This is a genomic window from Aeromonas enteropelogenes (assembly GCF_020097295.1).
Classification (GTDB): Bacteria; Pseudomonadota; Gammaproteobacteria; order Enterobacterales; family Aeromonadaceae; genus Aeromonas; species Aeromonas enteropelogenes.
On record NZ_CP083625.1, the window covers coordinates 2,877,457 to 2,935,127 of the forward strand.

A 57,671-nucleotide genomic window follows, 5' to 3' on the forward strand; every position below is an offset into this window, starting at 1 on the left:
TCTCGACCCAGCCCCTGCCGGATCAGCCCGGCCAGCTGGTGTTCATCAATGATCTCACCGAGACCCGCAAACTGCAGGATCGCGTCAACCACATGAAGCGGTTGTCGGCCCTTGGCAACATGGCGGCCTCACTGGCCCACCAGATCCGTACGCCACTCTCTGCCGCCATGCTCTATGGCGCCAACCTGGCCAACCGTACCCTCAAGCCCGAATCCCGCAGCCAGTTTCAGCAAAAGCTGATGGACAGGCTCAAGGATCTGGAAAAGCAGATCAACGACATCCTGCTGTTTGCCCGCAACGGCGACAATCAGGTGGTCACCCCCATCTCGGTGCAGGGGTTGATGGCCGAGGTGCAGGCGGGGGCCGAGGCCTTCTGCCTGCAGCAAGGATGCGAGCTGCACATACAGGCACCGGAGCCCGATCTCTGCCTGCTGGCCAACAGCAACGCGCTGTCGGGAGCCATCAACAACCTGATCGCCAACGCCCAGCAGGCGGGTGCCGATTCGCTCCTGGTGAGCGCGGTGCGCAGTGGCACCCGGGTGGAGATGCGCGTCATCGACAATGGCAAGGGGATCCCGAGCCATCAGCTCGGCCAGGTGTTCGAACCTTTCTTTACCACCCGCTCCCAGGGCACAGGCCTTGGGCTGGCGGTGGTGCAATCCGTCGTACGTGCCCACCAGGGGGAGGTCAGCGTGGCCTCCGTGCCTGGTGAAGGCACCTGTTTTACTCTGTCGTTCCCCCTGCATCAGCAGTCGGTGCCGCTTGGAGGTGTAGCATGACACAGGCCAGGATCCTGGTAGTTGAAGATGACAATGGCCTGCGCGAGGCGTTGGTGGATACCCTGCTGCTCGGCGGCTACGAGTGCCGCGAGGTGGACAGCGGTGAGCGGGCCCTGCTTGCCCTCTCGCGCCAGAACTTTGACATGGTGATCTCCGATATCCAGATGGGGGGCATGGATGGCCTGACCCTGCTGGCCACCATTCGCCAGCAATATCCCCAGTTGCCGGTCCTCCTGATGACCGCCTACGCCAACATCGACGGCGCGGTGCGCGCCATGCGCGAGGGGGCCATCGACTATCTGGCCAAGCCCTTCTCCCCCGAGGTGCTGCTCAATCAGGTCAGCCGTTACGTGCCGGCCCAGAAGGTGGAAAAACGCGCCGTGGTCTACGGGGATCCCAAGACCGCCGAGTTATTCCAGCTGGCGACCCGGGTTGCCAGAAGCGAGGCGACCGTGATGGTGACCGGTCCGAGCGGCACCGGCAAGGAGGTGCTGGCCCGCTACATTCACGACAACTCCAGCCGTGTCGAGCAGCCTTTCATCGCCATCAACTGCGCCGCCATTCCGGAAAACATGCTGGAGGCGACCCTGTTCGGTTACGAGAAGGGGGCCTTCACTGGCGCGGTGCAGGGGTGCCCGGGCAAGTTCGAGCAGGCCCAGGGAGGGACTCTGCTCCTTGACGAGATCACCGAGATGGATCTCGGGCTGCAGGCCAAACTGCTGCGGGTGCTGCAGGAGAAAGAGGTGGAGCGGCTCGGCAGTCGCAAGATGATCCCCCTCGATGTGCGGGTCATCGCCACCAGCAACCGGGATCTGAAAAAAGCGGTGCAGGATGGTCTGTTCCGTGAAGACCTTTACTACCGGCTCAACGTCTTTCCGCTGCGCTGGACGGCGCTGTGGGAGCGTCCCGGCGACATACTGCCGCTGGCGGAACACCTGCTGGCGCTGCATGCCAGCCAGCAGGGCTTGCCAACGCCACAGCTGGAGGCCGACGCACGCGAATGTCTGCTGGCTCACCCCTGGCCCGGCAATGTGCGCGAGCTCGACAACGTGGTGCAGCGTGCCCTCATCCTGAGTCCGGACGGCGTCATCGGTGAAGCGCATCTCATCCTGGAAGAGGTGGACGAGCAGGAGATGGGCGTCATGCCCGATCGCAGTTATGGCGGGGATCGCCTCGGCAGCGAGCTCAAACAGCAGGAGCACCAGATCATTCTCGACACCCTGCAGGACTGCAATGGCAGTCGCAAGGAGGTGGCCGATCGGCTCGGCATCAGCCCGCGTACCCTGCGCTACAAGCTGGCGCAGATGCGGGAGGCGGGGATCGACCTGCCTGCCTGAATGTAGGGGCTGTCATGGTCTTGCCGGCCCGGCTCGATTATCATGGGGCCCTTGGCGCTTTGAGCCTGGGCCCTGTTTTTATTGGTAAAACAGGGGCTCGAGCCTTAATAAGGGACCCTTATGATCTCTCATCGAAAACTCGAAACCGTACTCAATCATCTGCTCGAACCGCACGCCATCAAGGATTACTGTCCCAATGGCCTGCAGGTGGAGGGGCGTGAGCGCATTCGCAAGGTGGTAACCGGCGTCACCGCCAGCCAGGCCCTGATCGATGCGGCGGTGGCCGCCAACGCCGATGCCATCCTGGTCCATCACGGCTACTTCTGGAGCGGCGAGCCGGCCCAGATCACCGGCATGAAGCAGCGCCGCATCAAGACCCTGCTGACCCACGACATCAACCTGTTCGCCTATCACCTGCCGCTGGACGTGCATCCCGAGGTGGGCAACAACGCCCAGTTGGCCCAGTTGCTGGGCATCAAGGTGCGCCGTGGCCTCGAGCCCTGGAACAGCAAGAGCGTCGCCATGGTGGGCAAGCTGGAAGAGCCCATGAGCGGAGCCGATTTTGCCAGGCTTATCGCCGAGCGCCTTGGCCGCGAGCCACTCCATTGCGGTGACAGCGGCCCCGAGCTTATTCGCTCCGTGGCCTGGTGCACCGGCGGCGGCCAGAGCTACATCAATCTGGCGGCGGAGCAGGGCATTGATGCCTTCATCTCCGGCGAGGCGTCCGAGCAGACCATCCATACCGCCCGCGAGATGGGGATGCACTTCTACGCCGCCGGTCATCACGCCACCGAGCGTTACGGCGTCAAGGCGCTGGGGGAGTGGCTGGCCACCGTGCACGGGCTGGATGTCACCTTTATCGATATTGACAATCCGGTCTAGGTTCGATTAGCCGCGTCGCGGCGTAATCGGACCTGACAGCAGCAATTGTGGTGGTCGATAGAAATGACAAGGGAGGCCAAAGCCTCCCTTGTTGCGTTTTACTGCTGCTAGCGATTACTCGCTGGCATAGCCTGCCAGGCCAAGCTGCTTGCCATCGAGAAAGGCAGATCCTTCTCGCATCTGCAAACGCCCTTCGCAGAACCACTGTACCACCAGCGGGTAGATGCTGTGCTCCTGGGCCTGTACCCTTGCAGCCACTTCATCGGCCTCATCCCCCTCAAAGATGGGGACGCGGGCCTGCAGGATCACCGGGCCGCCGTCGAGTTCTTCGGTGACGAAGTGGACGCTGGCGCCGTGCTCGTCGTCACCGGCGTCGATGGCGCGCTGGTGAGTATGCAGCCCCTGATACTTGGGCAGCAGGGAAGGATGGATATTGATCATCTTCCCCGCGAAGTGACGCACCAGCTCGGCACTCAGGATCCGCATAAACCCGGCCAGCACCACCAGATCGGGCTGATAGTCCGCCATCAGTGCCAGCAGGGCAGCGTCATACTCCGCCCGGTCGGCAAACTGCTGCTGGGCGAGGATGCTGGTGGCCACACCAGCTTCCCTGGCGCGCACCAGACCATAGGCATCGGCCTTGTTGCTGATGACGCCAACCACTTCCCCGGCAATCTTGTCAGCGGCGCAACTGTCGAGGATCGCCTGCAGGTTGCTGCCGCTGCCGGAGATAAGGACCAGGATCCGCATCATTGGATGATGACCTGCTCCTCGCCATCGGCCGCCTTGGCGATATGGCCGATGTGCCAGGCGTTCTCGCCTTCGGCCTTGAGCAGGGTCAGCGCTTTTTCAAGCTGATCTGCCGGCAGGGCGATGATCATGCCGACGCCGCAGTTGAAGGTGCGATACATCTCGTGACGGGTAACGTTGCCGGCCTCTTGCAGCCAGCTGAACACCGCCGGCCACTGCCAGCTCTGCTCGTCGATCACCGCCTTGGTGTTGGCCGGCAGGACGCGCGGGATGTTTTCCCAGAAGCCGCCACCGGTGATGTGGGACAGAGCGTGGATCTCGCACTCCTCGATGAGCTTGAGCACCGGTTTCACATAGATACGGGTCGGCTCCAGCAGGGCATTGGCCAGGGTGGTGTCACCCAGCGGCTGATGCACGTCCGCCTGGGAGACTTCCAGGATCTTGCGGATCAGGGAGAAACCGTTGGAGTGGGGGCCGCTGGCGGCCAGGGCGATCAGGGCATCCCCTTTGCCGACCTTGCTACCGTCGATGATCTCGCTCTTCTCGACCACGCCGACGCAGAAACCGGCGATGTCGTAGTCATCCCCCTCATACATGCCCGGCATCTCGGCAGTTTCGCCGCCCACCAGGGCGCAGCCGGACTGCTCGCAACCTTCACCGATGCCGGTGACCACGGCGGCGGCGGTGTCCACATCCAGCTTGCCGGTGGCATAGTAGTCGAGGAAGAAGAGGGGCTCGGCACCCTGGACGATGAGATCGTTGACGCACATGGCCACCAGATCGATGCCCACGGTGTCGTGTTTTTTCAGATCGATGGCCAGGCGCAGCTTGGTGCCCACCCCATCAGTGCCGGAGACCAGCACCGGCTCCTTGTAGCCCGCAGGGATTTGACACAAGGCCCCAAAGCCGCCAAGACCACCAAGGACTTCAGGACGACGAGTGCGTTTGGACACGCCCTTGATACGTTCAACCAGTGCATTGCCGGCATCGATATCCACGCCAGCATCCTTGTAGCTCAGTGAGGTTTTGTCTGTCACGAGTATTCCCCGTCATGTGAAGAAGTGGAGGGTAAAATTCGGGGCGTATTCTAGCAGTGCGGGGGAAAAACCAGAAAGGAAATCGTTTGCGCATTTTTGCGCGGAAAAACTCTACAAGCGGCGGCTTTTGTTGTATGATTCCGCGATTTTTTTGCGGCAGTTAGAGGAGATAATAATGAAAGTCGTTGAAGTCAAACATCCCCTGGTCAAACACAAGATCGGTCTGATGCGTGAAGGCGATATCAGCACCAAGCGTTTCCGTGAACTGGCCAAAGAAGTGGGCAGTTTGCTGACCTACGAAGCGACCTCTGACTTCGAAACGGAGAAGGTTACCATCGATGGCTGGAATGGGCCAGTAGAAGTTGACCAGATCAAGGGCAAGAAGGTCACCGTCGTGCCCATCCTGCGTGCCGGTCTGGGCATGATGGACGGCGTGCTGGAGCACATGCCGAGCGCTCGCGTCAGCGTGGTCGGCATCTACCGCGATGAAGAGACCCTGCAGCCGGTGCCTTACTTCGAGAAGATCGTCAGCAACATCGACGAGCGTCTGGCCCTGGTTATCGACCCCATGCTGGCCACCGGCGGCTCCATGATCGCCACCATCGACCTGCTGAAAAAGAAAGGCTGCCACTCCATCAAGGTGCTGGTGCTGGTTGCCGCCCCGGAAGGGATCAAGGCGCTGGAAGCCGCTCACCCGGACGTGGAACTGTTCTGTGCCTCCATCGACAAGGGGCTGAACGAGAAGGGCTATATCGTCCCGGGTCTGGGCGATGCCGGTGACAAGATCTTCGGCACCAAGTAAGCCGATGCAATCAGCCGCCCCTGTTCGGGTGAGCGGTATTCCGAGCCGGCGTTCTGCCGGCTCTGTTGTTTCTGGCAGCCTTGCTGCATGGCGCGCCTTGCCGCTACCATAGCCACAGGCTCCCAGTTCGAGATGATATTCATGTTCAAACGCGCAATCACCGCTCTTTGTTGCGGTCTCTCCTTCATGGCCTCTGCCGCCCAGGTGACCGATCTCTATCAGGGCAAGGCGCCCACCAGCGGCGATATGACGGCGGCCCAGTCCCAGGCGTTGGGAGAAGTTCTGGTCAAGGTAACCGGCAAGCGGGACATCCTCAACCAGCCTGCGGTAGCCAAGGCGTTGGCGGCTCCCGGCGACTATGTAAAGAGCTACGGCTATCAGGATCTGGATTCGGTCAAGTATCTGAAGGCCGAATTCAAGAGCGACAAGGTCAACCGGCTGGTGGCCGACAGCCAGTATGCACTGCTGGGTCCGGTTCGCCCCCAGGTGGCGATCTGGCTGGTAGTGGATCAGGGGGAGCGCCGCCTGCTTGCGGATCAATCCGCCGATGGCTGGGCCAGGGCCCTGCGTGAACAGGCCCAGACACTGGGGCTGCCAGTCAGTATTCCGCTGATGGATCTGGACGACAACATGGCAGTCAGTGCGACCGATGTGTGGGGCCGTTTCGCCGATCCCATCCTCAAGGCGAGTCAGCGTTATGGCGCCGAGATGGTGGTGCTGGGCAAGCTGACGCCGGAAGGGGAGAAGTGGAACATCGACTGGGGTCTCTACGGACCCAAGGCCGGTGGTGAAGTGGCCGAGCTGACCCGGGGCAATGGTGCTGGCTCCCAGGCCGAGGTGGCACAGGGCTTTGCCGACACCCTGGCCGGCTGGTTGGTGAAAAACTATGGTGCCCGCGTCTCGGGGCCGGCCTCCAGCCAGAGTCTGGTGGTGAGTGGGCTCTCCGACGTGGACAGCATGATCGCCGTGCAGAAGATGCTGCAGGGGATGGCCAACGTGAGCAAGGTCGAGATTGGCAAACTGGAAGGGGACCAGGTCACCTTCAATTTCACCCTGCAGGGTGATCAGGCCGAGTTGGCCCGCATGCTTCAGCTCGAGAGCCGCCTGCATCGGGTTGACGATAATGGCAGCGCATTGCGTTACCAATGGTCGCAGCCCTGATTTTATAAGGCTTTTGTATACCGCCCGGCTTGTCCGGGCGGTTCTCTATCCGGCCCGGCGATGATACACTTGGTAGCAAATGTCACAGTCAAAGCCTAACGAGTGAAGCAACCGGCCCAACTGTCTTTAGCCGTACAACTACCGGACGATGAAACCTTCGTCAGTTTTTATCCCGGCAACAATGCTCATCTGATCACCGCCCTCAAAAATGCGGCCATTGGTCAGGGGGCACCTTTCCTCTATTTCTGGGGAGCCAAGGGGTCGGGGCGTTCCCACCTGCTCCATGCGACCTGTGCCGAGGTCAACGCCCGCGACGCAGCCGCTGCCTATCTCTCCCTCGATCAGTTCGAACAGCTGGATCCCAGCATGCTGGATGCCCTCGAGAGCCTGCCGCTGGTCTGTCTCGACAGCCTGGAAGCCATCGCCGGCAATGACTTGTGGGAGCGCGCCCTGTTCGATTTTTACAATCGTTGGAAGGAGAAGGGCGAGGGAACCCTCATCGTGACCGGCTGCAGTGCGCCGCGCAAACTGGGGCTGCAACTGCCGGATCTCGCCTCCCGCCTCGACTGGGGGGTAAGTTTCCATCTCGATGAGCTGGATGATGAAGGCAAGCTCAGTGCCCTGCAGTTGCGTGCCGAGCTGCGGGGCTTCAAACTGCCCATCGACGTGGGTCGTTTCCTGCTAAACCGCCTCTCCCGCGACATGCGCACCCTGCTTACTACCCTCAATCAGCTCGACAATGCCTCATTTCGCGCCAAGCGAAAGCTCACCATCCCCTTCGTCAAAGAGATCCTCGAGCTCTGATCCCCCTGTCACGTCTGGTAACCCTCGTTGGTGTGCGCTTGCCAGCGGACAAAAAGAAACCCCGGCATCAGGCCGGGGTTTTTGATTGCTGCCGTCAGATGATCAGTGGAACTGGTCTTCTTCGGTGGAACCCGTTAAAGCGGTCACCGAGGATTGGCCACCCTGGATGACGGTGGTCACCTTGTCAAAGTAACCGGTACCCACTTCCTGCTGGTGCGCCACGAAGGTGTAGCCACGCTCGGCGGCGGCAAACTCGGGCTGCTGCACCATCTCGACATAGTGCTTCATCCCTTCGCCACGGGCGTACTGGTAGGCCAGCTCATACATGTGGAACCACATGTTGTGGATGCCTGCCAGGGTGATGAACTGGTACTTGTAACCCATGTCGGACAGCTCCTGCTGGAAGCGGGCGATGGTGGCATCGTCCAGGTTCTTCTTCCAGTTGAAGCTCGGGGAGCAGTTGTAGGCCAGGATGCGATCCGGGAACTTGGCCTTGATCGCTTCGGCAAACTTGCGTGCTTCGTCCAGATCCGGCTTGGCGGTTTCACACCACACCATATCGGCGTAGGGGGCGTAGGCCAGACCACGGGCAATCGCCTGATCGATGCCGGCACGTACCTTGTAGAAGCCTTCGGCGGTGCGCTCACCGGTCAGGAAGTCGGCATCGTAAGGATCCGCATCCGTGGTCAGGAGATCCGCCGCGTTGGCGTCGGTACGAGCGATCACCAGGGTGGTGGTGCCGCAGACGTCGGCTGCCAGACGGGCTGCCACCAGTTTCTGCACTGCTTCCTGGGTCGGGACCAGCACCTTGCCACCCATGTGGCCGCATTTTTTCACGGAAGCGAGCTGATCTTCGAAGTGAACGCCGGCGGCGCCTGCCTCGATCATTCCCTTCATCAGTTCGAAGGCGTTCAGCACGCCACCAAAACCGGCTTCGGCATCTGCCACTATGGGCAGGAAGTAGTCGATGAAGCCCTCATCCTGCGGCCCTACCTTGTTGGCCCACTGGATCTGGTCGGCACGGGCGAAGGAGTTGTTGATGCGCTCCACCACCGACGGCACCGAGTTGGCCGGATAGAGGGACTGATCCGGATACATGGTGGAGGAGAGGTTGTTGTCCGCTGCGACCTGCCAGCCGGAGAGGTAGATGGCCTCGATGCCGGCCTTGGCCTGCTGCACCGCCTGGCCGCCGGTCAGGGCGCCGAGGCAGTTCACGTAACCTTTCTTGGCCTCGCCGTGGATCAGTTCCCACAGTTTGTCGGCGCCGCGTTGGGCCAGGGTGTGCTGCGGCTGCAAGCTGCCGCGCAGGTTCACCACGTCCTCGGCGCTGTAGCCGCGCTTGATCCCTTTCCAGCGGGGGTTTTGGGCCCAGTCTTTCTCGATAGCCTGGATCTGTTGCTCACGGGTCAGTGCCATATCAGTTCCCTCTTTCATTGATTTCACGTTTCCATTGACTTGTTATTGGCGAGCCCCTCCGGGGCCCGTGATTCAGAGCCGCTCGTAACCGGGCAGCGTCAGAAAATCGATCAAGGTATCGGCGCAGGTGATCTGCTCCATCAGCTCGCTTGCCTCGGCAAAGCGACCAGCCTGCCAGCGGGCCTCGCCCACTTCGCGTTTGACCACCTCCTGCTCTTCGGCCAGCATCTGGCGGAACAGAGCCTTGGTCACCACCTGGCCGTTGGAGAGGCTCTTGCCGTGGCGGATCCATTGCCAGATGGAGGTGCGGGAGATCTCGGCGGTGGCGGCATCTTCCATCAGGCCGTAGATGGGTACGCAGCCGTTACCGTTGATCCAGGCCTCCAGATACTGCAGGGCAACCCGGATGTTGGTGCGCATGCCAGCTTCGGTGCGCTCGCCCTCGCAGGGGGCCAGCAGGTCGGCGGCAGTAATGGGGGCATCCTCTTCACGCAGCACGCCGATCTGGTTCTGTGCACCGGCCGGGATGGCGGCGTTGAACACCGCCATAGCGGTGTCGGCCAGCCCCGGGTGGGCGACCCAGGTGCCGTCGTGGCCGTTATCGGCTTCACGCTGCTTGTCGGCATGCACCTTGGCAAAGACTTGTTCGTTGACCGCCGGATCCTTGGCCGGAATAAAGGCCGCCATGCCGCCCATGGCGAGAGCGCCGCGCTTGTGACAGGTCTTGATCAGCAGACGCGAGTAGGCGGAGAGGAACGGCTTGTCCATGGTCACTACCTGGCGATCCGGCAGGACGCGATCCGGGTGATTCTTCAGGGTCTTGATGTAGCTGAAGATGTAGTCCCAGCGGCCGCAGTTGAGGGCGACGATGTGATCCTTCATCTGATAGAGCAGTTCGTCCATCTCGAACACCGCCGGCAGGGTCTCGATCAGCACGGTGGCCTTGATGGTGCCGCGGGGCAGGCCGAACTTGTCTTCGGTCCAGGCGAACACCTCGCTCCACCAGCGCCCTTCGAGGTGGCTCTGCAGCTTGGGCACGTAGAAGTAGGGACCGGACCCTTTAGCCAGCAGCGCCTGATAGTTGTGCAGGAAATAGAGGGCGAAGTCGAACAGGCCGCCGGGGATGGGGGCTCCATCGAAGGTGACATGTTTCTCCGGCAGGTGCAGACCGCGCACCCGGCAGATGAGCACGGCCGGATCGGCATTGAGGGTATAAGCCTTGCCCTCGGGGCTGGTATAGGCAATGGTGCCATTCACCGCATCGCGCAGGTTGATTTGACCCTCGATCACCTTGTTCCAGGCCGGCGCCAGGGAGTCTTCGAAGTCAGCCATGAAGACCTTGACGTTGGCGTTGAGGGCGTTGATCACCATCTTGCGCTCGACCGGGCCGGTGATCTCCACGCGGCGATCCTGCAGGTCGGCGGGGATGCCACGAATGGTCCAGTTTCCCTCGCGGATGTGGGCAGTCTCCGGCAGGAAGTCCGGCAGCTCACCGCCATCGATGCGAGCCTGACGGGCCACACGTTGTTTCAGCAATTCGTCCCGCTGGGGGGCAAAACGTTCCACCAGTTCGGATACCAGGGCCACTGCGTCCGGCGTCAGGATTTGCGCGTAATCGGGAAGCATGGCGCCCTGGATGCGAAGGCGTGCGCTGCAGTGGGTCTGGGCTGGTGCCGACATAAGATTCACTCCTTTGAGAATTACATTTTGAACTTATTAACTACGACTAAAGTCGATCCCTGTTCCTGTAATCTTCCCGTAACAACGGGATAACACGTTTCATACGGTGCGAAATATTGCCGATTGCGTCAACAACTTTTTTTAAACGCCTGTTTTTGGGTGATGATTAACTTTATGTTTTTTAATGATTTATGTGGTTGGTATAAAAGCTCTACGCAGATGGTTATGCTTCTGCTTTTCATCGCGGGGTGATGGGTAATTCGGTCTGGTGAAAACAGGCATGCCATGTAATTTATTACGTAATAAAATTACAAATGCAAAAACAAATCCCGACCTTACTCCAAGCTTTTGAAAAACAGTTGTATTAATTTAGTTTGAAAGTCTTTATGCAGCCTCAGGCCTTTCTGGCTATTGCTAATGAACGTCTGTTTTAAACTAAATGACCATTAATGGGTATGAATGGCGCAGGTTGCCATTCTGGTGGAAAGTGAAGGGCAATAACGTAGGTTTGTATCAGGTGATGAGAAAACTGTCAGGAGAGCAGGGGGGCGACATGTTGGTGGATAATCCTGCGATTGTCTGTCGATGCAGTGATTTGTCGTTTTTTGTGTGCACGCTCTCAAATCGGGGAAAAAAAGGCCATAAAGGCCTGTCGTGAAGTGCATGGCGATGTCCCCGGAAGGGATTAGTACTCCTCTTCCGGCTCTGCCAGATCGATCACATCCAGTTGAATGACCTGCACATCTTCATATGCAGCGGGGCAGGTGGTGTCTTGGGGGACGGTAAAAAGCGCGATGGTGGGGCTGGTCTCTGTGGTCTGTTTCATGCTTGGTCCTTGGTTGAACGCAAGCCGGTGTGTGATCCCTTCACCGATTTTCCACCTCCTTGTCTCGCTACCGGCGGAAAGTCGCGCATATTAATGAGTTCACATGAAAGATTCAAGCGGTTCTGTATATTTTTTGTTCCTGTGAAGTGGGGATGGCAGTCGATAGAAAATGCGGACAAAAAAATAGCCCAGTCGTTTGACTGGGCTATTTCGGGGAATGATGGTCGGCGTGAGAGGATTTGAACCTCCGACCCCTGACACCCCATGACAGTGCGCTACCTGGCTGCGCTACACGCCGACAAGGTCAGTCTGAGCTGACGGGGAGGAAGTCTAATGTTCTGGCGCTATGGGCGCAACTCCTTTTTTATCATAGAGATGCCGACTGCTTCTTTCTTGTGCAACCAAGATGCAACTTGGGCCTTGCGGCCGGATTTGGCATAATCGCCGCCCCGTCATGGGCGTCTATTGTAAAAGGTGCCGCGAGCCGGGGCAGAGACATAGCTATCAATCAAGAGAGGCATGGGTGGAACCATCAGCAGTCGCCGCAGTGCAAACACCGACAGAACTGGCACAGGCAGAGCAGGACGAACACTGGATGCGTCACGCCATGGCATTGGCGGCCAGAGCCGAAGGGATCGGCGAGATCCCGGTCGGGGCTGTGCTGGTGCTGGGTAATGAGGTGATCGGGGAGGGCTGGAACCGCTCCATCAGCGAGCACGATGCCTGCGCTCATGCCGAAGTGATGGCCATCCGCGCCGCCGGACAGCGTCTTGAGAACTACCGCCTGCTGGATACCACCCTCTATGTGACTCTGGAGCCTTGCTGCATGTGCGCCGGCGCCCTCATTCATAGCCGGGTCAAGCGGGTGGTGTACGGAGCGCGGGATCTGAAGACGGGGGCGGCTGGCTCTGTGTTCGAGATCCTGCAGGACCCGCGTCATAACCACAGGGTGGAATTGACGGGGGGGGTGCTGGCAGAGGCCTGCTCGGCCCAACTGTCAGCCTTTTTCAAGCGCCGCCGTGCCGAGAAGAAAGCCGCCAAGCAGGCATTGCAACAATCCGCCGGCTCATCCAGCTGACCCGCAGGGGGAGGTTGCCTCCAGCCTCCCACGCGACGCTTGTCAATTACGCCTTTTTAAACAACCTGTTAGCCTCGCCTATGTGTGCAAAACCTGACCCATCTTCGATGCTGTAAAATCCCTTCATACTGCCGCTGTAAAAGCGGTTTCCATGTAACAAAACTGTCATGCAACCGCCATATAATGCCGCCAAGCCTAGCTCACATTGAGGTCTTGCATGTCATCGGAATCGATAAACTTAGGTATGGCGGGCAGCAGAAAGCGCCGTATCAAGGATAAGTTGGCCAAATACGGGGTCACCACGGGGGGAGCCCTGGTACTGGTGGCCCTGCTGCTTATTTTCTTCTATCTGCTCTACGTGGTGAAGCCCATCTTCAATGGCGCTTCCATGGAGCCGACCGCCTCATTTTCGCTGCCCGTAGAGGGCAAGACCGCCTGGCTCGGCGTCGAAGAGCAGAACGAGATCGGCTACCGCTTCAGCGACAAGGGGCAGGTCGACTTCTTCGCCCTCCAGGCTGAGGGAGAGGTCAAGGTTGGCCAGATACTGGGCCAGGATCGGGTCGCTGGAGAGGTCACGACCGTGGCCGCACCGGCGCCGGGCCAGAAGTTCATCGCCTATGGCTTTGCCGATGGTAAGGCCCAGGTGGTGCAGCCCTACTTCAAGGTCTCCTATCCCAAGGACGTGCGCGTCATCGAGCCCAGCCTGCAATATCCGTTTGGCAAGGAACCCATGGTGATCGATCCTGAGGGCAAGGCGCTCTCGCGCATGGTGTTCGAGGCCACCAAGGACAAGATGGCAGCTGCCGCCGTGACCGAAGATGGCCGCGGCGTGCTGATGGTGATGAGCGGGGAGGAGAACTTCCTCTCCGGCGAGGTGGAGTGGACCACCCAGAACTACAGCATTCCCTCCCTGCCGCGCCATGTGGATCAGATGTTGCTGACTCCCAATCTGCGCATTCTGTTCGTGCGCGAGGGCAACCGTCTCTCCGTCTATGACATCCACAACCTGAGCGAGATCTCCCTGCGCGATGTCATGGAGGTCAATGCCCCCAATGCCAACGTGACCCGAATTGATCTGCTCTCCGGCGCATCTTCCCTGCTGGTGGGCAACGACAACGGCGTCATCTCCCAGTGGTTCGAAGTGGCCAAAGATGGCAAACGTGAATTCACCCAGATCCGTGATTTCAAGAGTGACGGTGCCGTCGACCTGCTGACGCCGGAACATTTTCGCAAGGGCTTCATCAGTGCCGACAAGAAGGGCGACATCAATTTCTTCCACGCTACCGGTGAGAGCAAGCTGTTGAGCGAGAAGGTGGAAGGGGGCGAGCTCTCTGCCCTGGCCATTTCGCCGCGTCACAATCTGTTGCTGATGCAGCAGGGCGAGACGCTCAAGCTGTTTGCCGTCGAGAACGATCACCCCGAGGTAACCTGGTCCGCCCTGTGGCAACAGGTGTGGTATGAAGGCTACCCCGAGCCCCAGTATGTGTGGCAGTCCACCTCCGCCAGCAACGACTTCGAAGCCAAGCTGAGCCTGGTACCGCTGGTGTTCGGTACCCTCAAGGCCTCCTTCTACGCCATGGTGTTTGCGGTGCCGCTCGGCGTTGCCGGCGCCATCTACACCGCCTACTTCATGTCGGCGGGGCTGCGCAAATACGTCAAGCCGACGGTCGAGATCATGGCGGCGCTGCCGACCGTTATCCTGGGCTTTCTGGCGGGTCTGTGGCTCGCGCCCATCATAGAAGGAGCCCTGCCCGGCGTGGTACTGCTGCTCATCCTGCTACCCATGGGGATGCTGCTCACTGCGTTGGTATGGAACTATCTGCCGGAGCGCGGCAAGTCCTGGTTGCCGGAGGGGTGGCACGCCATCCTGCTGATCCCTGTGCTGCTTTTCATCGGCTGGGGGGCCTTCGCGGTGAGCCCGCTCATCGAGAACGCCTTCATGCACGGCGATTCCCGGATCTGGCTGACCCATGACATGGGTATCAAGTTTGATCAGCGCAACTCCCTGGTAGTCGGGATCGCCATGGGTTTTGCGGTTATCCCCACCATCTTCTCCATCGCCGAAGACGCCGTCTTCTCGGTGCCCAAGCACCTGACCCAGGGCTCCCTGGCCCTCGGTGCCACGCCGTGGCAGACCCTGAGTCGAGTGGTGATCCTGACCGCGAGCCCGGGCATCTTCTCGGCGGTGATGATGGGCCTTGGCCGCGCCGTGGGCGAGACCATGATAGTGCTGATGGCCACCGGCAATACTCCCATCATGGACTTCTCCATGTTCCAGGGGCTGCGCACCCTAGCCGCCAACATCGCGGTGGAGATGCCGGAGTCGGAAGTGGGCAGCTCCCACTATCGGGTGCTGTTCCTCGCGGCCTTCGTCCTGTTCGTGTTCACCTTCTTGTTCAACACCCTGGCCGAGTTCATCCGTCAGCGGTTGCGTGAAAAATACAGCTCTCTGTAAGGACCAAGGAATGACAATGGGTAAGTGGTTTAAATCAGGGGCCCCCTGGATCTGGATGACCGGCGGCGCCGTCAGCCTGAGTCTGGTCGCGGTACTGGGTCTGTTGCTGCTCATCGGCTGGCGCGGTCTGGTCTACTTCTGGCCTCACCCCATCTATGAGTGGCAGTTGGAAGACGCCAATGGCAACAAGAGCGTGTTGATCGGCGAGATCAACGATCGCGAGCTGGTGCCGGTGGAGCGGCTGCGGGCCGCCGGCCTGCCGCTGGAAGGCGAAGAGCGCGAGCTGCTGACCCGCTATCTGGTCAAGACCGGCAACCGCGAGTTCGTCGACCTCGATTTTCGCTGGGTGCTGGAGACCGACATCAAGTCCCAGACCCAACCTGCCGAGCTCGCCATGGTGGAGCGCGCCACCAACGGCAACTTCTACGGCTACATCGTCGGGGTGAAGGAGGATGGCCGCGAGCTGACTGCAGATCTGCACCCGGCCCTGCAGCGTGTGCTGGCCCGCGCCAACGGGCTTTCTGAACAGGCCAATGACCTGCAAAAAGGGGACATCGGCAGCATCAACTATCAGCTGGAGCGGCTGCGTCTCAAAGAGCGCAAGGCCGAGCTGGATGATCAGCTGACCGACGAGCTCAAGGCCCAGCTGGCGAGCGAGCGCCAGGCGCTGAACGATCGCTATCAGGTGCTGGAGAAGGAGCTCTTCTCCCTGCGTGCCCAGGCGGACAGGGACAGCATCACGGTCAAGGACATGCGTGGCGAACTGGTGACCATGCCCATGTCCAAGGTGCTGGACGTGGTGTGGCCCAACGACATGAGTCTGCTCGCCAAGACCGGTTACTGGTTCCATCAAATCGGCAAGTTCATCTCCGACGATCCCCGTGAGGCGAACACCGAGGGCGGCGTCTTCCCGGCCATCTTCGGCACCGTCTTCATGGTGTTCCTGATGGCGATCATCGTGACCCCGCTCGGCGTGGTGGCGGCGGTCTACCTGCACGAGTACGCGGGCAAGAACAGCCTGACCAAGATCATCCGCATCGCGGTGATCAACCTGGCGGGCGTGCCCTCCATCGTTTACGGCGTGTTTGGTCTGGGCTTCTTCGTCTACACCCTGGGCGGCTCCATCGATGCGCTCTTCTATCCGGAAGCGCTGCCGAGCCCGACCTTCGGCTCTCCCGGCGTCATCTGGTCGGCGCTGACCCTGGCCATCCTGACCCTGCCGGTGGTGATCGTCTCCACTGAAGAGGGGCTGGCCCGGATCCCCAGCACCATTCGCCAGGGTTCCCTGGCGCTGGGTGCCACCCAGGCCGAGACCCTGTGGCGCATCGTGCTGCCGATGGCGAGCCCGGCCATCATGACCGGCCTCATCCTGGCGATTGCCCGTGCGGCCGGTGAAGTGGCCCCCCTGATGCTGGTGGGGGTGGTGAAACTGGCGCCGACCCTGCCGATGGATGGCAACTTCCCGTACCTGCACGTGGAGCGCAAGTTCATGCACCTGGGCTTCCACATCTACGATGTCGGCTTCCAGAGCCCCAACGTCGAGGCAGCGCGACCGCTGGTGTATGCCACCTCGTTCCTGCTGGTGACGGTGATCGTCGGCCTCAACCTGACGGCCATCGGTATTCGCAACCACTTGCGGGAGAAGTTCCGTTCTTTGGAGCATTGATGATGAACCTGAAGGGCATCACAGGCATTCGCAACCACCTGCGTGAGAAATTCCGGTCGCTGGAACATTAATCCGGCCACCCAGAACAGACCAGGCGGCCGATGGCACTCTGACAAAAGAGGCCATGGCCGCCACCCGAGGATCCCGGTCGCTGGCACAACGGATGCCAGCCACCCCAGAGCGTTTTTGAGGTAACAGATGATCAACGTAACGACACCGTCGAGCCAGCACACCACGCTGGATCTGCTCAACCTGAGCCCGGCCCAGACAGCGCTGGAAGTGAAGGATCTCAACCTGTACTACGGCAGCAAGCAGGCGCTGTTCAACGTCAACATGAAGATCCCGAAAGGGCAGGTGACCGCCTTCATCGGCCCGTCCGGCTGTGGCAAGTCCACCCTGCTGCGCTGCATCAACCGGATGAACGATCTGGTCGAAAGCTGCCGCATCGATGGCGAGATCCAGCTGCACGGCCACAACATCTACGACAAGAATGTCGATGTCTCCGCCCTGCGCCGTCAGGTAGGCATGGTGTTCCAGCGTCCGAACCCCTTCCCCAAGTCCATCTACGAGAACGTGGTCTACGGCCTGCGCCTGCAGGGCATCAACGATCGGCGTACCCTGGATGACGCGGCCGAGCGCTCCCTGCGCGGCGCGGCCCTGTGGGAGGAGGTGAAGGATCGTCTGCATGACAACGCGTTTGGCCTCTCCGGTGGTCAGCAGCAGCGTCTGGTGATTGCCCGGGCCATCGCCATCGAGCCGGAAGTACTGCTGCTCGACGAACCCACCTCGGCACTCGACCCCATCTCCACCCTCACCATCGAGGAGCTGATCAACGAGCTCAAGAGCCAGTTCACCGTGGTGATCGTTACCCACAACATGCAACAGGCGGCGCGGGTGTCGGATCAGACCGCCTTCATGTACATGGGCGAGCTCATCGAGTACTCGGACACCAACACCATCTTCACCACCCCGGCCAAGAAGAAGACCGAAGACTACATCACCGGCCGTTACGGCTAAGGCCTGACCGGAGCCATGAGGATGAGCAAGATGAGCATCAACAAACAGATTACCGGTCAGTGCAACGGCTAGGGCATAATCGGAGCAACAAGGATTATTTGTATGGACAATATGAACCTCAACAAACATATCTCCGGTCAGTTCAATGCCGAGCTGGAGGGAGTGCGCAACCAGGTGCTGGTGATGGGCGGCATGGTGGAGCAGCAGCTCACCGACGCCATCGCGGCCATCCACGATCAGGATCTGGAAGCGGCGCGCAAGATCGTCGCCAACGACCACAAGGTGAACGCGATGGAAGTGGCCATCGACGAGGAGTGCACCCGCATCATCGCCAAGCGTCAGCCCACCGCCTCCGACCTGCGGTTGGTGATGGCCATCATCAAGACCATCACGGATCTGGAGCGTATTGGCGATGTGGCGGACAAGATCGCCCGCATGCTGACCGATAACGCCAACAAGCCCCAGCCGCCGCTGGTGTCGCTCGAAAATATGGGCCGTCGTACCATCAAGATGCTGCACGATGTGCTCGACGCCTTCGCCCGCATGGATCTGGATGCGGCGCTGGCGGTTTACAAGGAAGACGACAAGGTGGATCGGGAGTACGAGTCCATCATTCGTGAACTGATGACCTACATGATGGAAGATCCCCGCACCATTCCCCAGGTGCTGAACGTGCTGTGGGCGGCGCGGGCTATCGAGCGGGTGGGCGATCGCTGCCAGCACATCTGCGAATACATCGTCTATTACGTCAAGGGCAAGGACGTGCGTCACACCAAGACGGACGATCTGGGCACTCTTTTGGGGAAAAGCTGACCCGATATGAATAAAAAGGCGCGAAAGCGCCTTTTTTTATTGCATCGAAGGACAGAGTAAGATAAAGCGCATCGCTGGTCGTTTTCTGATAGAATAGCCCCCTTGTGAGTCCCGGATGGACTCACGGTCCGGTCTCCCGGGCCCAGTTTGCCGTCTTGTGCTAAGGCGGCTGTTGCAATAGGTTAATCATGAGTTTTGCCGATAGTTTGTTCTTTCTGATGCTGCTGGTCGCCGGCAGTGTGTTCTTTTCCCTTTCCGAGATCTCTCTCGCCGCGTCCCGCAAGATCAAGTTGCAGGTGATGGCAGACGAAGGCAATCGCCAGGCCGAAAAGGTGCTGGCACTGCAAGCCCAGCCGGGCAACTTTTTCACCGTGGTGCAGATTGGTCTCAATACCGTCGCCATCCTGGGCGGTATTTTGGGGGAATCCTCACTCAACCCCGCCATCAAGGAGATCGTCTCCGGCTTCTATCAGGGCCCCTGGCTTGGCGAGATCAGCTCGGGCATCTCCTTCGTGTTCGTCACCGGCATGTTCATCCTGCTGGCTGACCTGATGCCCAAGCGTTTGGCCATGACCATGCCCGAGCGGATCGCCGTGGTGGTGGTGCGCCCCATGATGTTCTTCGTCGCCGTGCTGTTGCCACTGGTGTGGGTGTTCAACGGGCTGGCCAATACCCTGTTCCGCATGCTGCGCATCTCGACGGTGCGCCGTGACGAGATCACCTCTGACGACATCTATGCGGTGATGGATGCGGGCGCCGAGGCCGGCGTCATCCAGCGCGAGGAGCATCAGCTCATCGAGAACGTGTTCGAGCTGCAATCCCTGTGCGTGACCTCTGCCATGACCGCGCGCGAGAGCCTTATCTACTTCACCCTGCAAGAGGGGGAGGAGAGCATCAAGGCCAAGATCGCCGAGCATCCCCACAACAAGTTCCTGGTGTGTGACCACAACCTCGACAGCGTCAAGGGCTTCGTCGATTCCAAGGAGCTGCTGATCCGCGTCATCGGTGGCCAGAACATCGATCTCAACAGCGGCTCCCTGGTGCAGAGTGTCATCATTCTGCCCGACACCCTGAACCTCTACGAGGCGATGGAGTACTTCAAGAACCATCGTGGTGACTTCGCCGTGGTGATGAACGAGTACGCCCTGGTGGTGGGGATCGTCACCATGAACGATCTGATGAGCACCGTCATGGGTGAGTGGGCGACCCACGTGGTGGAGGAGCAGATCGTCCAGCGCGACGAGAACTCCTGGCTGGTGGACGGGGTCACCCCCATCTCCGACGTGATGCGCGCCTTCGATATCGAAGAGTTTCCGGAAAACCAGAACTACGAGACCATCGCCGGTTTCATCATGTACATGCTGCGCAAGATCCCCAAGCGGACCGACTCGGTCAAATATGCCGGTTACAAGTTCGAAGTGGTGGACATCGACAGCTACAAGATTGACCAGCTGCTGGTCACCCGGCTGGATCCAGTGGCGGCAGCCGAGAAGCCCGCACAGGAATCGTAAAAGGATCGACACAAGGAGTCATGAAGATGCAGTCTCATTCCCGTGCGCTGGCCTGTGTGGCGCTCGCCCTGACACTGGGTGCCTGTAGCCAGAGCGCGCCGCAAAAGGCAGCTGTAGCCACCAGGCCCGCCGCCTCCAAGGCTGCCGTGGTGGTGCCGCAGCCGGATCCCGATGCCGTGGTGCAAAGCGCCATGGCCGAGCCGAGCCCCATCTTTGATGAGGAGTATCACGGCCCGGATCAGGGCTCTCTGGAGTCGGTGACCGCCCTGTTTGCCCGCGGCTATATCGAGTCGGCCATGCGCGAGACCATGCTGGCGGCGGTGCACAACGACTACCCGCTGCTTGGCATGCGGGACGTGCGTCTGACCGATCCGGTTTCCAAGTTCCTCACCTCGGCCCAGGCCCGCACCACGGCCCACGACTACCTCTACGCCGGGGTGCAGCGTCGCCTGGGTCGCCCTCTCAGTCCTGCCCAGTGGGAGCAGATCTGGCAAGGGTTGCCCCAGCAGGGACGGGTCTCCGACTGGGTCAAGCAGACCAAGCGGATACTGGCAGGGCGTTGAGTCGTCCGAACGTCATGTTGCAACAAGGCCACCTTAGGGTGGCCTTGTTTTTTGTCGTCAACGGTCGGAAGAGGCCGGCCCCGCCGGCTTGCCAAACAGCACCTTGAGTCTGACGCGCCAGGGCAGGCCACGGGCGTCCCGCAGCATGTCGCGCCACTCGTGAAAGGTGAGGGTGAGCGGGTTGAAACTGTGGACGGGCTTGGTGATGCCAAAGCGGCACGGCTCGGCGGGGTCTTCCTCGACGAAGGTGCCAAACAGCCTGTCCCAGATGATGAGCACACCGGCGAAGTTGCGGTCTATGTATTTGGCGTTGCTGGCGTGGTGCACCCTGTGGTGGGAGGGCGTATTGAAGACCCACTCAAGGCGGCCGAGTTTGCCCACCACCTGGGTGTGGACGAAGAACTGAAAACCCAGGCTCAAGAGTACGGTGGCGACCACGGCTTCGGGCGGAAAGCCGATGAGGATCATGGGGATCCAGAACAGCCACATGCCGGAGACCGGATACATCAGGCTCTGGCGAAAGGCGGTGGAGAGGTTGAGCCGCTCCGAGCTGTGGTGCACCACATGGGAGGCCCACAACCAGCGCACATGATGGCTGGCGAAGTGGAACAGCCAATAGCAGAGATCCTGCAGCAAAAACAGCAGCAAGAGGCTCCAGGCGTTGAGTTCGATGTCCAGCAGCCGCCATCCCCACAGGGCGTCATACAGGTAAGCGATGGCGATGGCTGCCAGGGCGTCGCACCCCTGGTGCATCAGGGCCAGGGTGGCGTTGGCGAGGAGATCCCGCCACTGGTAAGTCGCGGTGGGAAAAGCGGCACCATGGCGTCGCAGATAGAGCATCTCCCAGCCGATAAAGGCCACAAAGACAGGGGAGAGGTAGAGCAAGAGCAGTTGCACATCCATGTCGGGCATCCATCCAGAGCAATTGCTCTCCAGCATAAAGGATGGATGTCATCTTTCATTAACAATTTGTCCCGTTATCCGCACGGCCAGGTCGGCAAGTGGTGCCAACTCGCCAGCAATGAGGGATGGCGTCCCTGACGGCCCGGCGCAGTGACTATGCTTGGTGGAGCTTTCTACCTCTGGAGTAGCAGACGATGCGGCTGTGGTGCTGTTTGTTGATGGGGGTCTGCCTGCTGGCTCAGGCCAAGACCCGGGTCGAGATCCTGGCCGATGCCAGTTATCCGCCCTACTCCTGGCAGGAGGGAGAGGAGGTAAGGGGCATCTATGCCGACATAGTGCGCCAGGTGACCGCCTCCATGGAGGAGTACGAGGTGGTGATCAAGCCAGTCCCCTGGCGGCGTGGCCTCAGCATGATAGAGCAGGGGACGGCCTTCGCCATTTTCCCGCCCTACTACATGCCGGACAGCCGTCCCTGGATCTGGCCCTATTCGCAACCCATGCTCGATGAGGAGCTGGTGGTGATGTGTGGTGAGGGCGTGGCGGTCAATACCCCGCAGGCCCGTTTCCCCGGTGATTACCAGGGCCTTCGTTTTGGCATCAACGCAGGGTTTGCCATCGGCAGTCCCCCCTTCTGGCAATTGGTGAAAGAGCGCAAGATCGAGGTGGAAGAGGTGAAGGGTAATCGGGAAAACCTGCTCAAGATAGTCCGGGGGCGGGTGGATTGTACTGTCAATGATCGCCTCTCTTTGCTCTTTGAGCTGCTCAGCATGATCCAGAACAACCAGCTGGCGGTGGCCGATATGTCGCGGCTCAAGCAGGGGCCCGTGATCAGTCGGGAGCAAGGGTTTCTCGGCTACAGTCGCAAGGGGGCGTTTCCCTTCAGGGAGGACTTCGCCGGGCAATTTGACAAGGGACTCTATCAGCTGAAGAAACAGGACGGGATCAGGGCCATCGTCGAGAAATATCTGGGAAAGTCTCCACGCTGAACTGGTAATCGGGGCGAGCGGGTTCAGCGGGAAATGGCCGGGATCCGGACGGCAAAGAGGGGCAGCCTGGCCCCTCTTTCTGTTTTTTCTTCTCCGGTTGTCCGGTTTGTTAGAGCACCTGGCTCAGGAACTGGCGCAGCCGCGGAGAGGAAGGGTTGTCGAAGAAATCCCCCGGTTTTTCGTCCACCAACAGTTCGCCGCTCTCCATAAAGAGCACACGGTCGGCCACCTCGCGGGCAAAACCCATCTCGTGGGTCACCACCACCATGGTCATCCCTTCCCGGGCCAGCCCCTTCATCACGTCCAGCACCTCGCCGACCATTTCGGGGTCCAGCGCACTGGTGGGCTCGTCAAACAGCATGATGCGCGGCTGCATGGCGAGCGCCCGGGCGATGGCCACCCGCTGCTGCTGGCCGCCCGAGAGCTGGGAGGGGTAACTCCGGGCCTTGTTCGAGAGCCCTACTTTCAGCAGCAGGTTTTTGGCTCTGTCCTCGGCATCCTTGCGGGACAGCCCGCGTACCTTTTGCGGCGCGAGGCAGATGTTGTCCAGCACGCTCAGATGGGGAAAGAGGTTGAAGGACTGAAACACCATGCCCACCTCTTCCCGCAGCTTGTTGACGTCGCCAGGCTCGGTCAGGCTGATTCCGTCGACCACGATCTGGCCATCGTTGATGGTCTCCAGCTGGTTGAGGGTGCGCAGGAAGGTGGATTTGCCAGAGCCGCTGGGGCCCACGATCACCACCACTTCCCCTTCGGCCACCTGGGTGCTGACGTTCTTCAGAGCATGCACCTCGCTGCCATAGAACTTCTCCACGCCGCTCGCCTGGATGATGGGATCAGTTGCTGCGCGCATGTTGTACCTCCAGACGACACACTGTGAAGGGGGTGCCAGTGACGGCAGAACTTCTCGACACCGGTTGCGCTTGGATAATGGGATCAGTTGCTGCGCGCATATTTCACCTCCAGACGACGCATTGTGAAGGGGGTGCCAGTGATGGCAGAACTTCTCGACACCGGTTGCGTCTTGATAATGGGATCAGTTGCTGCGCGCATATTTCACCTCCAGACGACGCACCAGGAAAGAGAGGGTGCCGGTGAGCACCAGATAGAGCAGGGCCACGGTGAACCACACCTCGAACGGGCTGAAGGTGGAGCTCACCACTTCGCGCCCCGCCTTGGTGAGATCCGTGATGGAGATGACCGAGACCAGCGACGAATCCTTGATGAGGTTGATGAACTGGCCGGCCAGGGGCGGCAGTACACGCTTGAAGGCCTGGGGCAGGATCACGTAACGCATGGTCTGGGCCGAAGTCATCCCGAGGCTGCGGCCAGCCTCCATCTGCCCTTTATGGATGGAGCTGATGCCGGCGCGCACGATTTCCGCCACATAGGCACCGGTAAAGACGGCAAGCGCCGCCACCCCGGCGGTGAAGCGATCGAGGTTCAGCACGGTGCCGATGAAAAAATAGACGATGAAGATCTGCACCAGTAGCGGGGTGCCGCGGATGAGTTCCACATAGGTAACCGCCAGGTTGCGCAGGGCCGGATTGGGGGAGAGCCGCGCCAAGCCGGCCAGGGTGCCGAGCAGGATGGCGAACACCCCGGCCACCAGGGAGAGCTTGACCGTGACCCAGACGCCCCAGGCGATGGGGCCGGCGGTCCAGCTCAGTTGAATGTCGAGGGCGTCGCCGCGAAAGACGGTATCCCCTTCGGCGACCTGGGCGCCACGGGTGGCGATGGGTTGGCGCTGGTTGGGGTCGAGATCGTCTTGCAGGAACAGTTTGCCCTTGTCGGCCTCGGTGGTACCGGCAATCACGGTGCCGTCGAACTCGGCATAGTTTTTCTGCTCCGCCTGATAGGCGATGTATTGGGGAATACGCTCCCAGCGCCAGGTGTAGTCAATGGACTGGACCGCTTTATAGATGCCGAATATGGCTGCCAGCACGATCAGCAGAAACACGCCGTGCCAGAGCAGCTGGTTGGGCTGCTTTTCCATCTGTCTTGTCGGTTTGGGGATGTGCACAGTCACAACCTCTTCTCGTTATTGTTGGGGGAGGAGCGGGGTGCGGGGGCGGCATGCCGCCCCCCGGGAGGTTATTTCAGCTGGTTCAGCCAGGTAGTGGATTCGAACCACTTCTTGTAGAGGCGGTCGTAGCTGCCGTCGCCCTTGATCTGGCGCAGGTAGTTGTTGAACCAGTTGAGGGTGTCCTGATCCCCCTTGCGGATGGCCCAGGCCAGCGGTTCGAAGGTGAACGGCTTGTCCAGGTGCACCACGGCTCCCTGATTCTGGGAGGCGAAGATGGCGTTGTAGGGCAGGTCGTAGACAAACGCGTCGACCTTGCCGTTGATCACTTCCAGCTTGGCGTCATCCTGGGTTTCAAACTGCAGCAGGGTGGCTTTGGGGATCAGGCGCTTGACCGCCTGCTCGCCAGTGGTGCCCAGCTTGACCGCGATCTTGTACTTGGGATCGTTCAGATCCTGGAACGACTTGATCTCGCCCGCTTTATCCTTGCGCAGGACGATGGTCTGGCCAACGACTATGTAGGGATCGGCGAAGTTGACCCGCAGGTTGCGCTGGGGGGTGACGGTCATGCCGCCCATGATGACGTCGAACTTGTTGGTCAGCAGGGCCGGGATGATGCCATCCCAGGCGGTGTTGACGAACTCGACCTTGACGCCCATCTCCTTGGCGACCATCTTGGCCAGATCCACGTCAAAGCCGATGTACTGGCCCTGCTTGTTGGTCATCTCGAACGGCTGGTAGCCGGCATCGAAGCCGACTCGCAGCACACCGCGCTCCAGCACGGCATCCAGGGTAGAAGTGGGGGCAGGGGTCGGGGCCGCACTGGCCAGCCCGCAAAACAGCAGGGTAGAAAGAAGCAGTTTTTTGATCATAGTGACGTCTCTGTCGATGTTGTGTTCGGCCTTGAACCTGATCCCGTGCGACTCCGTGGCACAAGAGACTGCTGCATCCGGCAACAGGCAAGACAGGATGAATGTCTTGAGCGGAGCAAAAGCCCCATATGAGATGCTATGAATAACGAAGTGAGTGAAAAATGTACCAAAACCGAATTGTGTCAGAAGACTCAAGAGGTTAGAGGCATTTTTTGCTCATGGCTTCACTCATAAAATCACACAAAAACAACATATCTATCTAAGAGAGTGGGTTCAAGCGCAAAATGTGTTCGAGGGCCATTGAGGCCAAAAGAGGAGACAATTGAACCGCCCTGTCATCATGAAAAGCCTCGATTGAATTCATGCATGGGAGGGCGGGCACAGTGTGAGATTCAGGGGAGGTCGACTTGTGCCACTCTGGGGGCTTGGGCCTTGAGGAAGGGAAGGAGCAGCAAGGCCGAGACCCCGGCGGCCACCGAGATCACCACGAAGAAGCCGTTCCAGTGCCAGATCTCCATCACCTTGGCCAGCGGATAGCCGGAGAGCGCCGCCCCCATGTAGGCGAACAGGCCGACGAAACCGGTGGCCGCTCCCGCCGAATTCTTGTGGGAACACTCCGCTGCCGCCATGCCGATCAGCATCTGGGGGCCGAACACGAAAAAGCCGATGGTGAAGAAGCAGGCCGCCTGCATCACATAGCTGAAGAAGGGCATCAGCCACAGGGATCCCACCGAGAGCAGTATCCCCACCGCGAAGATGAGGTTCATGGGGCCGCGATTGCCGTTGAACAGCTTGTCCGAGCCCCAACCCGCCACCAGGGCGCCGATAAAGCCCCCCACCTCGAACATGGAGATGGCCGAGTTGGCGCTCATCAGATCGAAGCCGCGCTGCTCCGTCATATAGAGGTTGCCCCAGTCGTTGATGGCGGTGCGCACCACATAGACCAGCACGTAGCAGCAGGCGAGCAGCCAGATGTAAGGGTTGCCCAGCACATACTTGCGCAGGATCTGGCGATGGGAGAGACCCGCATCCTGGGTCTGCTGGGCCAGCTCCATGGCATCGCTGCGCCACACGCCCACCGTGGGCAGTCCCATGGCGCTCGGGGTATCCCGCAACCGCCAGCACAAAAACAGCCCGGCCACGATGGCGATGAGGCCGGGCACTATCATGCCGTAGCGCCAGCCATGCTGCAGGGCCAGGGTGCTGACGATGAGCGGGATCAGGGCCCCGCCCACGTTGTGGGCCGTGTTCCACGCAGACCACCAGACCCCGCGTTCGCTGCGCGAATACCAGCTGGTGAGCAGCTTGGAGCAGGGGGGCCAGCCCCAGCCCTGGAAGAAGGCGTTGGCGACCCAGAGGGCGGCGAACAGCCAAAGAGACGACGAGAGGCCGAACAGGATATTGATGACCCCGGTCGCCATCAGCCCCAGTCCCATGAAGTAGCGCGGGTTGGCCCGGTCGCTGATGATGCCGGAAAAGAACTTGGAGCAGCCGTAGGTGATGTAGAACAGGGTCCACATCATGCCGATGTCGGCCTTGTCCAGCATGCCGTTTGCCAGCATGTCCGGCATGGCGAAGTTGAAGCTCTTGCGGGTGAAGTAGAAGACCGCATAGCCCAGATACATGGTCAGCAGCAGGTGCAGCCGCCAGTGGCGATAGGTGGCGTCAATCTCGGCCTGATCGCGCAGAGGTGGCCGGGGCGGCGCACTCTTCATAAAGCTCAGCATGGGACGGCGCTCCGGTGACGGCGGGGGTTAATCATGGGCCTCCTCCCGCCTGCGGCTGGGCAGATTGACGGTGAGCTGGGTGCCGTGGGTGCAGGAGAGTTGCAGGCTGCCCCCCAGTGCCTGGACCCGCTCGCGAATGCCGAGCAGGCCGTAACCCTGCGCGGGGCTAGGCTGGGGCAGGCCGCGGCCGTCGTCCTCCAGCACCAGTTTCAGCAGCTCACCATTTTGGCTGGCGCGAATAGTGACCGAGTGGGCGTTGGCGTGTTTCACCACGTTGTTGAGCCCCTCCTGACAGACCCGAAACAGGGTGACCCGCTGGGCGTCGGAAAGATCGGCGTCGGGCAGCTGCCACTCCAGCCGGGTGACGATGCCGTGGCGATCCAGCTCCAGTTCCCGTAGCAGGGCGCGCACTGCCTGCTCCAGACTCATGTCGTCGAGCTGGCGGGGGCGCAGCCGGCCGAGCAGGGCGCGCACCGCATCATAGATGCCAAGGGACAAGGTCTCGATGAGGGCGCTGCTCTGGCCCACGCCGGCGTTGTCCGGTGCCAGTCGGCGCACTATGCCCGCCTGGGTGCGGATGGCGGTGATGGTCTGGCCGATGTCGTCGTGCAGCTCGCGGGCCACTTCTTTACGGATGCTCTCCTCGGTCTCCAGCAGCCGCTCGGTGAGCTGGCGATTGTGGGCAAGCTGGCGGGTCAGCGCCTGGTTGAGCTCCCGCTGGCGCTGGATGCCGGCGCCGAGCAGCAGGCCGGTGAGGCTCTGGGCCAGCAGGGAGAGCAGCAAGTCCAGCGGATGATCGTGCCAGGCCTGGCTCGCCAGCAGGGCGATGGTGTTCATCAGGGTGGCGAGCAGTGCCCCCTGCCAGCCGTAGCGCCAGGCCATGGCGATGATGGGAATGGCCAGACAAAACGGGGTGAAGCGCACCAGGGAGTTGGGTAGCCCCAGCTGCAACCAGAGGCTCAGCACGAACAGCAGCAGATACCAGATCAGGTGGCGAAAGCGCCAGTCCACCGGCTGATCCACCAGGGCAGGGCCCAGCGGCACCCAGGTGGCACGGGTCAGGTAGTGCCAGATCAGCATGCAGGTGGAGGTGAGGGTCAGGCCGCCAGTCAGGGTGAGCAGCAGGGCGGAGAGGCCATCCTCCCCGGCCAGATGCCAGAGCAGGGATTGCAGCAGGGCTGCGGCGGTGACCGTCGCCAGCAGTAGTAGCAGTTGCTGCCAGTCGTTGCGCACCTGCTGACGGCGGGCGATGAGCAGCGGCAGCAAGGTGATCAGACTGCCTGCCACCAGCCAGGGCCAGTGGGGCAGCCCCACCTCGAGGTTGAGCCAGTAGAGCAGCCCCCCTTCGCACAGCAGGAGCGGCGGCCAGTAAGCAGTGGGGCTTTGCAGCAACAAACCGAGGCGCAGGCCAAAGGGGAACAGCAGCACTGCCAGGGCCGGACCACCCGCCAGGTGCAGGCTGATGCTCCACAGGCAAAACCAGCCGGCAGCAAAGATGAAGCAGGCTGCCAGGGTGATGGCGACGTAGCTGGCCAGCCGCGGGATCACCAGCTGTCCAGCATGCGGTGGGCCAGCTCCACGTTGTTGCTGACCTTGAGTTTGTCCATCAGGTTGGCGCGATGCACGTGCACCGTCTTGGGGGAGAGGCCGAGGCGCTCGGCGATGCTCTTTACCTCCAGCCCCTGGGCCAGCAGCTGGGCTATCTCCCGCTCCCGGTTGGTGAGAGGATCCCGACTGCTGCTGGCGAGCTTCTGGGCGATGTCCGGGGTGAGGTAGCAGCCACCCAGGGCGGCGGTGCGCACCGCGGCGATCAGCTCGTCCGGGCTGCAGCGTTTGGAGAGAAACCCTTTGGCCCCGCTCTGCAGCGCCTGCTCGATGAGGGCCGGACTGTCGTGCACCGACAGCATCACCACGGCGAGGCCGGAGGGCAGTTGCTTGAGCAGCTCCAGCCCGGATTGATCCGGCATGGAGATGTCGCAGACGCAGACCCGGGCGCCGCTGCCGGGCAGACCGGCCAGGGCATCGCTGGCGGAGCCGAATTCGGCGACCACCTGCAGATCGGGCTCCAGATTGAGCAGTTGGGCAAAACCGGATCGGACGATCTGGTGATCGTCGATGAGGGCAATCTTAATCATGATGTCAGCCTGAAATTCGGGGCGTCATGACCATGACGCGGCCAACAAGATACCTGCCCGGCGGGTCAGGCTCAAGCCGCAGTGGGGATGAAGGGAGGAAAACGCCTCTCTGTCGGCGTAAAGCTTGATCGGGATCAGTTGGTGCGGGTGGGTCGCGTTGCCCGGACCCGCACCCGGGGATCAGCGGTGCAGCTCGCCTGCGCGCTCCGGCTGATAGACCACTTCGAGGATCTCCACCTGAATGGTGCGACCGGCAGGGCCGGGCCAGGCGATGCTGTCACCGACTTTCAGCCCGAGCAGGGCGCTGCCGACCGGCGCCAGCACCGAGATGTTGCTCTCGTCCCCTTTGGCATCGCGGGGATAGACCAGATTGAGGCAAAACTCGTTGCCGCTGCTCTGCATCTTGAAGCGCACCGTGCTGTTCATGGTGACCACGTCCGGCGGCATGTCGGCCGGCTCGCGGATCTCGGCGCGATCCAGCTCCTCTTGCAGGGCCAGGTGCTGGGGGTGGTTGCCGAGCAGCTGTTCGATACGATCCAGGTCCAGGCTGGAGATGACGAGATGAGGTTGTTTCATAGGATATTCCTTATCAATGGGTTAAATGACCAGGATGGCAGGCAAGCTGGTCGAAATTCGGATGTCAATGCTGAAAAAAAACAGACGGGAAACACCATGCCCCCTGGCGACTCGCGGCCGAAGGAGCGAGGCGGGGGCTTAACAGGGTGTGAGCAAACAGGGAGAAATAACGAATATTTTCATGTGGATACCATAACCATTCTGATCACCCTTGGCAACCGGATTGGATTATCTGACGGGGGCCTGATAGTGGTACTGCTTGATGATCCGCGCCAGGCTGCCGTCTGCGCGCATCCGGGCCAGGGTAGCCTGCCAGCGCCGCTTCTGTTCGGCAGGAAACGCCTTGTTGGCGGCGACGAACAGGGAAGTGCTCATCAGGGTCTCCCCTCGTACCAGCCGGGCCTCGTCATATCCGCCAAGCTGCTGGTTGTAGAGGATGGTGTTCCAGGCTGCGACCCAGGCATTGATGCGGCCACGATGGAGCTTGTGGGCGTTGAGCACCTCGGTGGCGACCGTCTGGCTCGCGAGATTGAGTCGCTGCCTGAGCAGCGTCTCGCCAAAGGAGTAGCGCAGGGTGCCCACCCGAAGGGCCGGCAGTTCCCGAACCTTGAGGGGGACGGGGTGATGACGGCGATCCGTAACGATGACGAAATCTTCCTCCAGCAGGGGGGCTATCCAGTCATAGAGGTGTTCGCGCCGGGCGCTGCGCACCGGGGGGACGAACAAGACATCCTGGCGATGGCGGGTCTCGGTCAGGGCGCGAGCCAGTGGCATCAGCTCCACGGTCAGCGGCTCCCCCAGGCGACGGGCCGCCTCTTCCATGATTTCGATGACCATGCCGCTGGGGTTGCCCTGTTTGGCACGGATCACATAAGGAGGAAGTTCTGCCGCCACCAGCACGATGGCCTGGGCAGCTGGCGGGATCAGCATCAGCAGCAGGGCGGTAAAGAACAGGCGGGATATACGCATTCATCGAGTGAACCAGGGGGGAATTAATCGAGTGTAACACTCCTGCCTTTGAAAACGTTCCCCCGGCAAGGAGGGATGGGATCTCAGTCGAAGAAATCCCGCAGATCGCGCACCTCGTGATCCGCCAGTTGCCGCCAGGGATACTGGCTCGGCAGTTTGCGCAGGGTCACCTCCATCCGGTAGCTGCGGTAGCCGTCGAGGCTGGCCGACTCCACCACCAGCGGCAGCTGCCAGCGGCTCGACCAGAGGATGCGGGTACGCTGCCTGCCTTCCCGCTTTTCATACCAGCGGGCCTGCCCGGGGGCGGCGTCGTCCAGCGGCGTCATTGTCTGCAGCAGGGCCGGGTCCACCAGATGGCGAATGCGCGCCCAGTCGGGCTTGAAGGCCACCTGGCCATACTCTTCCACCGGCACCTCCACCAGCTGGTTGTGCCAGCCATCGGCGTAGCGCAGCTCAAGCTCACCCGCTTCGGTTCGCGTCACCCAGCGGGCCGCTATCTGGTGGGTAAAGTGCTTGTGACCCGGGTTGGCATCGTGGGCGGCATGATAGGCGCGGGCCAGGGGGAGGGGAATGAGCCGCTGGCTCCACACCTGGTTGCCGACTCGCAGCCAGTTTTCCCGCCATTCGCTCTGTCTGGCGATGCCGTCGTTGCTGGTGACCCTCTCCTGATAGTGGATCCGGGCAGCCAGGTCGGGGATGTCGGCGGCGTGCAGCGAAAATGAGAGGGTGCTGCCAAACAGCCATAAAGGAAGTAACAATCGCATCATGGTCTTTCGCTCGAGAGGAAGGGGCCCGGATGTTGCGTCCGGGCCCCTGCCGCTTACAGGCCGAGCGCCTCCTTGAGCTTGCCGAACACACCAGTGTTGTCGAGCGTCCCCTTGAAGCGGCTGCTGCCGGCGCCATCGGCAAACAGCATCACATCGCCGCCGCCGTGAGTCTCGGAGCCGAGCTTGACCCCGGTCTCCTGCAGGTAGCCGTCCGCCATCACCTGATCGCTGGTGAGGGCCGGGCGCACGTTGGGGCGATTGGGGCCGTTGCCGAACACCAGGGTGGTGAAGGGCTTGCCGTCCGCATCGTTCTGGGTCGAGCCATCGCCGTTCTTGACCAGATCCAGCACAGGGTTGCCCTTGGCGGCGTAGCCGTTGATGGTCATGGTGTGGTCATGGTCGGCGGTGACCACGATCAGGGTATCGTTCAAATCGACCTTGCCCAGCGCCGTCTTGACCGCCTCGTCCAGCGCCACCGCATCGGTAAGGGCGCGCTTGGCGTTGGTACCGTGCAGGGCGTGGTCGATACGTCCCCCTTCCACCATCAGGAAGTAGCCCTGGCTGTTCTGGCTGAGCAGATCGATCGCCTTGGCGGTCATCTCGGACAGGGACGGTTGGGTCGAGGCGCTCCCCTTGGCGACTCTGTCCAGCTCGTAGTCGAGGTGGGAGCTGGCGCTGAACAGCCCCAGTACCTTGCCCGAGTCGACGCCAGCCAGCTCGTTTTTGGTGGTGACATAGCGATAGCCCTGGGCGGTCAGCTCGGCGGTGAGGTCCCGCCCGTCAGCCCGTCCCTTCTTGTTGCTGGTGCTGTCGTAAGGGGTCCAGTGGTTGGCGCCGCCCCCCATCAGCACATCCATCCCGTCCTTGAGGGCGGTATTGAAGCCGCTGCCCCCCGGCACCGCCTGCTCGGCAATGGCGTAGGCCGCATCCCGGTGGCAGATATGGGAGTAAGTGGCCGCCGGCGTGGCATGGGTCAGCTCCGTGGTGGTGACGGCACCGATTGATTTGCCCGCCGCCTTGGCCAGCTCGAGGATGCTCGGCACCGGCTTGCCGTTGTCGCTGGTGCAGTTGTTGATGCCCTTGTTGCCGTTGACGTCCTTGGACGGCGCGACGGCCTTGGTGTCGCTGCTCATGGCGATCACCTCGTTGTTCATCTTGACCCCGGTGGTGTAGGCCGCCATGGAGGGGGCCGAGTCGGTGGTCTGGGCGTCGTTGGAGAAGGTCTTGATGCGGGCGCTGCGGGCCAGCTTCATTATCTCCAGATTGCCCTCTTCCCCCACCTTGTAGAGGCGGGTGGCGGTGAGCACGGTGGGGCCCATGCCGTCACCGATAAACAGGATGACGTTCTTGGCGTCGCTGGCCTGTGCCTGGGCCGCGCCGCCGAGGGCGGCCAGCAGGGCCGTGCTGACGAGGGTTTTTTGCAGTTTTTGTTTCATGGCGCTTTTCATGGGAATGCTCCTTACAGCCCGGCCGCAGCCTTGACCTTGCCGAACACGGCGGTGTTGTCGAGTGAGCCGTGGAAGCTTTCCGCTCCCTGGCCGATGGCGCCGAGGAAGACGTCGGTGCCGCCGTGGGTTTCGTTGCCTATCTCGCCTACCTTGACCACCACCTCCTGGTGATAGTCATTGGCGGAGACGGTGGCGTCGTCCAGCGGCGCCACACTGCTGCGCGGACCATCCACCCGGTTGTAGCCGTTGCCAAAGCCGATGATGGTGTAGGGCATGCTGTCGCTGTCCTTGCTGGGATTGCCAGTCTCGTAGTTCTTCACCAGTCCGAGCACGCCGGGGTTGTCGGCGGTGGTCTTGCCGGTCCGCTTGGCATAACCATTCAGCACCAGCGTGTGGTCATGATCGGCGGTGACCAGGATCAGGGTGTTCTTGAGCTCGGGATCGGTTTTCTTCACCTCGTCAATGGCGGCCTTGATGGCGTTGTCGAAGGCGAGGGTGTCCTGCAGGGCACGCTTGGCGTTGGTGTCGTGCAGGGCATGGTCGATGCGCCCCCCTTCCACCATCAGGAAGTAGCCCTGTTTCTTGTCCTTGAGCTGCTTGATGGCGGCCAGGGTCATCTGGGTCAGGGACGGCTCGCTGGCGGGTCGGTCCAGGTCATATTTCATGTGGCTTGAGCCAAACAGCCCCAGCAGCGGCTTGCTCGCATCGGCCTGGTTCAGCTCGTCCAGATTGCCGGCAAACTGGTAGCCCTTGGCCTTCATCTCGTCGATGAGGTTGCGGCCATCCTCGCGCTTGCCCTTGTCGGCCTTGGGCAAGAAGAAGCTGCTGCCGCCGCCGAGTACCACGTCCACCCCCTCTTTGAGAGCGCTGTTGTAACCGGCGCCGCCAGGTACCAGCTGGGCGGCGATGTCCGCTTCCAGATCCCGGTTGCAGAGGTGGGCGTAGGTGGCGGCCGGGGTGGCGTGGGTCACCCGGGTGGTGGTGACCACGCCGGTGCCGCGACCGGCGGCCTTGGCCAGCTCCAGCAAGGTGGTGACCGGCTTGCCGGCGCTCTTGCTGCAGTCGTTCTCCTGGGTGGCATCGCCGTCCATGCTGATGACACCGTTGTTGCTCTTGACCCCGGTCATGTAGGCGGACATGGAGGGGGCCGAGTCGGTCACCTGGGCGTCGTGGGAGAAGGTCTTGATGAAGGCCGTCTCCGGCAGGGTATCGATGGTGAGGCTGCCCTCTTCACCGACGCCGTAGATGCGGGCAGCGGTCAGGGTGTTGAGACCCATGCCGTCGCCGAGGAAGAAGATCACGTTCTTGGCACCGGGCTCGGGCGCACTGCTGTCGTTGTTGGAGTTGCAGCCGGCGGCCAGGGCGGCGCCGATCATCAATGCAAGTCCTGCCATCTTTCTCATTGGGGTTCGCTCCTTGTAAAACCTGAGCGCAGCCTAGAGGTCGCAGATGACACTTTTAGTGAAACTGGATGACAATCCGATGAAAGTGTTGCGTGAATGTTATGTTGTATCAATCACTTATCTATCAATAACCGAGACTGGCCACATCGGCTGACGAGGGGAGGGGGCGGGCGAAAATCTGGCCGGTTTGCCGGCTGGCGGCTAGAATGGCCTGTCAAATCGGGGCGGGTACAGGTAAAATGCGCCCCCTTGCGACGCCCTGCGTCCGCCATCGCCCGCCGCTCGCGCCACCGCAAGCCCGCGCCCGCAGTCCCTAGATGAGAGTAACGGATATGTCCATCAACTGGTTTCCCGGCCACATGCACAAGGCCCGCAAAGAGATTGCCGAGGTCATGCCCCAGGTCGATGTCATCATAGAGATGCTCGACGCCCGCATCCCCTTCTCCAGCGAAAACCCGCTGGTGCCCGAGCTGCGCGGCGATACTCCGGTGATCAAGGTGCTCAACAAGGCGGACCTCGCCGACCCCGAGATCACCGCGCTGTGGGTGGCCCACATGGAACAGGAGAAGGGGATAAAGGCGCTGCCCCTGACCCAGCAGGAGCCGGAGAAGATCAAGCAGCTGCTGACCCTCTGCCACGAGATGCTGCCGGAGCGCAATCTGGAGCTGCGCGGCGTGCGCGCCATGATCATGGGTATTCCCAACGTGGGTAAATCCACCCTGATCAACACCCTGGCGGGGCGCATCATCGCCCGTACCGGCAACGAGGCGGGGGTGACCAAGTCCCAGCAGCGGATCAAGCTCGACAACAACGTCATCCTGACCGACACCCCGGGCTTCTTGTGGCCCAAACTCAACCCGCCCTCCTGCGGTTATCGGCTGGCCATCACGGCCGCCATCAAGGATACCGTCTATGACTACGCGGACATCGCCATGTTCGCCGCTGACTACTTCCTCAAGGCCTATCCGGAGCGGATCCAGGCGCGCTATCAGATTGACGTGCTGCCCGAGACCGAGATCGAACTGCTGGATCTCATTGCCCGTCAGCGCGGCTTCATGCGCAAGGGGGGGTTGTCGGATCTGCACAAGGCGTCCGAGATCCTGGTCAACGAGTTCCGCTCTGGCCTGCTGGGCCGCATCTCGCTGGAGACCCCGCAGATGGTGAGCAGCGAAATCGTGGAGGCCGATGCCGAGGCCGAACAGAAGGCCAAGGAGAAGGCGGAGCGGGAAGAGGAGCGCCAGGCGAGGGCCCGCCGCAAGTACGCCAAGAAGCGTCAGCGATAACCGGCGTTGCGCTCGGTATCAAGAAGAGGCGGCCCAAGGGTCGCCTCTTCTTGTTATGGCGTTCAGGACTGAGGAAAGGCAAAGAGGCTGATTATCAACCGTCCATGTCCTCGCCATTGCGGCCAAAGTGCCTGTTAACCAAAGGGATAAGACTGATATTGAGTATGCTATTCCATGCAGCAAAGGCTGCGCGCAGCAAAACTTTGCCGTCGCTCGTTTAGCGCCGATTGACAATGGAATTGGCAATGGCATGATGCGCTCGCATTTTGACTCTCCTCACGGTTTTTCCCATGAATACATACTCCCGGCCAGTGCTGTTGTTGCTCTGTGGCTTACTGCTGCTGACCCTCTCCATCGCGGTGTTGAACACCCTGGTACCACTCTGGCTCGCCCATGAGCAGCTGCCGACCTGGCAGGTGGGCATGGTCGGTTCCTCCTATTTCAGCGGCAACCTGCTGGGGACCTTGCTGGCGGGCACCTTGATCAGGCGCTTCGGCTTCAACCGCAGCTACTACCTGGCCTCCGCCCTCTTTGCTGCCAGCTGTGTCGGGCTCGGCATTACCCTTGGTTTCTGGAGCTGGCTCACCTGGCGATTTATCGCCGGCATCGGCTGCGCCATGATCTGGGTGGTGGTGGAGAGCGCATTGATGTGCAGTGGCAATGCGCACAATCGGGGACGCCTGCTGGCTGCCTACATGATGATCTATTACCTGGGAACCGTGCTCGGGCAGCTGCTGGTCAGCAAGCTGTCGACTGGCCTGATGGATGTGCTGCCCTGGGCGACCGGGCTGGTATTGGCGGCTATCCTGCCGCTGTTGTTCACCCGCATTGTCAATGACGGCAACGACGCGCAGGAAACAACCCGGGTCTGGCCCATGTTGCGGCTGCGTCAGGCACGGCTCGGGGTCGATGGCTGCATCATCTCCGGCATCGTGCTGGGATCGCTCTACGGCCTGATGCCGCTCTACCTGAACCATCAGGGGGTGAGCGATGCCGGTATTGGTTACTGGATGGCGGTGATGGTGAGTGCCGGCATCCTTGGGCAGTGGCCGGTGGGCCGGCTGGCGGACAGGTTCGGCCGCCTGCCGGTGCTGCGGGTGCAGGTGCTGGTGGTGATCCTGGGGTGCGGGGCCATGCTAGGCGGCGTGGCGATGGGGCCGGCGCTGTTCATCCTGGGCGCCGCCGGTTTCACCCTCTATCCGGTGGCCATGGCGTGGGCCTGCGAGAAGGTCGAGCACCATCAGCTGGTGGCCATGAACCAGGCGCTGCTGCTGAGCTACACCATCGGCAGTCTGCTCGGTCCGGCCTATACCGCGCTCCTGATGCAGCACCTTTCGGACAATCTGCTGTTCATCATGATCGCCGGCGTGTCGTGCGTTTATCTGCTGATGTTGCTGCGCCCCATGGGGAAACACTCGACACCGGTGGCCCACGCCTGAACTGTGATCGGCAGCAGGGCAGACACAATCCTGTCTGCCAGGTGACGGGTTCAATGCGGTTGCCATGCAGCCCAATACAAAAGGCAGCCCGAGGCCGCCTCTTGTATTGGAAACTGTGGTTACCAGCAACGGGCAAGTGCAAAGGAACGCTAGCCGTAGCGCTTTTTCGCCTCTTCGAACAAGGACATATGCAGCGGGATCAGCTGTTGCCAGTCACGCCGGTAGCCGCCACCGGGAACGGCGGCAATGGGTAGACCATGTTGCCGGGCGCAGTCGAATACCATGGCATCGCGCTGGCGCACCCCCTCATCACTCAAGGAGAGATAGCCGAGTTCGTCGGCATGATGCACGTCCACCCCGGCCTGATAGAGAATGAGGTCGGGGGCGTAGAGCCGCAGCGCCAGATTGAGCGCCTCTGCCAGCGTGGTGAGGTAGGCATCGTCCTCCATGCCGCTTGGCAGGGCAAAGTCCATGTGGGAGGCGGGCTTGTGGCGGGGAAAGTTGTGCTCCCCGTGCAGGGAGAGGGTGATGATGTCGCGCCGACCCGTACAGAGTGCCGCGCTGCCATCCCCCTGATGCACATCGAGATCGATGATCAGCACCTGTTCGCAGCGCCCCTCGTCCAGACAGGTCTGGGCGGCGATCACCAGATCGTTGAACAGGCAAAAGCCGCTGCCAACGTCCCGGTGGGCGTGGTGATAGCCACCGGAGATCTGCAGGCCGCAACCTTGCGCGAGGGCGTGTCGGCTGGCGGCAAGGGTGGCGCCCACCGAGCGCAAGGTGCGTTCAATGAGCATGGGGGACCAGGGGAAGCCGAGCTGGCGAATGGCGCCCGCATCCAGGGTGCCGGCGAGGGCCGCTTCCACATAGGCCGCATCGTGCACTCTCTCTATCTGGGTGCGACTGGCGGGCGCGGCCTCTGCCAGCGGATAACCCAGGTTTCCCAGCTGTTCGAACAGCGCCTGGTATTTGGCCAGCGGAAAGCGATGGCGCTCTGGCAGGGCCAGGGCGGAGTAGAGGGGATGATGGAAGATGCGCAGTGACATGACGCCGGGGCCTTGTGAGCAGATATGAAAAAGGGGAGCCAGGCTCCCCTTGTCATGCCCGATAATTCGGGACGAACAGATGCAATTACTGCTGCTGGATCACCCAGATCTGGAAGGCTTTGCGGGTCTCCGCATCGGCCTTGTTGTACCAGTTTTGCAGCTGGGTCAGGGCTTCCGGATTGCTCATGGCCTTGCTCGGGGCGACCTGAACCGGGGCGCTGTTGGCGGCCATCACGGCGGCGGTGGAAATCGCCACTGTCTTGGGCTGGTTGAACGCCTTGCCCATGTTGATCAGCTCCTGCTGATAGTCGCGGGTCAGCTGGAAGCCTTCCACTTTCGGCATCACAAACTGCTCGCTGGCAACGACTTGACCACTGGCCTTGTCTTTCAGCACCACCTTCTGATCCTTGGTGAACTGTTTGGCGTCGGTCTCGTTGCGGGGCTTCTTGTAATCCAGCACCAGCTGCTGGTTGTCGGCAGCGGTAAAGTTGATCACCAGCGGCTCGGCAGTGACCAGCTTGATCTCGTTGCGGCTGGAGAAGTTGCCTTCAAAGGCGATCACTAGTTGGTGCTTGCCAGCAGAGAGCGGGAAGCTATTGGTCTTGTCGAGCAACTTGGGATTGATGGACTGGCCATCGATCAGTTGAACCACGTAGGGGTTGGTGACTTCCAATTGGGCATCGGCCAGGGCACTACCTGCCCATAACAGACCAGCCAGCGCTGGCACCAGAACAGTCAGTTTCATCTCATCTCCTTGAACAGTCAGGCGTTTGCCCACTGAAAACAGGGGCTCATTCTTGCAGGTTTGGCCCATGGCGGCAATTGCTCTTTCAATTGCACTTTATTGTGGTGAGCCTTCATCCCATTACCGGCTTTATTATCAACAGCAGAGGCGAGCTCTAGTCGATGCGTCGCTTGAACGGAGGGAGGGCATCCAGCAGCCCCTTGCCATAACGCTTGGTCAGCAGGCGACGATCAAGGATGGTGACCCGCCCACGATCCGCCTCCTTGCGGATCAGACGACCACAGGCCTGGATCAGTTTGCGAGAGGCTTCAGGCACCGTCAGCTGCAGGAAGGGGTTGCCCCCCCGCTGTTCGACCCACTCGGCCGTGGCCTCCTCGACCGGTGAATTGGGGACCGCGAAGGGGAGCTTGGTGATCACCAGGTTGGTGAGGTAGTGGCCCGGCAGATCCAGCCCTTCCGAGAAGCTGCCGGTGCCAAACAGTATGCTGGCTTGTCCCCCGTCGCATTTCTGCCTGTGCAGGGTGAGCAGGGCGTGGCGGGAGGCTTCCCCCTGTACCAGCAGTGACAGCCCCTTGGCCCGCAGACCCTGCGCTACTTCATTCATTTGTCGGTAGGAAGAGAAGAGCACCAGGCTTGCCTCCTTACCTGCCAGCAAGCGTGGCAAGGTATCGATCAACTCCTGGGTAAAGGCCGGGGAGTTGGGCTCGTGGGCCATCTTTGGCAAATAGAGCTCGGCTTTCTGGTAATCAAACGGGGATCGCAGCCGCAGATAGCGGGTACCGTCATGCTCCTTGAGCCCCACCTGATGGCGAAAATAGCTGAAGGAGGAGAGGGCTGTGAGGGTAGCAGAGACCAGCACGGCTCCCAGGCATTTGGACCAGAGCCACTCCTCCAGCAGGTAGCCCACCTCGATGGGGGAGGCATGCAGCCAGATATCGCCATCCTCGCTCCTGGCCATCCAGCGGGCGAGGGGAGTCTTGCCTGTTGGCGTATGGCGGCTAAGCATCTCCCACAGGGCGCAAAAGTTTTCCAGCCGCTGCAGGTGAAAACCACTCTCGGCCAACAGAGGTTCGGCCTCCTTGCGGCGGATCTCGCCATCCTTCAGGGCTTCGCCAATGGCGCCCTGCAGCCGATCCAGTGCCCGCAGCGCCTTCTTGCTCGACTCCTTCAGATTCTCCGCCAGCATGGGCAGAGGATCCGGCAAGATGCCGTCACTGAAGCGGTAATGGGGCTCGCTGCCAAATAACCGATCGTTGGCAGCCAGCCACTGCTCGACGGCTTTCAAGTCGGGCTGGATGGAGGCGAGGGCATCCTGCAATTTCAGTTGCGGGTCGAGCAGGCTCTCCTTGTTCAGGGTTCGCCCCAGCTTGCCGGCGCTTTGCACCAGTTTTTCCAGCCAGCGGCGTGAACCCTTCACGCTGGCACTGGCGGCGCCGTGATCCCGGGCTATGGTGGGTAGGTGATGGGCCTCGTCCAGCACATAGAGACACTCGTCGGGTGGCGGCAATATGATGCCGCCCCCCATGGTGAGGTCGGAGAGCAGCAAGGCGTGGTTGACCACCAGCACGTCAGCCGTATCCATGTCATTGCGGGCACGATGAAAGGGGCAGTGTTGATGGTGACTGAGCGCCTTGTTGCAGGTATGGCGGTCGGCGGCAATGCGATCCCAGCAGGGATCCGGGATAGGATCGGGCCAGTTATCCCTGTCTCCGTCCCATTTGCCATGGGTATAGGCCTGCCACAGGGCCTGGTAGCGATCCTTGTCTGCATCCGACGGTTTGTGCTTGCTGAGCGCGGTGAAGTCGAATTCGAAGTTGGCCATCTCGCTGCCACTCGCCGCCTGCTCCAGCAGATGTTCGCAGCAGTAGCGCTGGCGTCCCTTGACCAACATGAAACGAAACGGCAGTTCGCTATGTCGATGGTAAAAAGGGAGGTCCTTGTGGATCAACTGTTCCTGCAAGGCCACGGTGGCGGTAGAGATCACCAGTTTTTTCTGGGTCAGACGGGCCACCGGGATGGCTCCCTGGGCATAGGAAAGAGATTTGCCGATACCGGTACCCGCCTCGGCCACCAGAATACGGCGCTGCTTGTCATACTCTCCGGTCAGGGTCTTGGCGATTTCCGCCACCAGGAAATTCTGCTCCTTGCGGGGCATGAAACCGGGTAATCCATCGGCAATCTGGCGATAGGTATGGCGAATGGTCGCTTTGAGGCGAGTTGACAACATAAGGAAGAGGCCAGTCAGGAGATCAATTGAAGAGGTAGGATACCTGTAACGCACTGTCGGGGTCGAGATGGAGGCCATGATCACGGCTTTTTCGTGCAGATCAGACCACTTTGGTTGTTTATCAGGCAGTTAAACGACATAGCCTGTGAAACAAGCTACTCGAGACCAAAAATACAGCAAAATGGGTTGTAAACGTTTTCCTTTTGTGGGTAGGCAATATGGGACCTGGCTCACATTTTTCCCTCGGTGACCATGATTTCCATAAAAAGTTCCAAGTTTTTTCATTGCGGTTCAGAAATCTGGGTGCTAGTCTCGGCGCCATAGTGATGCAAAGTACATCGCTAACACAGGGAATAACAACGACTTAGTGTTTAATTACAGTAGGCATTGGAAACTATGAAAAAGACAATTCTGGCTATTGCCATCCCGGCTCTGTTTGCATCCGCCGCTAACGCTGCAGTGATCTATGACAAAGACGGTACCCAGTTCGACGTATACGGTCGTGTTCAGGCTAACTACTACGGTGATACCAACGAAGCTGATTCCACCGCTGCGTCTGGTTACAAAGATGTCGATGCTGAGCTGATTGGTTCTTCCCGTCTGGGTTGGTCCGGCAAAGTTGCCCTGAACGACACCTGGTCCGGTATTGCCAAGACCGAGTGGCAAGTAGCGGCTGAAAACTCTGACGACACCAAATTCAAAGCTCGTCACATCTATGCAGGTTTTGATGGTTCTCAGTACGGTAAGATCATCTTCGGTCAAACCGATACCGCTTTCTACGACGTGCTGGAAGCCACCGATATCTTCAACGAGTGGGGCAGCCGCGGTAACTACTACGATGGTCGTCAAGAAGGTCAGATCATCTACTCCAACAGCTTCGGCGGTTTCACTGGTAAAGTGTCTTACCAGACCAACGACGATGAATTCGTTGTTAGCAGCGATGCTGGTGGTGAAATCAAAGAAGTTGTTCTCGCCAATGTTAAGCGTAAGAACGCTTATGCCACCACCCTGGGTTACAAATTCGACTTCGGTCTGGGCCTGAATGCTGGTTACGCATACTCTGACCTGGAAGGCAAGAATACCCTGGCTCAAGAAGATGGCAAGAAAGAAGAGTGGGCTGTTAGCGCCAACTACAGCATCGCTGGCTTCTACTTTGCCGGTATGTACACCGATGGTGAAATCAAGAACAAAACCACTGGTGAAAAAGTTGATGGTAAAGGCTACGAGTTCGCAGCTTCTTACAACGTAGACGCATGGACCTTCCTGGCTGGTTACAACTACGCTGAAGCTCGTGAGACCGGTTTCGAGTACGAAGATGTTGTTCAAGACACTCTGCTGGGTGTTCAGTACGCCTTCACTCCGAAGCTGAAAGCTTACACCGAGTACCGTATCGACGGCATCAAAGATGCTGACGACAAGTGGACTGTTGCTCTGCAGTACAACTTCTAAGTTGTATTTGCATGAAGTCCTAGCTTGAGTCTCTGACTTGACGCTTAAATGGCCAGACTGTTCAGTCTGGCCATTTTCATTTCTACTACCCCGATACGGCCCAGAACCCTTCTGATTCCTGTCCCTGATGACCTCACCATTTATTCCGATATGCCCCTGGACGTTTTCTAAGGTGGCTTCCGTTGTTTCCTTATGCTGTTCCATCACGCGAAATAGGCCTTCAGCATGTCAGGATTTAGTTGACCACTACAGAGTCTCGTTATCGGCTGTGAGAGTTACCCATGCTGGTGTAAATAGAAGCTGTAGCTGACAGAGTGAGGGGCTAGGTTTACAGATATTGGGGTCAGGCAGCAGGAGGAGAAGCCTGGTAAAACAGGATTGGGAATACGGACAAGTTCTTATCAGGAAGAGGGCCTGCTGGGATTACTGGGCGGGAGAAAAGAGGGAAGGCTCTGCCTTCCCTCTTTTATGTATGCTAGATGACAAACCGGGCTTAGCCGTGGTGACGGCGGTCGTTGGCCTGGGCCAGCAGGGTGCGGCTTTCCCTCAGGAACTGCTGCGCATGTTCGCCGAAGAAGCCGGATACCTGGCTGAAGGCATCGATAAAGCCGGCCCTGTCCCCTTGCTCCAGCAACCCCAGCACCTCACCGAAGTTCTGGTAGTAGCGGCGGATCATCGCCAGGTTCTGCGGTGACGACAAAATGATGTCGGCATAGAGATGCGGATCCTGGGCAAACAGCCGCCCCACCATGGCCAGTTCCAGCCGGTAGATAGGGGAGCTTAAATTCAGCAAACGGTCGATGTTGGCCTGCTCGCGGGAGAGATGCCAGCCATAGGCGAAGGTGGCAAAGTGGCGCAGTGCCTGGATGAGGGTCATGGCCTCGTCGTGGGCTTTGGCCTCAACCTGCTGCAGACGGGCTCCCCAGATGGTCATCTGATCCAGCAGCCACTGGCTTGCGGCAGCGTTGCGCCCCTGACAGCAGACGATCACCTGCTTGGCGAGGCTCGCCACATCCGGCCCGAACATGGGGTGCAGTCCCAGCACAGGGCCCTTGTGCACCGCCAGCATGTGTTCAAGCGGCGCCTCCTTCACGCTGGTAACATCCACCAGCAGGCTGCGGGCGGGCAGGTTGCCGAGCCGGTCGATGACCTGGCAGGTGATGTCGATGGGCACCGCCACCATCACCAGTCCCGCATCGGCGAGGATTTCGTCAGCTCGCGGCCAGTCTTCCTGCTCGAGGGTCTCGACCCGATAGCCAGAGAGGCTGAACAGATTGCCGAACAGGCGGCCAAGCTGGCCTTGACCGCCGATGATGACCACCTTGCCAAGGTCCGGCTTCATGCACTTGAAGTGGTGCTCCTTGTCGCTGGCGGATTCCAGAATATAGGATTCGCGCATCACCCGGCGCAGCACGTCTTCGATGAGATCGCCGGGCACCCCCAGTGTTTCGGCCTCGGCTCGGCGGCGAGCCAGCATGCTTGCCTCCCGATCCGGGGCATAGATGGGCAGGCCGTGCCGGCTCTTCACTTCTCCCACTTCCCCCACCAGGGCAAGACGGGCAGCCAGCAGATCGATCAGCTGTTTGTCTACCGCATCTATCTTGTCCCTGAGGGCATTCAACTCTTCAGCCATATCCGGTCCCTGTCGGCGCCGCTGGCTGCGACGCCCTGTGATTCAAGAGGTTACAACAAGATACCACGACTCAGGAGGCGGTTCTGCCTTTGAGTGGCGCCGCCAGCTGGCTGTGGCAACGGGCCAGCAGATCGGCCGTAGTGTCCCAGTCGATGCAGGCATCTGTGATGGAGACCCCATAGCGCATCTCGCACTTGGGCTGCTCGCTCGACTGGTTGCCCTCGAACAGGTTGGATTCAAGCATCACCCCGATGATGGAGCGGTTGCCCTCCTGGATTTGGTGGATCACGTTGTCGGCCACCTTGGGCTGCAGACGGTGATCCTTGCTGGAGTTGCCGTGGCTGCAATCCACCACCAGGCCGGGCAGCAGGCCCGCTTTTTCCAGCGCCTCTTCCGCCAGCGACACATTGACCGAATCGTAGTTGGGGTGCTTGCCGCCGCGCAGGATCACGTGGCCATCCGGGTTGCCCTGGGTCTGCAGCAGGGCGACCTGGCCCTGCTGGTTGATCCCCATGAAGGCGTGGGGGCTGGAGGCCGCCTGCAGGGCATTGATGGCGGTGCCCAGGTTGCCGTCGGTGCCATTCTTGAAGCCGACCGGCATGGAGAGGCCGGACGCCATCTCCCTGTGGGTCTGGGATTCTGTTGTGCGGGCACCGATAGCCGACCAGGAGAAGAGCTCCGCCAGGTATTGCGGGCTGATGGGGTCGAGGGCCTCGGTCGCCAGCGGCAGCTCCAGCTCGGCGAGCCAGCAGAGCAGCTCGCGGGCCCGGTGCAGCCCCAGCTCCACGTCGAAGGTGCCGTCCAGATTCGGGTCGTTGATAAAGCCCTTCCAGCCCACCGTAGTGCGCGGCTTCTCAAAGTAGACCCGCATGACAATGTAGAGAGAGTCCTGATAGGCATCATGGAGCGCCTTGAGCCGGGTGGCGTACTCCTTGGCGGCGTCCATGTCGTGGATGGAGCAGGGGCCGCAGATCACCAGCAGACGGTGATCGCGACGGTGGATGATGTCGGCGATGGTGTTGCGGGCACCTTGCACGAATGCCAGCGCGCGCTCGGAGATGGGCAGTTTCTCCTTGAGCTGGGCCGGGGTGATCATCACTTGCTCGGACTGGATATGGATGTTGTTCAGGGGATCTCGGTGCATGGCGGCTTCTCTCTACTGGGTGTCGCATATTGATTCTGGATCCGGGTTGCCACTGGGTGATGCATCATCGCATCGTCAGCAAACCAAGAGAGAGGTGTGAATATTTAATTACACTGTCCACTTCTTGTTACGGATTGCTGCCCACCATAGCAAGGAATGGCAAACAAGCAAGTGAAAAGCGCGCTTTTACGCTACAAAAGTATCTAAGTAAAAATCAGATAGCGTTAAATGGAATGAAAAAGAGAGATTAAAGGTAGGTGGAATATGATTTTGTAAACTTATAATTACAATTGGTGCTCCGACCTGATGGTCAGGCAGAGAAACGGGGGGCGAAGGCCCCCCGTCACAAACCAGATCTGTTAAGCCCTGCTTATACCGTCACGGTCACCTTGGCGGCGCCAGCGACCCGCTGGCTGCGCGCCAGCGCGTCCAGCATCTCCTTGGTCACCAGCACAATCCCTTGCGGCGAGCGATAGAAGCGGCGGGCATCTTCATCGGCATTCTCACCGATCACCATGCCTTGCGGCAGCTTGCACCCCTTGTCGACAACCACCCGGCGCAGACGGCAACCCGAGCCAATCTCCACACCCGGGAAGATCACCGCCTGATCCAGGGTGCAGAAGGAGTCGACCCGCACATTGGTGAACAGCACCGAACTCACGATAAAAGAGCCGCTGACGATGGTGCCGCCGGCAAACATGGAGTTGATGGCCATGCCGTGCTGGCCATTTCTGTCCTGCACGAACTTGGCAGGAGGCGTCATGTTCTGGCTGGTCCAGATGGGCCACTCCTGATCGTAGATATCCAGCTCCGGGGTGACGGAGGCGAGATCCATGTTGGCTTCCCAGAAGGAATCCAGGGTACCCACGTCGCGCCAGTAGGGGCGCTTTTGCGGGCAGCAGCCGACGCAGGACATGCCAAACGGGTGGGCATAGGCGGTGCCCTCCTCAACGACCCGCGGGATCACGTCCATGCCGAAGTCGTGGTGGGAGTGTTCGTTGGCGATGTCCTCTTCCAGCAGTTGGTAGAGATAGTCGGCGTCAAAGATATAGATCCCCATGGACGCCAGCGCCGTGTCGGGCTTGTCCGGCATGGCTGGCGGGTTGAGGGGTTTTTCCACGAAGGCGTTGATCTTGCGATCCTCATCGATGGCCATTACCCCGAAGGCGCTGGCTTCGCTGCGGGGCACCTCGATGCAGGCTACCGTGACCTTTGCACCCTGATTGACGTGATCGAGCAGCATGGCGGCGTAATCCATCTTGTAGATGTGATCCCCGGCCAGCACCACCACATATTTGGGGGCGTGATCACGGATGATGTCCAGATTCTGGTAGACCGCATCCGCGGTGCCGCGATACCAGTGCACCTCGTCTACCCGTTGCTGGGCGGGCAGCAGATCGATGAATTCATTCATCTGGTAGCGTAAAAAGGACCAGCCGGATTGCAGGTGGCGCAACAGGCTGTGGGACTTGTACTGGGTCACCACGCCAACCCGGCGAATGCCGGAGTTGATGCAGTTGGACAACACGAAATCGATGATGCGGAATTTGCCGCCAAAATGGACTGCCGGTTTTGCCCGGTTATCGGTCAACTGCTTGAGGCGACTGCCCCGCCCTCCTGCGAGCACCAACGCCATGGTCTCGTTCAGCAACTGTCTGGATCTTGCAGTATTGGCAGGTTGTAACAACATCTTCTATCCCTTTGTGGCTAACTTATCCTGATAATGCCTCTTTTGAGACCCAATGAAAGTGCTTTCAATCACAGAACATTCGTCGTGACGATTATTAAGTGACTTTGTTGTCAGTAATGTGATGTGCCGAGGGGGTAATCAGACTTTCAAGAGTCAGACGGGATGGCAAAGGGAAGGGGGAAAGAAGGATGGCCCCTGCCAGCGGTGGCAGGGGCGCTGGGGTTATGCCTCCTGAGGCAGAGGCTCCGCCTGTTTCTGATACGCCTGGGGTGTCAGTCCCAGCAGCTCCTGCACCGTCGATGCGACCGTGATGGAGGAGATGGTTCCTACCAGGATGCCGATAAACAAGATGAAGGAGAAGCCGTAGAGGGCATCCCCCCCGAACAGCAGCAGGGCGCCCACGGTGAAGAGGGTGGTGCCCGAGGTGATCATGGTGCGGCTGAAGGTGGCCTTGATGGCGACATCGGAACACTCATGAATGTTCATCCTGGTGCGGGAGCTCAGCAGATCCCGCAGCCGATCCGAGATGACGATGCTGTCGTTCAGCGAATAACCGATCACCGCCATCAAGCCCGCGATCACATTGAGATCAAACTCGATGTTGCATAGCGCCAGCAGCCCAAGCGCGACGATGGCATCGTGCACCACCGAGAGCAGGATGCCGATGGCTTGACGCCACTCGAAGCGAAACGCCAGATAGGCCGACATGGCCACCGAGGCTACCAGCACCGCCAGCATCCCTTGCTGGAATAGCTCGGCCCCCACCTGCGGGCCAACGATGGTGGTGCGCAAGAGCTCGACCGGCATGCCGAGTTGTTCCCCCAGCAGGGCGGCGAGCTCGGGGGCGGCCCAGGGCAGCTCGTGGGGCGGCAGCTTGATGAGCCACTCCCCCGGCACGCCCGCTGAGCTCAGCTCCAGCGCGCCGGCCAGCGGGGAGGTCAGCATGGCGTTGAGCTCATGGGCCTCTTTCAGGGTCTGGATGTGAAACTCCAGCAGGATCCCGCCGGTAAAATCGAGCCCAAGGGTGAGGCCGTTCATCAGCAGGATGGCGATGCTGGCCAGGGTCAGCAGGATGGAGGCCCACAGACCGATGTAGCGCCAACGGGTCAGGCCCATGGCAACAATCATTCTCAACATGTTGTTTCTCCTGGCCACCGAAGTGGCCTTGCTCGCGCAGGCGGACCTGCGCGAGATAAAAAGGGTGGCCGGCCTTGGTGCCGGCTGGTTGCGAAGCTACCTGAGAGGGCGCTGGCCCATCAGACCCTGAGGGTGCGCTCGCGGCTGCGTCCCCACAGGGGATTGATGATGGCGCGGGTGCCCCAGATCCCGGTGATCATGCTGGAGACGAGCCCCAGGATGAGGGTGATGGAGAAGCCCTGCAGCGGTCCGGAGCCGATGGAGTAGAGCACCACGGCGCAGATCAGGGTGGTGATGTTGGCATCGAAGATGGTGCGAAATGCCGAGCGATAGCCGAAATCGATGGCATTGGCGAGGCTGCCACCTTCACGCAGCCTATCCCTGATCCGCTCGAAGATGAGCACATGGGTATCCACCGCCATGCCCACGGTCAGCACCAGGCCGGCGATCCCCGGCAACGTCAGTACGGCGCCCGGCAGTACCGCCAGCATGCCGACCTGCATCAACAGGTTGCCAATGAGCGCCGTGATGGCCACCCAGCCGAACTTGCGATACCAGGCCATCATGAACAGCATCATGCCCGCCATGCCAAAAGCCAGGGCGGTGAAGCCCGCCTCGATGTTCTGCATGCCGAGGGTCGGCCCTATGCTGCGCTCTTCCAGGATCTTCAGCGGCGCGGTGAGGGCGCCGGCCCGCAGCAGCATGGCCAGCTCTTGTGCCTCGGGCATGCTGGCAAGGCCTGTGATGCGGAACTGGTTGCCAAGGGCCGTCTGGATGGTGGCGACGTTGATCACCTCGCTGTGGGCTCTCAGGTGCCCCTGGGCATTGGTCTTGTACTCGGTGAAGACGGTGGCCATCGCCTTGCCCACGTGCTGGCGGCTGAACTGGTTCATCTTGCTGCCCCCCAGAGTGTCGAGCACGATATTGACCTGGGGTTGACCCATCTCCCCCATGCTGGCGCGGGCGTCGACGATATGCTCGCCGGTCAGCACCGGCTTGCGTGCCATGGGGATGGCCTGCCCGTGGCGATCGGACATATAGAAGTGGCTGTCTACCTTGGTTTCGTAGAAAGCCAGGGAGGCGGTGGCCCCGATCACCTCTTTGGCCTGCTTGGGATTGTGCACCCCGGGCAGCTCGATGCGGATGCCCTCCTGCCCCTGGCGCTGGACCGAGGCCTCGACGATGCCGAGCTCGTTGATCCGTTTTTTCAGGATCGACAGGTTCTGGGTCACGGCGTTGTTGACCAGCAGGGTACGCTCGGCCTCGCTCAACACCAGGCGCAGCTCGTTGCCGCTGCGGGTGAGCTGCCACTGCCCTTGCAAGGTACCGGCACTCTCCTTGACGATGGTGAGCCAGGGGGCCTGCTCGGCCGCCTCCGGCAGGGTCACGATCACGGTGCCCTGCTCGCTTCGCATCACGTTGGCGCCGCGCAGATGGGCATCACGAAAGCGGCTGCGCAGGGAGTCCACCAGATTGTTGGTCTGGGCGTCGATGACGAAATTGACGTCGACCCCGATCAGCAGCTGGGAGCCACCGCGCAAGTCCAGCCCGAGTTTGATGGGGGAGGCGCCGAGCCAGCTGATCCAGCCGGGGGCGTTGGAGTGAAACTCCAGGGTCAGGGCGGCGCTGTCGACTCCCTGCTGCTCCAGCAACTGCTTGGCTCTTTGCTGTTCTTGCTGGGTGGCAAACACCAGCTCGACCTTGTCTTGCTGCTGCACCGTCTTGACCGGCGCGATCCGGCTCTCGGCCAGCAGTTGATGTTGACTGACGGTCAAGGCCGCTTGTCCGTGCAGGCCGAGGGAGGGCTGCTCACCGAAGAAGGTGGGCAGGGAGTAAAAGGTAAAGGTGAACAGCATCAGCAGCAGCAGTGCGTACTGCCACCTGCTCATGCGGTTGAGAATGGCGCTGTGATGTTTTCTCATGGCAAATCGCCTCTGTCAGGAGAAGGGGCGCGGGCCGGCCCTTGGGGGCAGGCAAGGCGCTAAAAAATAAAGATGCGAACAGGGCGGGATGACACCTGGGTGCAACCCGTCAAAGGGGAGGAGAAGCGCGAAAAAGAGATGTGCCAACCCCTCGGGGTCAGGCGATCAGATAGCTCTGGCTGAAGCGGTATTGCAGGTGCTGACGCTGCAGGCGGTGCCGGTGAATGGCACCGAAAAAGTCCCGAAAACTCTGTCTGTGATAGAGCAGGATGACAGGCGTCAGCCAGCCGAGCAGCAACAGCAGGATGGCCTCGGCAGACCAGCTGTGCACCAGCTCATAGACAAGGGTTCTGGGTTGAGTGTCATTGCGCTGGGATTGCTCGAGGCGCAGCAGATGATTCTGATGGGATGCGACAAACTTGATGATGCCGTCGTCGCTGTCGCTTGCCTGGGAGAGGGTATGGGTTTGCGTCGCCGCGGGCAGCCGTGGCCCTTCCACCTGGACGATGGAACAAAGCAGGGTGAAGGAGATGACCAGGGTCATCAGCACCAGTTTGACTTTGTCGATGGGACGCAAACGATCAATTCCAGAGAAACGAGAGGGGCAAGCTATCACAGGAGGCGGGGTCGGACAAGCCGGCACAGACCTGCCGTGCCGGCTTGGAAGTGAGTCAATTGCCGGTCATCTGCGAAAAATCGCGGGCATACCCCTTGAGCAGGCTGTAGAGGTGGGCCCGCTGCGAAATGTCCAGCGACTGGCTCATGGCGCTCAGCCACTCGATGGTGCGTTGGCGCGACTGCTCGGTGTAGCCGGTGAAGCGGCCATCCATCAGGCCATCCCCCTGAGCCAGCAGATCGGTCAGCTCCCGGTTAAAATCCGGGCTCTGGCGCTGCTTCATCAACCGATCCAGCTCCAGGGTCCAGGAGGTCTGAAACTCGATCCAGGGGGGTATCAGCTCGTACTGCCACTCGGCCCACTGGGCCACCAGCGGTGCCTGGGCCGGTTTTACCTCGCCAATCCAGAACGCGAGTCGCTTGTTCATCTTGTCGCGAAACTCCGCCAGCATCTGCTCCTTCGGCTGATCAGCAAACTCCTGTTGCCGCTCCTGCTGGCGCTTGACCCTGTCCTGCATGAAGCGGGTCACCTGCTCGTCGGTCAGAGTGCGCGCGAGGCGCACTGCCCGGGGGATGGTGTTCTTGAGGGTGCGGGTCAGGCTCTCCTGCACCGCATCGAGATTGGTCTCGATTTGTGCCGGGGTCATGGGGCTGGCCACCGCTTTTGCCAGCACATCGAGATCCCGGGCATAGCGGGGCAGCTCGTGTTGCCGGTGCCAGGCCATCAACCCCTTCACCTCGCGGCTGAGCAGGCTCTTTTGCGAGGAGGAGAGGGCGAAATAGTCATCCAGCTGCCAGATGATGGCGGTGTCGAGCCAGTAGTAGATGATCCGGGTGGAGCAGCCCACCAGCATCAGCGTCAGCAGCAACAGACCCCAGGTTTTCGGTTGGTACCAGCGCACCTTGTTTGTCATCGGTTACTCCAGTCGTTGCCGATTGAGATCAATCAGCCCGTGATAATCGGGATGGTCTTGCTGTTCGGCCATCAGCAGAGCCCACAGGAGGGCGATGTAATCGACCCAGGGCAGGAACGCTTCGCCGTGAAAGGAAAACCGTCGTTCCCGGGGCAGGGCGCGCAGATAGTGCTCCTCCAGCGCCTCCCGCTCCTGTGGCTGCCAGCCGTGGGTGCGCTGGATGCTGGCGACCTCGAAGCCCGGATGGCCCGCCGCCCCATACTCCCAGTCGATGACCCAGGGCCTTGCTCCCAACAAGTTAGCCGGATTGAGATCATGGTGGCAAGGCAGCCAGCAATCATCCGGCTCGCGGCTGGCGAGCAGGGCGCGCTCCAGCGCCGGCAGCCAGGACGGGATCCGCGCCAGTCTGGCGCGATAGCCGGCCGCATGGGCCCGTACCGCCATCACCACGGAGGGCAGGGGAAGGCGGTGCAGGGTGCGCAGGGTATCGGCCAGGCGCCTCGGCTGCTCGGCCCGCGGCGGCGGGGCGTCGGCCCAGTTCGGCTCGTCACACCAGTCGAGCAGCATCAGGCCGGTGGCGGGATCGCTGTGATGGCAGGGCAGGGCGATCCCCTCGGCCATGGCCCCCCGATAGAGCCGCCACTCGGTGGCCCGGTCGATGCCAAGCCGTACCGGATCCGGGTGCCCCTGGCGCAGAAAGTAACTGCGCCCCGAGGGGAGGCGCAGTCGGTAGTTGCAGTTGGTCAGGCCCGCCCCGAGCGGCGTCAGCTCTGCCTCTGCCCAGGGGGCGGGCAGGCGGCGCCGCAGGGCTGCCAGGTGCGGATCACCAGCCAAAGGTGGACTTCTTCGCCTGTTTGCGGATCTCCTTCTGATCGGCCCACGGCAGCTCGCCGCTTTGCAGATCCAGCAGGTTCATGGTCATCTGGTAGTAGACGTCCTTCACCTTGCCGTTGTCCTTGACGATGCTGGCGAGGTTGCCATAGACCATGTAGCGGGCGCCGGTCTGCTGGCCGATGCGCACCATGGTGGCAGGATCCACCATGCCGCTGCTCTGCTGATATTCGAGCTGCTGCTTGATGGCGGCCACCTTGCTCATGTCGACGAAGCGGAACTTGCCGGCGCGCAGCAGCTTGGTGCGGATGGTGTCGGTGATGGCCTCGGTATCGATATGCTCGGAGGTCTTGTTGCGGATGGAATCCATGTACATCACCGGGCGTCCCCCCGCGGTGATCTCGCTGGTGGCGGGCGAGGCCAGCAGGGAATCCGCCATCTTGTCGGCGATGGCCTGCAGATCGGTGGAGCCGTAATCGACGGTGACCGTCTCGGTTTCGGTCGGATCGCCATAGCTGACGGTGGTGCTGGAGCAGCCGCCCAGGAGCAGGGCGCCGGTCAATATCAGCAGGGCATGATTCATTTTCATCAGTAGGATTCCTCAATCACTTCGCGTACATAGAGTCGGTAGCCTCGGGCGGCCGGACTCGGCGCCAGGGCGGACAGGGTGCGGCTCTGATAGCCGTGCAGCTTGAGTGGGGTCCAGCCGCGGCCATCGCTGGCCACCTCCTGACCCGCCTCGTCATACCAATAGAACAGGTATTGCAGACGGTTGTCGCTGCGCTGGGTGCTGGTGGCCGCCACATTGACCTGCAGCAGGCCGTTTTGCTCGCGCCGGCTCAGCTCGGTCAGGGTGACGTTGACGTTTTGATGTTGCTCCGCCACAGCTGCAGCGCCCGCCGCACCATAGAGCGCAATGCCGGAGGTATTGGTGGCACAGCCCGTCAGCAGCAGCGCGAGCCCCAGGGCCAGTGTGCATCTTTTCATCTTGCTCTCCTTGCCGGCAGGCCGGGGGCCACGCCGGTGGTTGTTCATGATTTGTCGGCCAAACCTGCTCACAGGGGCATCACCCGGCTGGTCAGTCCCACGCCGAGGCGCTGCACCCATACCAGGGTGGTGCGTCCGCCGTGAATGGTGAGGGGCAGCTGGCGCGTGGCGCTGCCGGCCCCCAGAACAAGCTGTACTTCACCTGCGGGCAACATGCCCTGCCAGCTGGAGGCCTGGGCGGGCAGAGTGAGCCAGCTGCGGGTATCGGCCCGCTCCGAGAGGGTGTTGAAGATCCCCACCAGCAGGTTGCCCACATCGCCCCCCTCCTTGGCGGCGGTGCGCCGCAGCTGCTCCTTGGTTACCAGACGCAGGGCCTGGCGGGTCAGCATGCCAGGCAATCGCTCCTGCAGATCCTTGGCCGCCAGCGCTTCGAGCCGCACCAGCTCACTGGTCTGCTCGACCCGCTTGCCGAGGGTAACGGTCAGCGGCCCGGTGTCGCTCGTCCGGTTGTCGTAATAGGGTACCGCCACGGTGAAGGTGCGAAAATCACCGCCAGAAGTGGAGATGGGCAGCGGCAGGAACAGCTCACGCCGCGCCGGGATCAGCCCATCTTCAAACAGTACCACCAGCTGGCCCTGTTTTTTGGCAATAGAGGGGACGAGCGGCGGAGCCTTGCGGCCGATCTTCTTCTCGGTCTCGCGGATCTCGTCCGCGGCCCCCCGCAGGCGAGCGAGGCGCAGCAGGGCATCCTGCAGGCTGCGGTTGTTCGGCGCTATCTGGTAGCCGCGCTGATAGTCGACCCAGGCGTCGTTGAGATCCCCGGCCGCCTCGTAGAGCACCCCGGAGAAATAGAAGGTGTAGGCGTTCTGAAAGCCGTTTTTCACCCGGCCGATGAGTCGGTCGAGATCCGGTGCCCGCGATACCAGCTGGCGCATCTCCCCTTCAGTTGCGGTATCAGCCTCGGCCTCTTCGCTCTTTTGCTTTGCCTTGCGCACCTCGTCAGCCCGGCGTTTGAGGGCGCGCTCCTGTACCTGATTGGCGCGGCGCACCTCCACCAGAGCCCCCTCGGCATCCCCCCGTTGCAGGTAACCGAGTGCCAGATAGTGGTGCAGCATGGTGCGCTCGTAATCGGGGGCGCGATAGGCCATCGACTGATCGTTGGTGAGCAGGCTGCCCACCTGAGCCAGACCGTGGCTCAGCCGGTACTCGGCCTGGTTGTCTTCCCAGACGAGCTGGCTGTCGGCGGCGGCAAAGGCCTGCTTGCTCTTGGCATCCTGGCCGGCCAGCCAGGCGATGCGCCCCTGCTCGAGCCTGTCCAGCACATAGGTGTCATCTCCCACCGTGGAGTCGCGCACCTCGGGCAGGGCCTCGGCGGCGTGCCCCAGCAGCAGCTGGTTGCGCAGCGGTACCATCTGATCGGAGTAGGAGACGAACATGTCCTGCCAGTGGGAGGCACAGCCTCCCAGCAGGGAGCTGGCCAGCAACAGGCCGGCCAGTTGAAGGCGAGATATCACAGGCTGAGCAGGGGTCCCAGCGGCTGGCCACCGACCAGGTGCATGTGGATGTGATAGACCTCCTGCCCACCGTGGCGGTTGCAGTTCATGATGAGGCGGTAGCCATCCTCGGCGATCCCGGCCTCGCTAGCCAGCTTGCGGGCCACGGTGAACATTCGGCCCAGCGCCAGTTCGTGTTCGGCTTCCACATCGTTGACGGTGGGGATCAGCACGTTGGGGATGATCAGGATATGGGTCTTGGCCTTGGGCTGGATGTCGCGAAACGCGGTCACCAGTTCGTCCTGGTAGAGGATGTCAGCGGGGATCTCTTTGCGAATGATTTTGCTGAAAATGGTTTCTTGCGCCATTGCTAACTCCCTTATATGAAAAAGAAAATTGAAACTGAGCCCTGATTGACCCCTTGATGGGGCAGCGCTGCACGCCAAGTGTGACACAAGCCGACATTTGACACAGCTGATGTCCCATTCCCTTCAGTTATTGTTAAAAATACCGATAGCCAGAGGGACGTCATGGCACTACCCGGGCGGGTGGCTGCAGGGTATCAAAGGGACGGGGTACTCAGGCAAGGGACTTTTGCATATACAGCGGGACAATAATGAAACAAACCATGTCAGATCTCTCCATCTTGCAGCGAGTCTATCTTGGATTCGCCATTCTGGTGGCCGTGATGGTGGCCAGCTCACTGCTTACTTTTCGCAGCCAGGGGGCCCTTGGGGATGCCCTGGATCAGGTGACCCAGCAGTCGATGCCGCTGGTGATCGCCAGCTCCCAGACCCAGATCAGTTTGCTCAGTGCCAACAAGTGGCTCACCGACGTGTTGACCGAGCAGGACAGCAAGCTGATCCCGGCCGAGGTGGCCGAGTTGCAGCAGGCCAAGGCCCAGGTCAACAAGACCCTGGCCACCCTCAAGCAGCAGGCGGCCAGCCATCCCGAGTTGCAGGCACAGATGGCCGCGCTGGAGCAGCTGGCCGGCGACTATCTGAAACTGACCGACACCCTGCCTGCCGAGCATGAGGCGCTGCTGGCCCGGTTGCACAAGGTCAATCTGGCCAAGGGGCAATTTCAGGTCAGCCTGCCCCAGTTCAAGAAGAACCTGGGGGACATGATGGTCAGCATCGATGACAGCTTCATCAAGATGCTCTCCGAGACCCTGACCACCAAGCTCTCTGCTATCGAGCTCTCCACCATGGATGCCCTCAACCAGAGCATCCCGGCCCCCATCGAGGGGGCGCTCAAGCGCAACAAGATGCAGATCGAGGGGTTCAACAGCACCATCAAGGATCTGCAAAATGAGCTGGCGAATTTCGACAATGACATGGGCCACTATGTCCACGGTTTCGTGCGCGACACCACCGGCAGCGATGGGGTGCTCGCCCAGTACCTGACCCTGATGCGCGAGCAGGAGCGGATGCGCAGCCAGAGCAGGCAGGCCAGCGCCCTCATCGTCGAGATCCAGGGCAAGCTGGAGCAGATCACCGCCCAGAGCCAGCAGCTGATGAACCGCAGCATCCTGGCCTCCGAGCAGGTGCAGCGTCAGAGCACCCTCACCCAGGGGGCCAGCATAGGGGTCGCCATCCTGATCGCCATCCTGGTGGCCTACACCCTGGGCAAGGCCATTCGCCGCCCCCTCAAGGAGTTGCTGCGGGTGCTCAACGAGGTGACCGGGGGTGACATGACCCAGCGCATCGGCTTTCGCAGCAACAACGAATTCGGCCAGCTCGGCAAGCAGGTCAACCTGCTGATCGAACAGATGGGGGAGGTGCTGACCCAGCTCTCCCAAGCCTCTGCCCAGCTCAATGACGCCGCTCACGGCAACCGTCACACCACAGAGTCAGTGCGGGCGGATCTGGAAAAACAGCGCCAGGAGACCGCCTCGGTCGCCGCCGCCATGACCCAGATGGAGGCCTCGGTGCGGGAGGTGGCCCAGGCTGCCAACCAGACCCTGGAGCGGGTGATGGACGTGGAGAAAGCCTCCGAAACCGGTCGCAAGGTGATGGCCGGCAACATCACCACCACCCATCAGCTGGCGGGCAAGTTGCAGCAGACCGGCAAGGTGATCGGCGATGTGAACGCCATGAGCGGCCAGATCGGCAACATCCTCGACGTCATTCGCGGCATTGCCGAGCAGACCAACCTGCTGGCCCTCAACGCCGCCATCGAGGCGGCCCGGGCCGGCGAGCAGGGGCGCGGTTTTGCGGTGGTGGCCGACGAGGTGCGCAGCCTGGCCGGGCGCACCGCCCAGTCCACCAGCGAGATCCAGACCATGATCGAGAACCTGCAGCAGGGGGTCGCCAAGGCGGTGGCCGTGATGCAGGAGTGCTCCCGCGAGATGGACAGCTGCATGGATCAGAGCTCCCACGCCAACAACGCCATGGAGGAGGTGCAGGGAATTGTGGTGCTGATCAGCGACATGTCGAGCCAAATCGCCTCCGCCGCCGAGCAGCAGCAGGCCACCAGCGCCGATATCGCCACCAACCTCAACCGCATCTCGGATATCTCGGATCTCAACTATCAGGGCATAGAGCGGGTCGCCGAGACCAGCCAGCAGCTCGATGCGCTGGCCGAGCAGCAGGAGGAGCTGGTCAAGCGCTTCCGGCTCAGCGCCTGAATCTGGATGTTTTACATGGGGGCCTGCGGGCCCCTTTTTTATCCGGCAGTGCCAAAGGCCGATCCCGGTCACGGAAAGCCGGGTTGCCGTGCGCCAGCATA

The 57,671-nt window shown here is 60.9% G+C and carries 51 protein-coding genes and 1 tRNA gene (1 of these 52 running past the window's edge); 19 read left to right on the forward strand and 33 right to left on the reverse strand.

The window, feature by feature from the left end; translation table 11 throughout:
- The 3 genes from LA321_RS13565 to LA321_RS13575 all read left to right on the forward strand — a co-directional run.
- On the forward strand, window positions 1-779 hold the 3' portion of the coding sequence (locus tag LA321_RS13565) for a sensor histidine kinase (RefSeq protein ID WP_026458407.1). Its footprint begins 256 nt before the window's first position; 779 of the gene's 1,035 nt are visible here — the last part of the coding sequence; its start codon lies off the left edge, out of view; its stop codon occupies window positions 777-779.
- Window positions 776-2,116, forward strand: coding sequence for a sigma-54-dependent transcriptional regulator (locus LA321_RS13570; protein ID WP_042071967.1), 1,341 nt, complete (start codon window positions 776-778; stop codon window positions 2,114-2,116). Before LA321_RS13565 ends, LA321_RS13570 begins: the two co-directional genes overlap by 4 nt.
- 120 nt (window positions 2,117-2,236) lie before the next feature.
- A complete protein-coding gene (locus LA321_RS13575) occupies window positions 2,237-2,998 on the forward strand; it encodes a Nif3-like dinuclear metal center hexameric protein (RefSeq protein ID WP_026457901.1) in 762 nt (253 codons plus the stop codon).
- A 114-nt stretch (window positions 2,999-3,112) separates the two neighbouring features.
- Here the strand turns inward: LA321_RS13575 and purN are convergent, their stop codons facing one another.
- Together purN and purM are read right to left on the reverse strand one after the other, a co-directional pair.
- Window positions 3,113-3,751, reverse strand: coding sequence for a phosphoribosylglycinamide formyltransferase (gene purN / locus LA321_RS13580; protein ID WP_042071966.1), 639 nt, complete (start codon window positions 3,749-3,751; stop codon window positions 3,113-3,115).
- The gene (purM, locus tag LA321_RS13585) at window positions 3,748-4,785 is read right to left on the reverse strand and encodes a phosphoribosylformylglycinamidine cyclo-ligase (RefSeq protein WP_042071965.1); all 1,038 of its coding nucleotides are present in this window, start codon (window positions 4,783-4,785) and stop codon (window positions 3,748-3,750) included. Before purM ends, purN begins: the two co-directional genes overlap by 4 nt.
- A gap of 175 nt (window positions 4,786-4,960) precedes the next feature.
- On the opposite strand from purM, the gene upp reads away from it, so the two are divergent.
- The 3 genes from upp (at window position 4,961) to hda (ending at window position 7,552) form a co-directional block, all read left to right on the forward strand.
- On the forward strand, window positions 4,961-5,587 hold the full coding sequence (upp, locus tag LA321_RS13590) for a uracil phosphoribosyltransferase (RefSeq protein WP_026456137.1): 627 nt from the start codon (window positions 4,961-4,963) through the stop codon (window positions 5,585-5,587).
- 141 nt (window positions 5,588-5,728) lie between these two features.
- Window positions 5,729-6,748: a DUF2066 domain-containing protein gene (locus LA321_RS13595; RefSeq protein WP_042072394.1), complete on the forward strand. Its 1,020-nt coding sequence runs from the start codon at window positions 5,729-5,731 to the stop codon at window positions 6,746-6,748.
- A gap of 102 nt (window positions 6,749-6,850) precedes the next feature.
- The gene (gene hda, locus LA321_RS13600; RefSeq protein ID WP_042071964.1) at window positions 6,851-7,552 is read left to right on the forward strand and encodes a DnaA inactivator Hda; all 702 of its coding nucleotides are present in this window, start codon (window positions 6,851-6,853) and stop codon (window positions 7,550-7,552) included.
- 102 nt (window positions 7,553-7,654) lie between these two features.
- Here hda and aceA read toward each other — a convergent pair whose 3' ends face one another.
- From aceA to LA321_RS13620, 4 genes are all read right to left on the reverse strand, one after another.
- Complete coding sequence (gene aceA / locus LA321_RS13605) at window positions 7,655-8,968, reverse strand: isocitrate lyase (protein WP_026456134.1); 1,314 nt, start codon at window positions 8,966-8,968, stop codon at window positions 7,655-7,657.
- Window positions 8,969-9,040: 72 nt separating this feature from the next.
- Window positions 9,041-10,648: a malate synthase A gene (aceB, locus tag LA321_RS13610; protein WP_082043421.1), complete on the reverse strand. Its 1,608-nt coding sequence runs from the start codon at window positions 10,646-10,648 to the stop codon at window positions 9,041-9,043.
- Window positions 10,649-11,333: 685 nt separating this feature from the next.
- Complete coding sequence (locus LA321_RS13615) at window positions 11,334-11,474, reverse strand: hypothetical protein (RefSeq protein ID WP_167335331.1); 141 nt, start codon at window positions 11,472-11,474, stop codon at window positions 11,334-11,336.
- A gap of 221 nt (window positions 11,475-11,695) precedes the next feature.
- Window positions 11,696-11,772 (reverse strand) — tRNA-Pro (locus LA321_RS13620).
- A gap of 225 nt (window positions 11,773-11,997) precedes the next feature.
- Here LA321_RS13620 and tadA point away from each other — a divergent pair.
- The 7 genes from tadA to LA321_RS13655 all read left to right on the forward strand — a co-directional run bounded on the left by tadA (window position 11,998) and on the right by LA321_RS13655 (window position 20,577).
- A complete protein-coding gene (gene tadA / locus LA321_RS13625) occupies window positions 11,998-12,552 on the forward strand; it encodes a tRNA adenosine(34) deaminase TadA (protein WP_042071962.1) in 555 nt (184 codons plus the stop codon).
- Window positions 12,553-12,769: 217 nt separating this feature from the next.
- The gene (locus LA321_RS13630; RefSeq protein ID WP_042071961.1) at window positions 12,770-15,007 is read left to right on the forward strand and encodes an ABC transporter permease subunit; all 2,238 of its coding nucleotides are present in this window, start codon (window positions 12,770-12,772) and stop codon (window positions 15,005-15,007) included.
- A 16-nt stretch (window positions 15,008-15,023) separates the two neighbouring features.
- Window positions 15,024-16,673: a phosphate ABC transporter permease PstA gene (pstA, locus tag LA321_RS13635; RefSeq protein ID WP_042071959.1), complete on the forward strand. Its 1,650-nt coding sequence runs from the start codon at window positions 15,024-15,026 to the stop codon at window positions 16,671-16,673.
- A gap of 198 nt (window positions 16,674-16,871) precedes the next feature.
- Window positions 16,872-17,690, forward strand: coding sequence for a phosphate ABC transporter ATP-binding protein PstB (gene pstB, locus LA321_RS13640; RefSeq protein WP_042071957.1), 819 nt, complete (start codon window positions 16,872-16,874; stop codon window positions 17,688-17,690).
- A gap of 102 nt (window positions 17,691-17,792) precedes the next feature.
- Window positions 17,793-18,503 (forward strand): phosphate signaling complex protein PhoU, encoded by a 711-nt coding sequence (gene phoU, locus LA321_RS13645; protein WP_042025462.1) that lies wholly within the window; start codon window positions 17,793-17,795, stop codon window positions 18,501-18,503.
- A gap of 188 nt (window positions 18,504-18,691) precedes the next feature.
- Complete coding sequence (locus tag LA321_RS13650; RefSeq protein WP_042071956.1) at window positions 18,692-20,014, forward strand: hemolysin family protein; 1,323 nt, start codon at window positions 18,692-18,694, stop codon at window positions 20,012-20,014.
- Window positions 20,015-20,034: 20 nt separating this feature from the next.
- On the forward strand, window positions 20,035-20,577 hold the full coding sequence (locus LA321_RS13655) for a hypothetical protein (RefSeq protein WP_042071954.1): 543 nt from the start codon (window positions 20,035-20,037) through the stop codon (window positions 20,575-20,577).
- Window positions 20,578-20,634: 57 nt separating this feature from the next.
- Here the strand turns inward: LA321_RS13655 and LA321_RS13660 are convergent, their stop codons facing one another.
- Window positions 20,635-21,480, reverse strand: a complete 846-nt coding sequence (locus LA321_RS13660; protein ID WP_042071953.1) for a sterol desaturase family protein — start codon at window positions 21,478-21,480, stop codon at window positions 20,635-20,637.
- A gap of 194 nt (window positions 21,481-21,674) precedes the next feature.
- On the opposite strand from LA321_RS13660, the gene LA321_RS13665 reads away from it, so the two are divergent.
- On the forward strand, window positions 21,675-22,466 hold the full coding sequence (locus LA321_RS13665) for a substrate-binding periplasmic protein (protein ID WP_042071952.1): 792 nt from the start codon (window positions 21,675-21,677) through the stop codon (window positions 22,464-22,466).
- 109 nt (window positions 22,467-22,575) lie between these two features.
- Here the strand turns inward: LA321_RS13665 and LA321_RS13670 are convergent, their stop codons facing one another.
- From LA321_RS13670 to LA321_RS13720, 11 genes are all read right to left on the reverse strand, one after another.
- The gene (locus tag LA321_RS13670) at window positions 22,576-23,319 is read right to left on the reverse strand and encodes an amino acid ABC transporter ATP-binding protein (RefSeq protein ID WP_026457277.1); all 744 of its coding nucleotides are present in this window, start codon (window positions 23,317-23,319) and stop codon (window positions 22,576-22,578) included.
- Between the two features lie 183 nt (window positions 23,320-23,502).
- Window positions 23,503-24,462: an amino acid ABC transporter permease gene (locus LA321_RS13675; RefSeq protein WP_026457278.1), complete on the reverse strand. Its 960-nt coding sequence runs from the start codon at window positions 24,460-24,462 to the stop codon at window positions 23,503-23,505.
- Between the two features lie 98 nt (window positions 24,463-24,560).
- Complete coding sequence (locus tag LA321_RS13680) at window positions 24,561-25,361, reverse strand: transporter substrate-binding domain-containing protein (RefSeq protein WP_026457279.1); 801 nt, start codon at window positions 25,359-25,361, stop codon at window positions 24,561-24,563.
- 392 nt (window positions 25,362-25,753) lie between these two features.
- A complete protein-coding gene (gene uhpC / locus LA321_RS13685; RefSeq protein WP_042071950.1) occupies window positions 25,754-27,088 on the reverse strand; it encodes an MFS transporter in 1,335 nt (444 codons plus the stop codon).
- Window positions 27,089-27,115: 27 nt separating this feature from the next.
- Window positions 27,116-28,636: a signal transduction histidine-protein kinase/phosphatase UhpB gene (gene uhpB, locus LA321_RS13690; protein WP_042071949.1), complete on the reverse strand. Its 1,521-nt coding sequence runs from the start codon at window positions 28,634-28,636 to the stop codon at window positions 27,116-27,118.
- On the reverse strand, window positions 28,633-29,223 hold the full coding sequence (gene uhpA / locus LA321_RS13695; protein ID WP_042025474.1) for a transcriptional regulator UhpA: 591 nt from the start codon (window positions 29,221-29,223) through the stop codon (window positions 28,633-28,635). The genes uhpB and uhpA overlap by 4 nt, the downstream gene beginning before the upstream one ends.
- Before the next feature lie 180 nt (window positions 29,224-29,403).
- Window positions 29,404-29,799: a nucleoside diphosphate kinase regulator gene (gene rnk, locus LA321_RS13700; protein ID WP_026456481.1), complete on the reverse strand. Its 396-nt coding sequence runs from the start codon at window positions 29,797-29,799 to the stop codon at window positions 29,404-29,406.
- A gap of 228 nt (window positions 29,800-30,027) precedes the next feature.
- Entirely contained in the window at window positions 30,028-30,768 is a 741-nt protein-coding gene (locus LA321_RS13705; protein WP_042071948.1) for a substrate-binding periplasmic protein, read from the reverse strand.
- Window positions 30,769-30,851: 83 nt separating this feature from the next.
- Complete coding sequence (locus LA321_RS13710) at window positions 30,852-31,535, reverse strand: hypothetical protein (protein ID WP_042071946.1); 684 nt, start codon at window positions 31,533-31,535, stop codon at window positions 30,852-30,854.
- 53 nt (window positions 31,536-31,588) lie between these two features.
- Entirely contained in the window at window positions 31,589-32,983 is a 1,395-nt protein-coding gene (locus LA321_RS13715; RefSeq protein WP_042071945.1) for an alkaline phosphatase, read from the reverse strand.
- 11 nt (window positions 32,984-32,994) lie between these two features.
- Window positions 32,995-34,386, reverse strand: coding sequence for an alkaline phosphatase (locus LA321_RS13720; RefSeq protein ID WP_042071944.1), 1,392 nt, complete (start codon window positions 34,384-34,386; stop codon window positions 32,995-32,997).
- 332 nt (window positions 34,387-34,718) lie between these two features.
- Here LA321_RS13720 and ylqF point away from each other — a divergent pair, with 332 nt between their 5' ends.
- The gene (gene ylqF, locus LA321_RS13725) at window positions 34,719-35,669 is read left to right on the forward strand and encodes a ribosome biogenesis GTPase YlqF (protein ID WP_042071942.1); all 951 of its coding nucleotides are present in this window, start codon (window positions 34,719-34,721) and stop codon (window positions 35,667-35,669) included.
- 290 nt (window positions 35,670-35,959) lie between these two features.
- Window positions 35,960-37,108 carry an MFS transporter gene (locus LA321_RS13730; RefSeq protein WP_042071941.1) on the forward strand — a complete coding sequence of 383 codons (1,149 nt, stop codon included), beginning with the start codon at window positions 35,960-35,962 and terminating at the stop codon, window positions 37,106-37,108.
- A gap of 149 nt (window positions 37,109-37,257) precedes the next feature.
- Here the strand turns inward: LA321_RS13730 and LA321_RS13735 are convergent, their stop codons facing one another.
- The 3 genes from LA321_RS13735 to dinG form a co-directional block, all read right to left on the reverse strand.
- Window positions 37,258-38,154, reverse strand: a complete 897-nt coding sequence (locus LA321_RS13735) for a histone deacetylase family protein (protein WP_042071939.1) — start codon at window positions 38,152-38,154, stop codon at window positions 37,258-37,260.
- A gap of 85 nt (window positions 38,155-38,239) precedes the next feature.
- Window positions 38,240-38,899 (reverse strand): YccT family protein, encoded by a 660-nt coding sequence (locus LA321_RS13740; RefSeq protein ID WP_026458057.1) that lies wholly within the window; start codon window positions 38,897-38,899, stop codon window positions 38,240-38,242.
- Between the two features lie 154 nt (window positions 38,900-39,053).
- Complete coding sequence (gene dinG / locus LA321_RS13745) at window positions 39,054-41,126, reverse strand: ATP-dependent DNA helicase DinG (RefSeq protein WP_042071938.1); 2,073 nt, start codon at window positions 41,124-41,126, stop codon at window positions 39,054-39,056.
- Window positions 41,127-41,522: 396 nt separating this feature from the next.
- Between dinG and LA321_RS13750 the strand changes: the two genes are divergently transcribed.
- Window positions 41,523-42,575 (forward strand): porin, encoded by a 1,053-nt coding sequence (locus LA321_RS13750; protein ID WP_026458453.1) that lies wholly within the window; start codon window positions 41,523-41,525, stop codon window positions 42,573-42,575.
- A 493-nt stretch (window positions 42,576-43,068) separates the two neighbouring features.
- Here the strand turns inward: LA321_RS13750 and tyrA are convergent, their stop codons facing one another.
- From tyrA to secF, 4 genes are all read right to left on the reverse strand, one after another.
- Window positions 43,069-44,208 carry a bifunctional chorismate mutase/prephenate dehydrogenase gene (gene tyrA / locus LA321_RS13755; RefSeq protein ID WP_042071937.1) on the reverse strand — a complete coding sequence of 380 codons (1,140 nt, stop codon included), beginning with the start codon at window positions 44,206-44,208 and terminating at the stop codon, window positions 43,069-43,071.
- A 70-nt stretch (window positions 44,209-44,278) separates the two neighbouring features.
- A complete protein-coding gene (locus LA321_RS13760) occupies window positions 44,279-45,352 on the reverse strand; it encodes a 3-deoxy-7-phosphoheptulonate synthase (RefSeq protein WP_042071935.1) in 1,074 nt (357 codons plus the stop codon).
- Window positions 45,353-45,722: 370 nt separating this feature from the next.
- Window positions 45,723-47,042: a glucose-1-phosphate adenylyltransferase gene (glgC, locus tag LA321_RS13765; RefSeq protein ID WP_042071933.1), complete on the reverse strand. Its 1,320-nt coding sequence runs from the start codon at window positions 47,040-47,042 to the stop codon at window positions 45,723-45,725.
- 222 nt (window positions 47,043-47,264) lie between these two features.
- Entirely contained in the window at window positions 47,265-48,179 is a 915-nt protein-coding gene (secF, locus tag LA321_RS13770) for a protein translocase subunit SecF (protein ID WP_209418310.1), read from the reverse strand.
- Here secF and LA321_RS13775 point away from each other — a divergent pair.
- The gene (locus LA321_RS13775) at window positions 48,157-48,309 is read left to right on the forward strand and encodes a hypothetical protein (protein WP_156476414.1); all 153 of its coding nucleotides are present in this window, start codon (window positions 48,157-48,159) and stop codon (window positions 48,307-48,309) included. The two genes, secF and LA321_RS13775, sit on opposite strands and share 23 nt — an antisense overlap.
- Here the strand turns inward: LA321_RS13775 and secD are convergent.
- The 8 genes from secD to hinT form a co-directional block, all read right to left on the reverse strand.
- On the reverse strand, window positions 48,299-50,068 hold the full coding sequence (gene secD / locus LA321_RS13780) for a protein translocase subunit SecD (RefSeq protein WP_407929455.1): 1,770 nt from the start codon (window positions 50,066-50,068) through the stop codon (window positions 48,299-48,301). The genes LA321_RS13775 and secD overlap by 11 nt on opposite strands.
- Before the next feature lie 190 nt (window positions 50,069-50,258).
- Window positions 50,259-50,678, reverse strand: a complete 420-nt coding sequence (locus LA321_RS13785) for a hypothetical protein (protein WP_042071927.1) — start codon at window positions 50,676-50,678, stop codon at window positions 50,259-50,261.
- 94 nt (window positions 50,679-50,772) lie between these two features.
- Window positions 50,773-51,630: a DUF6279 family lipoprotein gene (locus tag LA321_RS13790; protein ID WP_042071925.1), complete on the reverse strand. Its 858-nt coding sequence runs from the start codon at window positions 51,628-51,630 to the stop codon at window positions 50,773-50,775.
- 3 nt (window positions 51,631-51,633) lie between these two features.
- Window positions 51,634-52,464 carry a phosphotransferase gene (locus LA321_RS13795; RefSeq protein ID WP_042071923.1) on the reverse strand — a complete coding sequence of 277 codons (831 nt, stop codon included), beginning with the start codon at window positions 52,462-52,464 and terminating at the stop codon, window positions 51,634-51,636.
- Entirely contained in the window at window positions 52,454-53,050 is a 597-nt protein-coding gene (gene lpoB, locus LA321_RS13800) for a penicillin-binding protein activator LpoB (protein WP_042071921.1), read from the reverse strand. Before lpoB ends, LA321_RS13795 begins: the two co-directional genes overlap by 11 nt.
- Window positions 53,050-53,448 (reverse strand): YcfL family protein, encoded by a 399-nt coding sequence (locus tag LA321_RS13805; RefSeq protein WP_042025492.1) that lies wholly within the window; start codon window positions 53,446-53,448, stop codon window positions 53,050-53,052. The genes lpoB and LA321_RS13805 overlap by 1 nt, the downstream gene beginning before the upstream one ends.
- A 68-nt stretch (window positions 53,449-53,516) precedes the next feature.
- On the reverse strand, window positions 53,517-54,959 hold the full coding sequence (locus LA321_RS13810) for a COG3014 family protein (RefSeq protein ID WP_042072391.1): 1,443 nt from the start codon (window positions 54,957-54,959) through the stop codon (window positions 53,517-53,519).
- The gene (gene hinT / locus LA321_RS13815; protein ID WP_026456433.1) at window positions 54,959-55,309 is read right to left on the reverse strand and encodes a purine nucleoside phosphoramidase; all 351 of its coding nucleotides are present in this window, start codon (window positions 55,307-55,309) and stop codon (window positions 54,959-54,961) included. The genes LA321_RS13810 and hinT overlap by 1 nt, the downstream gene beginning before the upstream one ends.
- Window positions 55,310-55,557: 248 nt before the next feature.
- On the opposite strand from hinT, the gene LA321_RS13820 reads away from it, so the two are divergent.
- Window positions 55,558-57,570: a methyl-accepting chemotaxis protein gene (locus tag LA321_RS13820; RefSeq protein WP_042071918.1), complete on the forward strand. Its 2,013-nt coding sequence runs from the start codon at window positions 55,558-55,560 to the stop codon at window positions 57,568-57,570.
- Window positions 57,571-57,671: the final 101 nt, after the last annotated feature.

Bases quoted from the DNA above. Each gene is read 5' to 3' on its own strand.
- LA321_RS13670 (WP_026457277.1), bottom strand. From the start codon at position 23,319: ATGCGCGCAGCAACTGATCCCATCATCCAGGCGAGCGGCGTGGAGAAG.
- LA321_RS13615 (WP_167335331.1), bottom strand. From the start codon at position 11,474: ATGAAACAGACCACAGAGACCAGCCCCACCATCGCGCTTTTTACCGTC.
- rnk (WP_026456481.1), bottom strand. From the start codon at position 29,799: ATGAAACAACCTCATCTCGTCATCTCCAGCCTGGACCTGGATCGTATC.
- LA321_RS13575 (WP_026457901.1), top strand. From the start codon at position 2,237: ATGATCTCTCATCGAAAACTCGAAACCGTACTCAATCATCTGCTCGAA.
- dinG (WP_042071938.1), bottom strand. From the start codon at position 41,126: ATGTTGTCAACTCGCCTCAAAGCGACCATTCGCCATACCTATCGCCAG.
- LA321_RS13630 (WP_042071961.1), top strand. From the start codon at position 12,770: ATGTCATCGGAATCGATAAACTTAGGTATGGCGGGCAGCAGAAAGCGC.
- phoU (WP_042025462.1), top strand. From the start codon at position 17,793: ATGGACAATATGAACCTCAACAAACATATCTCCGGTCAGTTCAATGCC.
- tyrA (WP_042071937.1), bottom strand. From the start codon at position 44,208: ATGGCTGAAGAGTTGAATGCCCTCAGGGACAAGATAGATGCGGTAGAC.
- LA321_RS13570 (WP_042071967.1), top strand. From the start codon at position 776: ATGACACAGGCCAGGATCCTGGTAGTTGAAGATGACAATGGCCTGCGC.
- secF (WP_209418310.1), bottom strand. From the start codon at position 48,179: ATGTTGAGAATGATTGTTGCCATGGGCCTGACCCGTTGGCGCTACATC.
- uhpC (WP_042071950.1), bottom strand. From the start codon at position 27,088: ATGCTGAGCTTTATGAAGAGTGCGCCGCCCCGGCCACCTCTGCGCGAT.
- purN (WP_042071966.1), bottom strand. From the start codon at position 3,751: ATGATGCGGATCCTGGTCCTTATCTCCGGCAGCGGCAGCAACCTGCAG.
- aceA (WP_026456134.1), bottom strand. From the start codon at position 8,968: ATGGCACTGACCCGTGAGCAACAGATCCAGGCTATCGAGAAAGACTGG.
- LA321_RS13660 (WP_042071953.1), bottom strand. From the start codon at position 21,480: ATGGATGTGCAACTGCTCTTGCTCTACCTCTCCCCTGTCTTTGTGGCC.
- LA321_RS13775 (WP_156476414.1), top strand. From the start codon at position 48,157: ATGGCAACAATCATTCTCAACATGTTGTTTCTCCTGGCCACCGAAGTG.
- pstA (WP_042071959.1), top strand. From the start codon at position 15,024: ATGGGTAAGTGGTTTAAATCAGGGGCCCCCTGGATCTGGATGACCGGC.
- LA321_RS13665 (WP_042071952.1), top strand. From the start codon at position 21,675: ATGCGGCTGTGGTGCTGTTTGTTGATGGGGGTCTGCCTGCTGGCTCAG.
- LA321_RS13730 (WP_042071941.1), top strand. From the start codon at position 35,960: ATGAATACATACTCCCGGCCAGTGCTGTTGTTGCTCTGTGGCTTACTG.
- LA321_RS13675 (WP_026457278.1), bottom strand. From the start codon at position 24,462: ATGGAAAAGCAGCCCAACCAGCTGCTCTGGCACGGCGTGTTTCTGCTG.
- LA321_RS13715 (WP_042071945.1), bottom strand. From the start codon at position 32,983: ATGAAAAGCGCCATGAAACAAAAACTGCAAAAAACCCTCGTCAGCACG.
- LA321_RS13705 (WP_042071948.1), bottom strand. From the start codon at position 30,768: ATGCGTATATCCCGCCTGTTCTTTACCGCCCTGCTGCTGATGCTGATC.
- ylqF (WP_042071942.1), top strand. From the start codon at position 34,719: ATGTCCATCAACTGGTTTCCCGGCCACATGCACAAGGCCCGCAAAGAG.
- LA321_RS13710 (WP_042071946.1), bottom strand. From the start codon at position 31,535: ATGATGCGATTGTTACTTCCTTTATGGCTGTTTGGCAGCACCCTCTCA.
- LA321_RS13650 (WP_042071956.1), top strand. From the start codon at position 18,692: ATGAGTTTTGCCGATAGTTTGTTCTTTCTGATGCTGCTGGTCGCCGGC.
- pstB (WP_042071957.1), top strand. From the start codon at position 16,872: ATGATCAACGTAACGACACCGTCGAGCCAGCACACCACGCTGGATCTG.
- LA321_RS13595 (WP_042072394.1), top strand. From the start codon at position 5,729: ATGTTCAAACGCGCAATCACCGCTCTTTGTTGCGGTCTCTCCTTCATG.
- LA321_RS13740 (WP_026458057.1), bottom strand. From the start codon at position 38,899: ATGAAACTGACTGTTCTGGTGCCAGCGCTGGCTGGTCTGTTATGGGCA.
- lpoB (WP_042071921.1), bottom strand. From the start codon at position 53,050: ATGAAAATGAATCATGCCCTGCTGATATTGACCGGCGCCCTGCTCCTG.
- LA321_RS13790 (WP_042071925.1), bottom strand. From the start codon at position 51,630: ATGACAAACAAGGTGCGCTGGTACCAACCGAAAACCTGGGGTCTGTTG.
- LA321_RS13760 (WP_042071935.1), bottom strand. From the start codon at position 45,352: ATGCACCGAGATCCCCTGAACAACATCCATATCCAGTCCGAGCAAGTG.
- LA321_RS13720 (WP_042071944.1), bottom strand. From the start codon at position 34,386: ATGAGAAAGATGGCAGGACTTGCATTGATGATCGGCGCCGCCCTGGCC.
- hinT (WP_026456433.1), bottom strand. From the start codon at position 55,309: ATGGCGCAAGAAACCATTTTCAGCAAAATCATTCGCAAAGAGATCCCC.
- glgC (WP_042071933.1), bottom strand. From the start codon at position 47,042: ATGTTGTTACAACCTGCCAATACTGCAAGATCCAGACAGTTGCTGAAC.
- LA321_RS13750 (WP_026458453.1), top strand. From the start codon at position 41,523: ATGAAAAAGACAATTCTGGCTATTGCCATCCCGGCTCTGTTTGCATCC.
- LA321_RS13735 (WP_042071939.1), bottom strand. From the start codon at position 38,154: ATGTCACTGCGCATCTTCCATCATCCCCTCTACTCCGCCCTGGCCCTG.
- upp (WP_026456137.1), top strand. From the start codon at position 4,961: ATGAAAGTCGTTGAAGTCAAACATCCCCTGGTCAAACACAAGATCGGT.
- LA321_RS13655 (WP_042071954.1), top strand. From the start codon at position 20,035: ATGAAGATGCAGTCTCATTCCCGTGCGCTGGCCTGTGTGGCGCTCGCC.
- uhpA (WP_042025474.1), bottom strand. From the start codon at position 29,223: ATGATTAAGATTGCCCTCATCGACGATCACCAGATCGTCCGATCCGGT.
- aceB (WP_082043421.1), bottom strand. From the start codon at position 10,648: ATGTCGGCACCAGCCCAGACCCACTGCAGCGCACGCCTTCGCATCCAG.
- LA321_RS13805 (WP_042025492.1), bottom strand. From the start codon at position 53,448: ATGAAAAGATGCACACTGGCCCTGGGGCTCGCGCTGCTGCTGACGGGC.
- LA321_RS13680 (WP_026457279.1), bottom strand. From the start codon at position 25,361: ATGATCAAAAAACTGCTTCTTTCTACCCTGCTGTTTTGCGGGCTGGCC.
- secD (WP_407929455.1), bottom strand. From the start codon at position 50,068: ATGAGCAGGTGGCAGTACGCACTGCTGCTGCTGATGCTGTTCACCTTT.
- LA321_RS13820 (WP_042071918.1), top strand. From the start codon at position 55,558: ATGAAACAAACCATGTCAGATCTCTCCATCTTGCAGCGAGTCTATCTT.